The sequence below is a fragment of the Pseudomonas sp. GW821-FHT07G06 genome, from assembly GCF_058986625.1.
The window spans coordinates 1-55,958 of sequence record NZ_JBYSVW010000001.1 but is presented as its reverse complement, the minus strand read 5'-3'; the positions used below and the strand labels follow the sequence as shown (position 1 = coordinate 55,958).

Sequence of the window (55,958 nt, the reverse complement as noted above, 5' to 3'; positions counted from 1 at the left end):
CCACGCAGCACAAACTCGTCAGGCATGGGCTGTGGCGGCCATCGAAGCCTGCTGCAACTGGGCACCCGGCACACAACCGGCCGGCAGCAAGGATCATCGCAGCGACGGCTTGCTGGTCGGACCGTTCCAGTCGTCGCCACCCTTTGACCTGTTGATCGTCAACACCGACGGCACCCTGGCCGAACGCAGTGGCAACGGGCTGACGATTTTTTCCCAGGCGTTGAGCGACCAAGGGCTTTTATCCCGCGACGAAGCCTGTCTGCTCAGGGTTCACCACGACAAGTCCGACACGCCTTCACCGGGGCAGACTTCGGTGAAAGCGGCTGAAGTCGAGGGCGTGCAGGGCTTTTGGCTTGACCTTGGCCAGCCTGGTTTCGGGCCGTCGGCGGTCAGTGCCGAGGGTGTTGAAACGGCGCTGTTGAATGGCCGCGAACTCAGCCACGTCAAACCGCTGTCGGCACTCAATGGCGCATGGTCGCGCAGCCAGTTCGCGCGGGTCGGTAATCCGCATTGCGTGACGCTGGTCGAAAACGCCGACGACTTGCCGAGCAATGAGCAGATGCGAGAACCCGCGCTGGGTGAAGGGTTGATGCGAATTGCCTACGCCATGCCGGTCGGTGCAGGCAAACCCTGTCCGGCGGGGATCAATCTGCAATGGGCGATGCGCGTGTCAGAAGGGCACATCGCTGCGCGGGTGTTCGAGCGCGGCGAGGGACCGACAGCGTCGTCGGGGACCAGTGCCAGTGCGGTGGCCTGTGCGGCCTGGCGCGTAGGTTGGGTCAGGGCCGGGGAAGTGAAGGTGACGATGCCGGGTGGCACGGCGCCGATCTTGCTGGAAGAGGAGCGGGGGGGATTGAGTCGGGTCAGTCTGTTTGGTACGGCTCGAATGATGGATTGATTTTGAAATAGCCTTCGCGAGCAGGCTCGCTCCCACAGGGGTTTTGTGAACAACATCAATCCAGTGTGGGAGCGAGCCTGCTCGCGAAGGGGCCAGTTCGGGTCAATGCAAATCTCAGCTCAGACCAGCGAACTCCACCACCGGCATCGTCCGCTTCATCAACACCTTGCCCTCGCGCACCGAGTACAGCGGCAACCCCTGACTGCGGATCACTTCGTAATCACTCTCCGCCGACAGTATCAGCAGGTTCGCCGGCCGCCCGCGTTCCAGGCCATAGCGCTCGCCGAGGTTCATGGCCCTGGCGCTGTTGTCCGTCACCAGGTCCAGCGCGCTTTGCAGGTTGCGATAACCGAGCATGTGGCAGATGTGCAGCCCGGCCTCGAGCACCCGCAAAATGTTGCCATTGCCCAGCGGGTACCACGGATCGACGATGGAGTCCTGGCCGAAGCACACGTTCATCCCCGCTTCCAGCAACTCATTGACCCGGGTCACGCCCCGGCGTTTCGGGAAGCTGTCGAAGCGACCTTGCAGGTGGATGCTTTCGGTGGGGCAGGAGACAAAGCTGATCCCCGAATGCCCGAGCAGGCGAAACAGCTTGGCGCAGTAGGCGTTGTCGTAGGAGCCCATGGCCGTGGTGTGGCTGGCCGTGACCCGTGAACCCATGTCGCGGCTGCGGGCCTCTTCGGCGAGCACTTCGAGAAAGCGTGAATGCGGGTCGTCGGTTTCGTCGCAATGCACGTCGACCAGGCAACCGCTGCGTTCGGCCAGGTCCATGAGGAACTTCACCGAACTGACACCCTGGTCGCGGGTGTATTCGAAATGCGGAATGCCACCGACCACGTCCGCGCCCATGCGGATCGCCTCTTCCATCAACTCGCGACCATTGCGGTACGACTCGATGCCTTCCTGGGGGAAGGCGACGATTTGCAGGTCGACCAGGTGCCGGCTTTCCTCGCGCACTTCGAGCATCGCCTTGAGCGCGGTCAGTTGCGGGTCGGTGACGTCGACGTGGGTGCGCACATGCTGGATGCCGTGGGCGGCGAGGGCCTGGATGGTTTTTTTGGCGCGGGTCCTGGTGTCTTCCTGGGTGATGGTCGCCTTGCGCTCGCCCCAGCACTCGATGCCTTCGAACAGCGTGCCGCTCATGTTCCAGCGCGGCTCGCCGGCGGTCAGGGTCGCGTCGAGGTGGATGTGCGGCTCGACAAAGGGCGGCACCACCAGGTTGCCGCCGGCATCCAGGTCGCCAGGGCCCAGGGTCGGGGCCTCGGTCTGGCGGGCGATGCTGCTGATCAGGCCGTTTTCCAGGTTCAGCTCATGCAGGCCTTCCTGGTTGCGCAGACGGGCGTTGATGATGTGCATCGTGCGAGTCCTTTTAGCGATTCGTATTGGCAATACCTTTACGTTAGCTCGCCAACGGCGGTCCCCGCCAGTGACATTGATCCAATGTGGGAGCGAGCCAGCTCGCGAAGGCGGTGTGTCAGCCAATTCTAGGTCGGAGGTGACATTGTCTTCGCGAGCAGGCTCGCTCCCACAGGGGATTGGGTTTGTTTAGGTGGATTGAAGCAGGGGCAGAAAACGCAGCAGCGCGGCGACTATGGCTTCGGGCGCATCTTCCTGAACCAGGTGACCGGCGTTGGGTATCGGATGGAACTGCGCGCCGGGAATCATCTGCTGCAGTGCGCGCCCGCGTTCGACGGGAATCCACTGATCGTCTTCACCCCAGAGAATCTGCACCGGGCAACGAATCGTCGGGTACAAGCCTTCGGCCTCACGGGTATAGCGCTCGTCCATCTGTGCGATCTGCCGGTAGAACGCCGCTTGCCCCGGCTCCCCCAGCCACGGCTGAACGTAGGGGGCGAGTTCGGCGTCGGGGATGTCGCGCTGGATGGCCCCGCGAATATAGGTCGGCACGATGGCGCGCTGGATGTAATCGGGCAGTCCGCTGAACGCCGCCTCATGCTGGCGCACATGCTGCACGAATGGCGAGCCCCAGGGCATCAGCGCCACCGGATCGATCAGCGTCAGGCTGCGGTAATCCTTGCCGTTGAGCAGGTGTGTGCGCAGGGCGGTGGCGCCGCCGAAGTCGTGGGCCACCACGTCGGGGCGATCCAGGCCCCAATGCTCCAGCAACTGTGACAGCAACTCGTTCTGCACACCCAGGGACACGTCGCCATCGACTTTCTCGGATTGCCCGTAGCCCAGCAGATCGAAATAGTGCACTCGGTGCGTGGTGATGAAATGCGGGGCAATCCGGTGCCAGACACAGGAGGAGAAGGGTGTGCCATGCACGAACACCAGTGGCGGGCCATCGCCGCGCACGGCGTAGCGCACGGAGTGCCCTTTGAAGCGATAGGTCTGGGGCAGTGGCCAGTCAGTCATGGGCTTGTCCTCTTGGCGGGGGAAGAGGCAAAAAGCATAGGCATAAAAAAACAGCCGATGAAGGCTGTTCTTTATTTCTCTGACCAACTGTAGGAGCGAGCTTGCTTGCGAAGAGCGTCAACGATTACGCGTGGTATCTGGCAGCCCGCGGTGCTCTGGCGTTCATCGCGAGCAAGCTCGCTCCTACAAGGGGGTGGTGTCTTTATTCGCCGCGATAGATGCAACCGCTGGTGCAGGTTTCGTGGATACGAATCGCACTGAGCTCCGGCAGCAACGGCTTCATCTCATTCCAGATAAACTTGGCCAGCACTTCACTGGTCGGATTTTCCAGGCCGGGAATGTCGTTCAGGTAGTTGTGGTCCAGACGCTCGTACAGCGGCTTGAAGATCGCCTTGATCTCGGAGAAGTCGCGGATCCAGCCGGTGTGCGGATCAAGATCGCCGCTCAAATGGATCGCCACTTTGAACGAGTGACCGTGCAGGCGCCCGCACTTGTGGCCGTCCGGTACGTGGGGCAGGCGGTGGGCGGATTCGAAAGTAAATTCCTTGAAGATTTCCACAGTGTTTTCAGCTCTGTTCAGGTGGCGTTCGCCGCAGCGATTCGGGCAGGCGGCGAGTTTACCAGTTTGTCCTGACTAAAGGGTCAGCAAGCGCTCGCCGAGGCGACCGTTGGCGGCCAGTTCGAGGAATTCGTCGCCCAGGCGGCGGCTTTCTTCCATGGTGGTGCGCCAGTATTTCTGCCGGCTCGGGGCGTCGCCCATGAAGCGCTTGAAGTCGTTACGGTCCGGCAGTTTGCCGTAGGGCAGGCGCGCCAGGTATTCCTTAGACGGCGCCAGCAGCAGCACGTTTTGCAAGCGGGCCGGGCAGGCGCGGCGCCACGGCAGGGTCTTGTCGAACCAGCCGGGAATCACCCGGTCGGTGAAATGCGGGTAGAGCACGATGTCATTGCCGCTGTAGGGCAGGTCCAGGTGATAGTCCAGCAGACCGCCGTCGCGGAAGGTGCCGGCGCCGGCGCCCGGCAGGTCGCGCACGCCTTCCATGACCATCGGGATCGAGCCGGAAGCCAGCAAGGCCTGGCGCAAATTGCCGGCATCGAGGGCGACGAAGCGCGAGGGGAAGTCGTTCAAGGCGTCGACCGGCGGCGCCAGGCGCGGGTCGTGGATGATCAGGCGTTCGAAGTGCCGGGCCAGCCGCGCCCGGCCGCGCAGGTTGTCGGCAATGACCGAGGACAGCCCCAGCCCCAGGCGACCGCGATGGTCGTCGGCGAGCAGACCGTGGCTTTTGACCACCATGATGTTCAGGCGGTAGGCGCTGTTGCCGAGGATCGAGGCATCACGACCGTCGAGCAGGTCATCGAGCATGCGCCGCGAACTCTGGCTGATTTGCGCCATGGTCACGCCCTTGGCAAAGTTTTGCTCGGTGTACAGCTGCCCGAGACGCCGGATGCCCTCGGCGGCGTCCGGCAGGCAGGCGCTGGCGAAGCGCCAGGAGCCCACCGATGCCCCAATCAGCGAGCGCTCCCGCGGTGCCGCCGGCAGCCACTCGCCGAACAACGCCAGGTCCAGCCCCTGAATCCCCAGCGCCTTCGGACCGCCGGCCGCACCGGGCAGGGTGCCGACCTCGGCGGCGTTCAAGCCGCTCTCACGGATGCGCGCAAAAGCTCGCGGACCGGCCTTGAGGGTCAGGGAAGGAAACTTGATGTGGATGGCCGTCATACCGGTCTCGAATGTTGGCAAGCGGGGAATTATAAACACCACATCCCCTGTAGGAGCGAGCCTGCTCGCGATGGTCGTCAACGATTACGCTGGTAACCTGACACCCCGCGGCGTTCCAAGGTCCATCGCGAGCAGGCTCGCTCCTACAGGGGGGCGGTGTCAGCAATGATGGCCATTCAGTTTCAATTAAGTTCAGCAGGTTAAGGTGGCTCGCCTGGCCCCCCGACGCAACGCTGGTACCATTGAGGCTCTCGAGAAGCTCACACCACTCGCATTAGACCCGGTCAGCTGGCAGTGACTCAAGGATCATCAGGATTCGTAATGAAGGTGTTTCTACTCAATCGATGTTTCGCACGCAGGATGGCGCTGCTGCTTCTGGCATTTTGCTCGGCAGTGATGGCCCGCGACCTGGATCAGGATGAAGCCCTGCGCCTGCGTCAACAGGGCGTGATCCTGCCGCTGGAGCAGCTGTTGCAGCAAGCGATGGATCGCTACCCCGGTGCAAAACTGCTGGAAGCCGAACTCGAAGAGAAGCACGACATCTACCTTTATGATGTCGAATTGCTGACGCCCGAAGGCGTGGTCCGTGAGCTGCACATCGATGCGACTGACGGCCGATTATTGAAAGACAAGGAAGACTGATCCATGCGTTTGCTTCTGGTGGAAGACCATGTGCCCCTGGCCGACGAACTGCTGGCCGGTCTCAACCGCCAGGGTTATGCGGTGGACTGGCTGGCCGACGGTCGCGACGCGGTGCATCAGGGCGGCACTGAACCTTACGACCTGATCATCCTCGATCTCGGCTTGCCGGGCGTGCCGGGGCTAGAGGTGCTGGCGCAATGGCGCGCGACGGGGCTGGCCACGCCGGTGCTGATCCTCACGGCCCGGGATTCCTGGGCCGAACGCATCGAAGGCCTCAAGGCCGGCGCCGACGATTACCTGACCAAACCCTTTCATCCCGAAGAGTTGTTTCTGCGCATCCAGGCGTTGCTGCGCCGCTCCCATGGCCAGGTCAACCAGCCGACGCTCCAGGCCGCCGGGCTGCACCTGGACGAAGGTCGCCAGTGCGTTGTCCGCGACGGTGCGGACATTCAGCTGACCGCCGCGGAGTTTCGTCTGTTGCGTTATTTCATGCTGCACCCCGAGCAGATCCTCTCCAAAAGCCACCTCGCCGAACACCTCTACGACGGTGAAACCGAGCGCGATTCCAATGTGCTGGAGGTCCACGTCAACCATTTGCGCCGCAAGCTCGGCAAAAGCGTGATCGAAACCCGGCGTGGCCAGGGCTACCTGTTCGGCGGGCAAGCCCGGTGAGATCGATCCAGCGTCGCTTGAGCCTGGGCCTGATCAGCGTGATGGTGGTCGTTGGCCTGGTGCTGGCGCAAACCAGCCTGTGGCTGTTCGAAATGGGTTTGCAGCGCTACCTCGAAGCCGGGTTGCGCAATGACAGCGAGAGCCTGCTGGCGGCGCTGGTGCGCGGGCCGCAAGGCTTGCAACTGGATGAACGAAGTCTGTCGCCGGCCTATCAGCGGCCGTTTTCCGGGCATTATTTCCGCATCGATTTCACCGACGGCCATTGGCGTTCCCGTTCATTATGGGATCAGGAGCTGCCGGCGCTCGATCACCCCGGCCTGCACGACGATCTGCAACTGGGGCCGGAAGGGCAACAGTTGCTGGTGCTGCGTACGGACTATCGACGTCTGGGGTTGCCGATCTCCATCAGCGTCGCCGAGGATTACACACCGATACGCGAAAGCTTCCGGCGCGTGCAACAGCTCGGGTTGGGCCTGGGTTTGACCGGGCTGCTGCTGATTCTGTTGCTGCAACGGATTACCGTGCGCCGCGCCTTGCGTCCGCTGGAACAGGCCCGCGAGCAGATCGCGCAATTGCAACAGGGCCAGCGCTCGCAACTCGATGATCAGGTACCGCTGGAGCTGGAGCCACTGGTGGCGCAGATCAACCACTTGCTGGCCCACACCGAGGACAGCCTCAAGCGCTCACGCAATGCCCTGGGCAACCTCGGCCACGCGTTGAAAACACCGCTGGCGGTGCTGTTGAGCCTGGCCTCGAGCGAGCAGCTTGAGGCGCACCCGCAACTGCGCAAGACCCTCAAGGAACAACTGCAACAGGTCGAGCAACGGCTCAATCGGGAACTCAATCGTGCGCGGTTATCCGGTGATGCGCTGCCGGGCGCGCTGTTTGATTGCGATGCCGAACTCCCCGGATTGCTGGCAACCCTGAACATGATCCATGGCGAACACCTGGCGCTGAGCTACCGCGCTCCGGCCGGTCTGCAACTGCCATGGGATCGTGAAGACCTGCTGGAACTGTTGGGCAACCTGCTGGATAACGCCTGCAAATGGGCGGATGCCGAGGTTCGCGTGAGTGTCGCCGAGTTGGCGAACGGGTTTGAACTCAGGGTGGAAGATGACGGGCCGGGCATTCCCGAAGAGCGTCGCGATCAGGTGTTCAGCCGGGGAACGCGGCTGGATGAACAAACCCATGGGCATGGCCTGGGACTTGGCATCGTGCGCGACATCGTCGATAGCTGGGGCGGGACACTGTCGTTGCTGGAAAGCGAGTGGGGCGGGTTGAAGGTTGTCATCGAATTACCCAGACACACTTGAAGCCAAACCGGGAACCCTGTGGGAGCGAGCCTGCTCGCGAAAGCGGCCTGCCAGTCACATTGATAGTGAATGTGCTGCCGTCTTCGCGAGCAAGCCCGCTCCCACAGGGATTGTGGGGTGTCAGTTTCAGGTGTGATGAATCTCCCGATCCTTGGTTTCCGGCATGAAGAAAATGCCCAGCACGGCCGTCATCACCGCGATGACGATCGGATACCACAGCCCGTAATAGATATCCCCCGTGGCCGCCACCATGGCGAACGCCACTGTCGGCAGGAAGCCGCCGAACCAGCCATTGCCGATGTGATAGGGCAGCGACATCGAGGTGTAGCGGATGCGCGCCGGGAACAGTTCCACCAGCCAGGCGGCGATCGGCCCGTAGACCATGGTCACGTAGATCACCAGGATCGTCAGGAGCAACAGCACCATCGGGTAGTTGGTCTTGGCCGGGTCGGCCTTCTCGGGGTAACCGGCGTCCTTGAGGGCGGTGGCGAGATTGGCGGTAAAGGCATCGTTTTTGGCCTTGAAGTCGGCGGCCGGCATGCCGGTGCCCTCGAAGCTCTCGATCACTTTCTCGCCGATGCGCACCTGCGCAACGGCGCCCGGCTCGGCGTTGACGTTCTTGTAGGGGATGGCCCGTTTGGCCAGCACTGTCTTGGCCAGGTCGCAGGAGCTGGTGAATTTGGCCTTGCCTACCGGGTCGAACTGGAACGAGCACTGGTCGGGATTGGCGATGACCGTGACCGGGTTCTTCTCCTGGGCAACGAACACGTCGGGGTTACCGTATTGGGTCAACGCATGGAAGATCGGGAAGTAAGTCAGTGCGGCGATGATGCAGCCGGCCATGATGATGCCCTTGCGGCCGATGCGGTCGGACAGGCTGCCGAACAGGACGAAGAACGGTGTGCCGATCAGCAGCGAGCCGGCAATCAGCAAGTTGGCGGTCTGCGGGTCGATCTTCAGCGTCTGCAGCAGGAAAAACAGCGCATAGAATTGCCCGGTGTACCAGACAACGGCCTGGCCGGCGGTGCCACCGAGCAGGGCCATGATCACGATCTTGAGGTTGTCCCAGCGGGCGAAGGATTCGGTCAGCGGTGCCTTGGACGCCTTGCCTTCAGCCTTCATTTTCATGAACACCGGTGACTCGCTCAGTTGCAGGCGGATGTACACCGAGATAATCAACAACAGGATCGAAAGCAGGAACGGAATCCGCCAGCCCCAGGCTTCGAAGGCTTCCGTGCCCAGCGCGGTACGGCAGGCGAGGATCACCAGCAGTGAAAGAAACAGGCCAAGGGTGGCTGTCGTCTGAATCCACGAGGTGAAATAGCCGCGCTTGCCCTTGGGCGCATGTTCGGCCACGTAGGTGGCTGCGCCGCCGTACTCGCCGCCCAGCGCCAGGCCCTGCAGCAAGCGCAGGCTGATCAGGATGATCGGCGCAGCCACGCCTATGCTCGAGTAGCCGGGCAGCAAGCCCACCACGGCCGTCGAGACACCCATGATCACGATGGTGATGAGGAAGGTGTGCTTGCGTCCGATCATGTCGCCCAAGCGGCCGAACACAATGGCGCCGAACGGCCGGACGGCGAAGCCGGCGGCGAAGGCGAGCAGGGCGAAGATGAAGGAAGTCGTTTCGTTGACGCCGGCGAAGAAGTGCTTGGCGATAATCGCCGCGAGGGAGCCGTACAGGTAGAAGTCATACCATTCGAACACGGTGCCCAGGGACGACGCGAAGATGACCTTGCGCTCCTCCTTGGTGATCCCGTGGTTGGGCGCGCTGCCCGTGGTTGTATTGTCGATTGCTGCCATGAGTATTCTCCGTCGTGCTCTTGTTGTAGGCCGGAGTTCTCACCAACACTTGCCGTACCCAGGCCCTGGGGCTGAAGTCATCGGATTACGTGGCTTGCATTCAAGTTGACGCCAGAAAAAGCTGCAAGGTTCCATGAAGCATAATCGGCTTGCGGCAGATATCCACTTGCCACCATTTCATTGAGCAGCGCGCAGAAAAAATGTGGGAGCGAGCTTGCTCGCGATGGCGGAGTGTCAATCAACAAAAATGTTGTCTGACCCACCGCCATCGCGAGCAAGCTCGCTCCCACAGGTATTTTGTTCGACCAACAAGGCTTAAACGCGGAACTGGTCCATCAGACTCTGCTGCTGGTTCGCCAGGCTGTTGAGCGACTGGCTGACCCGTGCCGACTCATTGGCCTGGCCCGACAGCGACTCGGTCACGTCGCGAATGGTCGCCACGTTGTTGTTGATCTCCTCGGCCACCGCGCTTTGCTCTTCGGCGGCGCTGGCGATCTGCATGTTCATGTCGTTGATCACGGTCACCGCGTCGCCGATCTGGCGCAGTGCGGTCACGGCCTGGCCAACCTGCTCGACACTGCCCTGGGCCTGGCGATGGCTGTTGTTCATCGAACCCACCACTTCCTGGGTGCCGCTTTGCAGTTGTTCGATCACCAGACGGGTTTCCTCCACAGACTCCTGGGTACGCCGTGCCAGGTTGCGCACTTCATCGGCGACCACGGCAAAACCGCGCCCGGCCTCACCGGCACGGGCCGCTTCGATCGCCGCGTTGAGGGCCAGCAGGTTGGTCTGCTCGGCAATCGCGCGGATCACTTCCAGCACCGTGCCGATCTTCTCGCTGTTGGCGGCCAGGCCTTCGACCTGAACCATGGCCGCGCTCATGTCGGCGGCGAGGTTGTCGATGCTGGCGGTGGTGCGGTCGATCACGGTCAGGCCCTGACGGGTCGCCTGATCGGCATCGCGGGCGGCGTGTGCCGCTTGCGCGGCGCTGCGGGCGACGTCCTGGGCGGTGGCGCTCATCTCGTGGGAGGCGGTCGCGACCTGATCCACCTGGCGGTACTGCTGCTCCATGCCGGCGCTGGTCTGGGTGGCGATGGCGGACGACTGGTCCGCCGTGCTGCGGGCGTCCTGCACCGAGCGTTTCACTTCGGCAATGATCGGTTGCAGCTTGTCGAGGAAGCGGTTGAACCAGCCGGCCAACTGGCCCAGCTCGTCCTTTTTGTCGTAGGCCAGGCGGCGGGTCAGGTCACCTTCGCCGCTGGCGATGTCTTCGAGCATATGCGCCACGCCGAGGATCGGTCTGGTCACGCTGCGGGCCATCAGCCACACCAGCACCAGGCCCAGCAGCGCGGCGAGCACGCCCAGGCCGAGCTCGACCAGTGTGCCGGCGGTGTTGCTGTCGTCCAGTTGCTTTTTCAGGGTTTCGGCGGGGCCGACCAGGACTTTCTCCGGCACGTCGAGCAGTACGCCCCAGGATTTGCCGCCGGGAATCGGCTGGAAGGGTGCCAGCACTTTCAATTGCTGATGGCTGTGCAGGCTGGCGGTTTTGCTGCTGGCGGCCAGCATGCGCAGCAGTTCGGTACCGCTGGCCTTGTCCACGGCATCCAGGCGCTGGCTGAGTTTGCTGGCGTCCGGGCTGTAGCCGGCGAGCAGGCCCGCCGGGCTGATGATGCTGACACTGGTCTGGCCGTCGTAGAGTTTCTTGCTGGCTCCCAGGCTGACCGCTTGCAGGCTGTTGAGGTTGATGTCCACCGACAGCGAGGCGATCACCTTGCCGTTGACCAGCAACGGGAAAACGATGCTGGTCATCAGCACGTTCTGGCCGTCGATCTCATAGAAGTAGGGTTCGATCACGCACGGCTTGAGCGTGGTGCGCGGGCAGGTGAACCAGGCGTTGGCCGCTTCGCCGCTGGGGCCGGTGCTGGTGTCGGCCATGTCCTTTTCCGGCAGCGCCATGGACGTCAACTTGCCCGGCGTCGGCTGCGACCAGTAGAGGGCGAAACGGCCCTTGTCGTTGCTGCCCAGTTCCGCCTGGCCGGCGAACAGGTCGTCCTTGCCGTCCAGCCCGTTGGGTTCGAACACCAGGGACAGGCCGAGCAGGTCCGGATTGGCCTGCAGGGCCGACTTGACCTGGCGGGTCAGGTCTTCGCGCAGGTCGAAGGCATCGAGGAAGCGCTTTTCGGCCTGCTCGCGCAAAAACAGCACCTGCCGGGAGAAACCGTGACCGTACTGATAGGCGTCCATGAACTGCTGGCGAATCCCCAGTGCCTGGTTCTCGCCCTGGGACTCGATCCGGGCCTGGGCCGATTCGGTCAGCATCTCCATGCTCGAGGCTTTCACCAGCTCGGAGCTGTGCTCCATGCGGTACAGCGAAAGACCCACCAGCAGGGTCACGATGCCTGCCAGGCACAGCCCGGCCAGCAGGGTGATTTTCCATTGAATGGAAAGTTGTCTGAGCGACATGGAGGCGTCCTTATTCGATAAATATCTGAGACTTTGCACTGTAGCGGCCGCGATCCGGCTTTCTTTATGCCGTCCCTTGAATTTCGTCTCCCCCCTGTAGGAGCTGCCGCAGGCTGCGATCTTTTGATCTTCAACGTCGGCAAAGACGCCAAAGATCAAAAGATCGCAGCCTGCGGCAGCTCCTACACGGGATTGTGTGGGCTTTGACAAGGCGGCAGCCGTCCGGCAAAGTGCGCGCCCTCTAATAAAACCCATTCCTGTTATCCGCTGGCGGCTCACGCAGACTGCCGGCCGGACTCTTTCCGTTTGTCACGAGGTTACGAAATGAATGCAGTCATTGCCGCGGTCGGCATCATGCTGGTGCTCAGCCTGTCCCGCGTGCATGTGGTGATCGCCCTGATCGTCGGTGCGCTGGTAGGTGGTCTGACCGGTGGCCTGGGCATCGAGGCGACGCTCAAGGCTTTCAACAGCGGCCTGGGTGGCGGGGCGACGGTGGCGTTGTCCTACGCCTTGCTCGGTGCTTTTGCCGTGGCCATTGCCAAATCCGGCATGGCCCATGCGCTGGCCGACAAGGCGCTGGCGATGGTCGATCGCCAGCACGCCAGCGGCGGTGGCCAGGTCAAATGGCTGCTGATTGGCCTGCTCTGGGTCGTGGCCATCGCCTCGCAGAACATCCTGCCGATCCATATCGCGTTCATTCCGTTGCTGGTGCCGCCGCTGCTTTATGTGCTGACCAAGCTGCAACTGGACCGTCGACTGATCGCCTGTGTCATGACCTTCGGCCTGATCACGCCCTACATGTTTCTGCCGGTGGGCTTCGGCAATATCTTCCTCAATGAGATCCTGCTGGCCAACGTCGCCCGCAGCGGTGTGGACATCAGCGGCATCAACGTGACCCACGCCATGGGCATTCCGGCGCTGGGCATGGTGGCGGGCCTGCTGATCGCGTTTGTCAGCTACCGCAAGAAGCGGATCTACGACCTGGCGAAAATCGAGCAAGTCGAGCAAGTGGCGGTGCAATACAACCCGCTGAGCCTGATGGTGGCCGGCGTGGCCATCGCCGCGGCGTTCATCATTCAGTTGTTGCTCGATTCGATGATTATCGGTGCATTGGTCGGCTTCCTGATTTTCTCGGTGTCGGGCATCGTCAAATGGCGCGACACCGATGACCTGTTCACCGAAGGCATGAAAATGATGGCGATGATCGGTTTCATCATGATCGCCGCCTCGGGCTTTGCCGAAGTGATGAAGGCCACCGGTGAAGTGCAGACGCTGGTCGAGTCGTCGGCGTCGTACATCGATCACAGCAAAGCCATTGGCGCCTTGCTGATGTTGCTGGTGGGGTTGCTGGTGACCATGGGCATCGGCTCGTCGTTCTCCACCGTGCCGATTCTGGCGGCGATCTTCGTGCCGCTGTGCGTGCAACTGGGCTTCAGCCCGTTGGCGATCGTGTGCATCGTCGGCACGGCCGGTGCCCTGGGCGATGCCGGTTCGCCGGCCTCGGACTCGACCCTCGGCCCGACCTCCGGCCTGAACATCGACGGCCAGCACCATCACATCTGGGACACCGTGGTCCCGACCTTCCTGCACTACAACCTGCCGCTGCTGGCGTTTGGCTGGGTGGCGGCGATGGTGCTGTAACCAATTCCCTTCTGATCACCCTGGATCAAAATGTGGGAGCGAGCTTGCTCGCGATGGCGGTGAAACAGTCAGCATCCACGTGGCTGACACACCGCAATCGCGAGCAAGCTCGCTCCCACAGGGATCTTCTGCGGACTTGATGACCGCGTTCAACTTTTGACCTGGCATGCCGTTAAAGCTTTTAACCACGCCAACAAAAACAAAAGAGTGAACGCCATGCGCATGAGCCTCAAGGCCAAAGTCCTGTCCCTTGCCGTCCTCCCGGTGCTGCTGTTTGCGCTGGTCATTAGCCTGACCACGCTGTTCATTCTTCAGGAGCAGGCCCGCAAGGAAGTCGAGCAGACCCGCGAACGCCTGCTCGGCGATGCCAAGGCGACCTTGCAAAGCTACGTGGCCGTGGCCATGACCACGATCAAACCGCTGTATGACGCGGCCACCCCCGGCGACGAGGCGGCGCGGGCCCAGGTGATCAAGCTGCTGTCGAGCATCACCTATGGCAAGGACGGTTACTTCTTCGGCTACGACTCCAACACCGTGCGCCTGTTCAAGGCCAACAGCCCCGAAGGCGTAGGCCAGAGCTTCAAGGACAATCGCGACCCGAACGGTGTCTACGTCAACCGCGACCTGGTGAAAGTCGCCAAGGACGGTACGCACTACCTGCAATACAGCTCGCCATTGCCCGGCAACACCCAGGTGCTGGTGCCCAAGCTCGGCTACACCGAATACCTGCCCAAGTGGGACATGGCGGTCGGCACCTCGGTCAACCTCGACGGCATCGAAGCACAAGTGGCGGTGGTCCAGGACAAGGTCCAGGAGCGCATGCAAGGCATGGTGCTGAGCATCGTCGGCGTGGCGGTCGTGGTGTTGCTGGTGATCGCCGCTGCCGGGATGTTGCTGGCCAACACCATTCTGCGTCCGCTGCATTTGATGAAAGCCAACCTCGACGACATCGCGGCGGGCGAGGGCGATCTGACCCGCCGCCTGACCATCACCAGCCAGGATGAACTGGGCGAACTGGCCGGCTCGTTCAACCGCTTTGTCGACAAGATCCATGGCCTGGTGCGCCAGATCACCGAAATGACCTCGCAACTGACCGGACTGGTGAATCAGGTGTCCGACCAGGCCAATCGCTCGGATCAGGCCATGGAGCGGCAGCGCCATGAGACCGATCAGGTGGCCACGGCGATCAACGAAATGTCGGCGGCGGCCCAGGAAGTGGCCAAGAGCGCGCAGAACGCTGCGGTGGCAGCCCAACAGACGGATGAAGAAGGCCAGGCGGCCAAGCGGGTGGTGGCCGGCAGCATCGAGAAGATCCATGCGCTGGTGGACGACATCCGCAGCAGCGGCGTGTCCCTCGACAGCCTGCAAAAAGACGTGTCATCGATTGTCAGCGTGCTGGGGGTGATCCGCTCGATTGCCGATCAGACCAACCTGCTGGCGCTCAACGCGGCCATCGAGGCCGCCCGTGCCGGCGAGGCCGGGCGCGGTTTTGCGGTGGTGGCCGATGAAGTGCGGGCGCTGGCCAGCCGTACGCAAATCAGCACCCAGGAAATCCAGGGCATGATCGACCGCCTGCAGGCCGGCACCCAGTCGGCGGTGGAGGCGATGCGTCGCTCCAGCGAGGCGGGCGACGGTACCTCGGCCCAGGCCAACGAGGCGGGGGCTTCGCTGGACACCATGGCCCAGTTGATCGCGACCATCAATTCGATGAACGCGCAGATCGCCAGCGCCGCTGAAGAACAGACCGCCGTGGCCGAAGAGATCAACCGCAGCGTGCATCAGATTGCCGTGGCGGTGGACAACGTCGCCGATGAAACCCAGCTCGGCGCGCAGACTTCGCGCAGCCTGGCCGAGCTCGGTCAGCGCCTGGGCAGCTTGGTCGGGCAGTTCCGTATCTGATTAAAGCTTTTGTGGCGAGCGAGCTTGCTCGCGCTGGGCTGCGCAGCGGCCCCCCAAAAACGGTGAGCGCTCCGCACTCAAGCGGGAGCAAGCTCCCTCGCCACAAAAGATCGCAGCCTGCGGCAGCTCCTACACTTACGGTGTGCATCTGAGCACTGGCGACCACACGAGAGGAGTCAGACCCATGATTGACCGTGAAAGTATCTGCGATTGTCCGAAATGTTCCTGCAAACTCGGTGAACATCCGATTGCCCGTCACGGCAAGCATTACTGCTGTGAAGCCTGCGCCAAGCACCATGAGCACGGCGAGGAGTGCGCTCATAAAGGCTGCAAGTGCTCCCATGGCTGACGGCATTCGCGACACGCTATGAACAGTGGAGCCTAGTCCGGCTCCACTTCCAGCCTGAGGCTGTCATCCTCCAGGCGTTCGCTGTGGCGAACGGTGCCCTGCAAGCGCCGCCCTTCGACCCACAGCACCAGGGTCCTGGCTTGCTCCAGATCTTCCGGCAGTGGCGCCGGGACGCGTACGGCGAAGCAGAACGGGTCATTTTCGACCGCTTCCAGTCCGATCCGGCACTCGGCGCTTCTGGTGATGTGGCCGAACTCCGTGTCCAGGCCATAGTCCAGCTGCGCAGGGCTGTTGACGGATGTTGCACTCATATCGCTTCCCCCGGACCTGACGGTTGCCAGTGATCAGTTCGCCGGTCGCCACTTGACGTTTTCCACGCCGAACTTTTCAGCCATCGGCTTGCTGGTCTTTTGCACCTTCTCGCGTCCAAACCGGGGAATTCGCCCCACACCCGCGTCACAGCTCGCCCAATGCCAGGCTTCTGCGTTATCCATTTTTTCCAGTCGGATAATGAATGATTTCGGAGTGCCATGGAGTGTGTACTCGATGACGAATAATTTTGCACTGTTCATAAAGCCCCGATTCCTCCCTGTTGTACATAAAAGGATCGCGTGCCCTCAGGAAAATTCACTCGGATTGTCGGATGCCGCTGGTTGTTGGCGACAAGTTCGGCTCCCCGTTACCATGGAATCCTCCCGAACCCCAATGAACATAGACCATGGCCCTCGCCGCACCGCCTGACCTGAGTGACACCGATGTGCCGGTGCAACCGCTGGCTCGCACCTATCCGCGCGGGTTGTACATCGAGCCTCATGAGCACGTCTGGGGCCAGTTGCTGTATGCGATGAGCGGGGTGATGTGGGTCGAGACGCCGCATGAGGCGCTGGTGGTGCCGCCGCAGCGGGCGGTGTGGTTGCCGCCGGGCGTGCCCCACGGGATTCGCGTGGTGTCCGACCTGCAAATGCGCAATATCTACCTGCGGCCGTCCCTGGCAGCGACCCTGGATGACAGTGTGCAAGTCATCGAAGTCGGCGGTTTGCTGCGCGAGCTGATCGTCGGCCTGGTGGAGCAGGGTAGTGACGGAGCGCCTGAGTACTACGACGCGTTGGTGGGCCTGGCGCTGCTGGAACTCAAACGGGCCAGGCGCTCACTGCTGAAAATCCCGCTGCCGGACGATTCCGACCGGCGATTGATGAATGTGTGTCAGGCGGTCATGGCCTCGCCTTCACTGGATATTCCTTTCGAACAACATGCGGATAACGCCGGTGCCAGCGTGCGTACCCTGGCGCGGCTGTTCAAGGACGGTCTGGGCATGGGCTTCGCCGAGTGGCGGCGTCAGGTGCAACTGGCGACGGCGGTGGCCGGGTTGATCCAGGGCGTTGCGGTCAGCACGATTGCCCGGGAGCTGGGCTATTCGCCGAGCAGCTTCAGTGACATGTTTCGTCGTGAACTGGGGGTTGCCCCTTCGCAGTTTCCTGTGGCGCAACGCCAGGACTGAATTCGCCGAGGCCATGCTTTGGCCGACATTCAGAAGCACTTGGCCGATGCTCAAAGGTGTCGCCCTCTAGACTTGGCGCATACCTCGATTGCTGCGGAATCTGCCATGAACTACCTCCTGTCACTGGCTATCGGCCTGGGTGTCGGTCTGCTCTACGGCGCCCTGGATTTTCGTTCCCCCGCACCCCCGGCCATCGCGCTGGTGGGCCTGCTCGGCATGCTCGCCGGCGAAAAGCTCTGGCCGATGGGTCGCGAGCTGGTGGCTGGCTGGATCTCCTGAACCCATTTCGACTCGATGGATACGCCCATGAAAGCTCTGCAATTCGATAAAACCGGTGATCTCTCGGCCCTGCGCTACGTGGAGGTGCCTACGCCTGTTCCCGGCGCCGATGAAGTGCTGGTCGAGATCAAGGCCGCAGGCCTCAACCCCAGCGATGTAAAGAACGTGCTGGGACGTTTTCCCTACACCACCTTGCCGCGGATTCCCGGTCGGGATTTTGCCGGGGTGGTCGTGGCCGGCCCGCAGGCGCTGATCGGTCAGGAAGTCTGGGGCACGGGCCGCGAACTGGGCTTTTTCGCCGACGGTTCCCATGCCCAGTTCGTCAAGCTGCCGGCCAATGGCGTGGCGCTCAAACCCACGCACCTGAGTTTCGCCCAGGCTGCCAGCCTCGGTGTGCCGTACACCACGGCGTGGGATGCGCTGGAACGCAGCCTGGTCACCGCCCAAACCCGGTTGCTGGTCATCGGTGGCGGGGCGGTCGGCAGTGCCGCGCTGGCCTTGGCCAAGGTGCGTGGAGCCCGGGTACTGGCGGCCGCGCGGCGTCCGGAGCAGGTCAAGGACTTGCAGGATCAGGGCTATCAAACCCTGCAACTGGATAAGCCCGAGGATCTCGCAGCCCAGGTCAACGCGGTCTATGCCGGCGGTGCCGAGGTGATTTTCGACACCACCGGATTCTGGCTGCCGGCCTCGGTGCCAGCCCTGGCCGCGTTCGGCCGCATTGCGATCATCGCCGCGCCCGTGGACGGTCACGTGCAACTGCCGGCCCTGGCGTTGTATCGCAAGGGTGGCTCTGTCGTGGGGATCAACTCGCTGCTGTACGGCGTGCAGGCCTGTGCGGCGATGCTTGAGCAGTTCGGCCGGTTCTTTGATCAGGACTTGCTGCCGTTGCCGCAGGGACTGTTCGAGTCACCATTGGCTGAAGGACTGGAACGCTATGCCGAAGTGAATCAAGGCAGCGGTGACAAGGTGATTTTACTACCTTGACTGCGATCAATGTGGGAGCGAGCCTGCTCGCGAAGACGGTGGCACATCCAGCAATGATGCGACTGGCACACCGCTTTCGCGAGCAGGCTCGCTCCCACAGGGGGGGCAGTACCCACCACCGCATCTCCTGCAAAGAAAAAGGCTCGTTTGCTGTAGGATTAGTTACCTAGACTCCAAGAGGTGACCCTATGAGCGAGCCGATTCGCCTGACCCAATACAGTCACGGCGCCGGATGCGGTTGCAAAATTTCCCCCCAGGTGCTGGAAGTGATCCTGGCCGGCAGCGGGGCGCAGAATCTCGACCCGAAACTCTGGGTCGGCAACGCCTCGCGTGACGACGCGGCGGTGTATGCCATCGATGAAGAACGCGGTGTGGTCTCGACCACCGACTTTTTCATGCCGATCGTCGACGATCCCTTCGATTTCGGCCGAATTGCCGCCACCAACGCCATCAGCGACATCTACGCCATGGGTGGCGATCCCTTGATGGCGATTGCGATCCTGGGTTGGCCGGTGAACGTGCTGGCGCCGGAAATTGCCCGGGAAGTGATCCGCGGTGGGCGTTCGGTGTGTGACGCAGCGGGCATCCCGCTGGCAGGCGGACACTCCATCGACGCACCCGAGCCGATCTTTGGCCTGGCCGTCACCGGTCTGGTGGAAAAGCGCCACATGAAGCGCAACGACACCGCCACCGCCGGTTGCCTGCTCTATCTCACCAAGCCCCTGGGCATCGGCATCCTTACGACGGCCGAGAAAAAGGGCAAGTTGCGCCATGCCGACATCGGCCTTGCCCGGGACTGGATGTGCACCCTGAACAAGCCCGGCAGCCGTTTCGGCAAGCTCGATGGCGTGACCGCAATGACCGACGTCACCGGTTTCGGCCTGCTCGGGCACCTGGTGGAAATGGCCGACGGCAGCCAGCTCACGGCGCGCATTGAATATGACCGGGTTCCGCGTCTGCCGGGTGTCGAGTATTACCTCGAACAGGGCTGCGTACCGGGCGGTACGCTGCGCAATTTCGACAGCTACGCCAGCAAGCTCGGACGCCTTCAGGAGCTGCACAAACGTGTGCTCTGCGACCCGCAGACCAGCGGCGGTCTGCTGATCGCCGTAACGCCGCAAGGCAACGAGCAGTTTCTTGCGGTGGCCGCCGAACTGGGACTGAGTCTGGAACCGATCGGTGAACTGGTCGAGCGACAGGGCAACGCAGTCGAGGTGTTTTGATGTTCGTCGACTGCACCGATTACCGCGACATCTTCCTCAACGACCGGCCCATGATGGACGCGCGCGCGCCGGTCGAATTCAACAAGGGTTCGTTTCCCGGTGTGATCAACCTGCCGTTGATGAATGACCATGAACGCCAGCGGGTCGGTACGTGCTACAAGCAGCACGGCCAGCAGGCGGCCATCGTGCTCGGGCATCAACTGGTATCGGGCGCGGTCAAGGCCGAACGCATCCAGGCCTGGGCCGACTTTGCCCGGGCGCATCCGGACGGCCTGCTGTATTGCTTTCGCGGCGGCCTGCGCTCGCAGATTGTCCAGCAATGGCTCAAGGACGAGGCCGGCATCGACTATCCACGGGTGGGCGGCGGCTACAAGGCCATGCGTACCTTCCTGCTGGACACCCTCGATCAAGCGGTTGCCCAGTGCGACTTCGTCCTGCTGGGCGGGATGACCGGTACCGGCAAAACCGAGGTGCTCATGCAACTGGGCAACAGCGTGGACCTTGAAGGTCATGCCAACCACCGCGGCTCCAGTTTCGGCAAGCGTGCCACTGGCCAGCCTTCGAACATCGACTTCGAAAACCGTCTGGCCGTGGATGTGCTGAAAAAACGCGCCCGGGGTATCGAGCAGCTCGTATTGGAAGACGAAAGTCGTGCAGTGGGCAGTTGCGCGTTGCCGTTGCCGCTGTACCAGGGCATGCAGCAGTTCCCGATGGTCTGGCTGGAAGACAGCCTGGAAGGTCGGGTCGAGCGGATCCTGCGCGATTACGTGGTGGATCTGTGCGCCGAATTCATCGACGTGCATGGCGAAGACGGCTTCGCACTGTTTTCCGAACGGTTGCTGGAGAGCCTGAACAATGTGCAGAAGCGCCTGGGCGGCGAACGTCATCGGCGCATGCTGGTTTTGATGGAAGAGGCGCTGGCGGAGCAGGCCCGCAGTGGCGCGGTGGATCTGCACCGGGGCTGGATCGAAGGGTTGCTGAGCGAGTATTACGATCCGATGTACGCGTTCCAGCGGGAGAAGAAAGGTGCGCGGATCGAGTTTGCCGGGGAGCGGGGGGCGGTTCTCGAGTATTTGCGCGAGCGGGGCAGCCAGCGAGGGTGATGTAGCTTGTGCCAGCCCCTTCGCGAGCAGGCTCGCTCCTACACTGAACCCTGTGGGAGCGAGCCTGCTCGCGAAGGGGCCAGCTCAGACAACGCATGCCTCAAGTCGGGCAGGTTTCGGCACCATTATCCAGACCTTGCTTGTACACATGGCTCTGCAAACTGGCCTTGCCGTTGTGCCAGGTCAGGGTGAGCACATACAGCGAGTCGTAGTCGCTGGATTCCCAGTCATCGGTGATGGTCGTTTTCTTGCCGGTGGCGTCGCCGGCCACCTTGTTGATCAACTCCGGCAGGTAGCCGTGCGACCAGGCGGTGTAGATGACCGAGTTGTGATACTTGTCGTGAAGCAATTCATCGGCCAGGTCGCTGGTGTCATTGGCGGAGAAATTGATGTTCACCGGCAGGCCCAGCTTGATGGCGCTGGGGCTGATGGTCATCAGGGGACGGATGTAGCTGTAGGAGTTGTCGAACTCGCCTTCCTCGACGTTACGGGTCGGGTTCGCCGCAAACACGTAGTCGGCCTTGCCGAACTTTTCCGGCAGCAACGTGGACAGGTCGATGGCGCGGTTCAGCCCCTGGCAATTGAGCTGGCCGAGGCCGCCGTCGGGTTTTTCCCCGTGGCGCAGGAAGACCAGCGTCTGGGTGCCGTCCATCGGTTGGGCGCGACTCAGGCCGGATTCCAGCAACAGGAACACCGCGCTGACCGCCAGCAAGACGGGCAACAGCAGGTAGGCGCGATGTTTAAAACGTTTGGCAATATTGAACAGATTCATGAATAAAAGGTTCTTCAGCGCAATTCGGTTAAGGCTGACAAACCTTTACACCACGACTTTCCAGCGTCGGGTGTTTTCCATGTCGTTGAAGCCGGTCCGTTTTCAAAGGGGTGGTGCTCAGAGTCCCCTGAACCCATTTGGTTCGATTCCGGCCAAGAGCGCAGCAATGTACCGGTAACCTTTGGCGGATTGCAGTGAAGGTTATCGACAGGATGTTGCGGATTTATGGACAGGTTACACCTGATGGGGGTGAAACCGTCGTGATCTCTTTTGATCTCCTCTATCAGCGAGATTGATGGATCCAGGGGATCGCTGAGCCGATATCTCCATTATGATCGTCACTCTCACTGTCTTCGTGGATCCTGCCCATGACCGATTTGTCCGCCTTCCCCATCACCCGCAAATGGCCTGCCCAATACCCGGAGTGGATTCAGCTGTACTCCTTGCCGACCCCCAACGGCGTCAAGGTCTCGATCATGCTCGAAGAGATCGGCCTGCCGTATGAACCTCACCGGGTAGGCTTCGACACCAATGACCAGATGTCCCCGGAATTCCTGTCGTTGAACCCCAACAACAAAATCCCGGCGATCCTCGACCCCCACGGTCCGGACGACCAGCCGCTGGCGCTGTTCGAGTCGGGAGCGATCCTGATCTACCTGGCCGACAAGAGCGGGCAACTGCTGGCCCAGGAATCGGCCGCACGCTACGAAACGATTCAATGGCTGATGTTCCAGATGGGCGGCATTGGTCCGATGTTCGGCCAGCTCGGGTTCTTCAACAAGTTCGCCGGCAAGGACTACGAAGACAAGCGTCCCCGTGATCGCTATGTCGAGGAGAGCAAACGCCTGCTCAAGGTGCTCGACGGCCGGCTCGAAGGGCGCGACTGGATCATGGGCGAGCGCTACACCATCGCCGACATCGCCACCTTCCCGTGGGTGCGCAACCTGATCGGTTTCTACGAAGCCGGCGATCTGGTGGGCATTCAGAACTTCCCGAACGTCACACGGGTGCTGGAGCGCTTCCTGGCACGGCCGGCGGTGGTACGCGGGTTGCAGATTCCAAGCCCAATCGCCAGCTGATACACCGCATAACCTGTGGGAGCGGCGGTGCGGCGGTCCGACTTGCTCGCGAAAGCGGTGGGTCAGTCAATATCTATGCCGTCTGACACTACGTCTTCGCGAGCAAGCCCGCTCCCACATTCTGTCCTCTGATATCCAGGAATCCCCATGTCCAGCCAGTTCCCCGAAGCACGCCCACGCCGTCTGCGCCGCAATGCGAGCCTGCGCAGCCTGTTCCAGGAGACCGAGTTCAGCCTGAACGACCTGGTGCTGCCGATTTTCATCGAAGAAGAAATCGACGACTTCGTGCCGATCAAAAGCATGCCCGGCGTGATGCGCATTCCCGAGTCGAAGCTGGCCGGCGAGATCGAGCGCTATGCCCGCGCCGGGATCAAGTCGGTGATGACCTTCGGTGTGTCCCATCATCTGGACAGCAGCGGCAGCGACACCTGGCGCGACGACGGCCTGGTTTCGCGCATGTCGCGCATCGCCAAGGACGCGGTGCCGGAAATGATCGTGATGTCCGACACCTGTTTTTGCGAATACACCGACCACGGCCATTGCGGCGTGCTGCACAACCATGAAGTCGACAACGACCAGACCCTGATCAACCTCGGCAGGCAAGCCGTCGCGGCGGCCCGAGCCGGTGCCGACGTGATCGCCCCGTCGGCGGCCATGGACGGGCAGGTCCAGGCGATCCGTCGGGCCCTCGATGACGCCGGGTTTACCCAGACGGCGATCATGGCCTATTCGACCAAGTTCGCCTCGGCGCTCTATGGTCCGTTCCGCGAGGCGGGCGGCAGTGCGCTCAAGGGCGACCGCAAAAGCTACCAGATGAACCCGATGAACCGCCGCGAAGCGGTGCGCGAGTCGCTGCTCGACGAACAGGAAGGCGCCGATGCGTTGATGGTCAAGCCGGCCGGTGCCTACCTGGACGTCATCCGCGACATCCGCGAAGCCTCGCGCCTGCCGCTGTCGGCGTATCAGGTGAGCGGTGAGTACGCGATGATCAAGTTTGCCGCCCAGGCCGGGGCCATTGATGAAGACCGCGTGGTGCGCGAGAGCCTGGGGGCGATCAAGCGTGCCGGGGCCGACCTGATCTTTACGTACTTTGCGATGGATCTGGCGTTGGCCGGGATCTGAAACCCGACACATTCCCCCCTGTGGGAGCGGGCTTGCTCGCGAATGCGGAGTGTCAGTGACAGATGTATTGACTGACACACTGCATTCGCGAGCAAGCCCGCTCCCACATTTTGATCTGTGTTGAATCAGGGCGTGCCAAAAAACGAGCGGATCCCGTGATCACGGAAGTACCGTTCGATCACTTTCGGGTCCGCGCACGTCTCGGCAATCGCTACATAGGTATCGGGCCGCAACAGATAAAAGCCGTTGCGCCCCAGGCCCGCCGCTTCGAACGCCGGACGCCAGTCGAACACATGCAACGGCAGACGGTGCTCGTGGCACCAGGCGATCATTTCGTCGCTGGTGTCGCCGTAGACATGCACCTGCCAGGTCATGCATTTGAGCGATTCAAAGTTGTCCCCCTCACCGTCATGGGCCCAGGGCAGGCGATCACCGCCATGCACGTGCCCGGCAACGCCTGTGCTCAAAGGCATGCCCCGATAATTCAGGGTGATCTGCGACACCGTGCGAAACAGGAATTGGCGGGAGGTTTCAAACGAAGTTATTTTCGGGATCAGGAACGGCGCCAGGCGCGTACGCAGCAAATCGGCCATCGGCCCGTCGGCGGTGACGAACGTGAAGACCCGGTCAGTGGTCGCCACCAGTTTGCGGGCGAAGGCGATGCGCTCGGTTTCATAGGTGTCGAGCAGCCTGGCCTCGGCACCGCCGCTCAGCACGGCCGCCAGCTTCCAGGCCAGGTTGATGGCATCGCCAATCCCGGTGTTCATGCCCTGGCCGCCCGCCGGGCTGTGCACGTGGGCCGCATCGCCGAGCAAAAACGCCCGGCCATTGCGAAAGTGATCCGCCACCCGGTGATGCACGCGGTAGGTCGAGAACCAGTTCAGTTGCTCGATCTGCACCTTCATATGCTCGATGGCCCGGCTGCTGACGTCTTCGAAGCACAGGGTCTCGGCGTGGTCGGCGCGCTCGTCGCGTACGGTGCCGATCAAGCGTGCGCGGCCACTGCCCGCCAGCGGGAACACGGCAAGGAAGTCCGCCTCGTCGAGGTCCACGTGCAGTTCACCGTTGAATGTCGGGCCGCTGCCCTGGACGTCGGCGACGTAGAAAATCTGCTGGTAAGTACCGCCGGGAAACCCGGTATCCAGGGTCTTGCGCACAATCGACCGGGCGCCGTCGCACCCGGCCAGGAAACAGGCCTGACAGATTTCCTGCTGGCCGTCGGGCAGATGCAGCGTGGCCGTGATGCCGTCGGCGGTTTGCTCGAAGCTGGCCAGTTCGGTGTTGCGTTCCACCGAGATGCCGAAGGCTTGCAGGCGCTCGATCAGCAGCCGCTCGTGCTCGTCCTGCGGGAAAATTTCCAGGAACGCGTAGGGTGTCAGTCCTTCGCCGACCTGGGTCAGTGGCAAGTGCGCCACGGGTTCACCCTTGACCCAGAAGTTGGCGGCCGCCACCCGATGGCCGTATTGCACAACCGCGTCGGCCAGCCCGAGTTGTCGATACAGTTCCAGCGTCCGCGCCTGGACAGCCAGCGCCCGGGACGTGGTGCCAGGGGCCGAGGCCTTGTCGATAATGCGCACGCGCACGCCCAGTTTGCTCAGCCACAACGCCAGGACCAGCCCGGTCGGGCCGGCGCCGATGATCAACACATCGCTTCTGTGCATGAACTCATCCTCCTCGCTGGGTAGAACAAGTATGGACGACCCGGCCCCCTGTAGGAGCGAGCCTGCTCGCGATGAACGAAAGAGCGCCGCGTTAATCCTGAGAGTACGCATTATCGTTAACGTCCATCGCGAGCAAGCTCGCTCCCACAGGTACAGATACGGGCACTCGGTCCCCTGTAGGAGCGAGCCTGCTCGCGATGAACGAAAGAGCGCCGCGTTAATCCTGAAGGTACGCATTATCGTTAACGTCCATCGCGAGCAAGCTCGCTCCCACAGGTACAGATACGGGCACTCGGTCCGCTGTAGGAGCGAACTCGCTCGCGATGAACGAAAGAGCGCCGCGTTAATCCTGAGAGTACGCGTTATCGTTAACGTCCATCGCGAGCAGGCTCGCTCCTACAAATACAGGGCAGGGGTCACCTCAATCAGAAGTCGATGGTGCCCGACAACTTCGCCGAGCGCGGTTCGCCCTGGGTCAGGTAACCCCCCTGGGCCGATTCCCAGTAGCTCTTGTTGGCGACGTTTTCCACCCCCAGGCGTACGGTCACGTCTTTTTCCTGGACCCTGAACGCGTAGCGGGCGCCGGCATCGAAGCGGTTCCAGGCCGGCAGGCTGAGGTTGTTCGCCGCGTCGGCGTATTGGCCGCCGGTGCGCAACATGCGTCCGTTCAGGGCTACGCCCGGCACACCCGGCACGTCCCAATCGACACTGGCATTGAACTGGAAGCTCGGCACGCCGATGGCCCGGTTGCCATCGTTGAGGCCGTCCTGGGTGTTCTTCAGTTCGGTGTCCATCACGGTCACGCCGCTGAGCAGGCGCAGGCCGTCGATGGGTTCGCCGAAGACATTGAGTTCCACGCCCTTGTTGATCTGTTCACCGTCATGAATGAACACGGCGGTGGTGTCGTCGATGACTTGGGTGTAGCCGTCAGCCGGTTGTTCGATGCGATACACACCGAGGGTCGCACCATAGGTGCCCATGTCGACTTTGACCCCGGCTTCAACCTGTTTGGAACGCGACGGTGCAAACACTTCATTGCCGTTGACCACGACCCTGGAGCCGGAGGTCGTCGGAGCCGTCGGGCCCTTGGCCAGGCCCTCGATGCGGTTGGCGTAGAAGGACACGTGGTCCCACGGCTTGAACACGATGCCGTACACCGGCGTCGTGATCGACTTGTCGTAGTTGGACGTGCGGTTTTGCGTGTCGTAGTCGTAGCCTTGAACGACCAGCTGTTGACGGCGTACGCCCAGGGTGACCAGCAGGCGGTCATCGATAAAGCCCAGGGTGTCGGACACGGCGGCGCTGCGCATGAAGGTTTTGCCGGTGATGCCCGGATCGCCCAGGTCACCGCCGGAGAAGCCGCCCGCTGGCGCCGGAACGTCAATCGGGTGGTAGATGTTGTTCGGGTATTGGGTCTGATCGAAATCGAAGGCGTTGCGCTGTTGGGTCCAGATCCCGGCCAGGCCGAAGTTCAGTTTATGGGTCACCGGACCCGTGGCGAAACGGCCATTGAGGCCGGCCATGGCGCTGGTGTTGTCTTCTTCGTGGGGAATGAACGAACCGCTGGTCACCGAGCTGCCATCGTTGCCCACCAGGGTGGTGGAGTCGTAGTTGCCGACTTCGCGGGTGTGTTTGGCGCCGCCGGCGGCGTAGGCGGTCCAGCTGTCGTTCAGGTCGTATTCGGCACGCAGCATGCCGAAGGTGTCCTCGATCTCGCTGAAGCCCCACTTCTGCGCGTAGTTGGTGTCGGCGGAGGGCGCATCCGGGATGTGCGTGGCGTCGCCAAGGTTGACCGAGCTGCGGCCGCCGTTGACGCGTTCCTTCGAATAGACGAAATCGCCGGACAGGCGCAGCGCATCGCCGCGGTAGTCGAGGCCCAGGGCGAACAGTTTGGAGCGCTGGTTCTCGTCGTCGATGGCGGTGTCGCCTTCACGTTGGGACAGGTTCAGGCGGGCACCGAATCGGTTGTCCTCGCCAAAGCGCTGACCGATGTCCAGGTGTTCGCCAATGCGCCCGTCGTCGCTGATGTCCGTGGTGAACCGTCGCAGCGGCATGTCACTGGCGCGCTTGGGTTGCAGGTTGACGCCGCCACCGATGCCGGAACCGGTCGGGGTGACACCGTTGATGAAGGCGCTCGGCCCCTTGAACACTTCCACACGCTCCAGGGCATCGGTGGAAATGATCTGCCGCGGCAGAATACCGTACAGGCCGTTGAAGGAAATATCATCGCCGTTCAGGGGCAGGCCGCGAATCATGAAGGTCTGGGCCTGGTTGGAAAAACCGGAAGCCTGACGCACCGAGGAATCGTTGAGCAGCACGTCGCCGACGGTTTCGGCCTGCTGGTCGCGGATCAACTCTTCGGTGTAGGACGTCATGGTGAACGGAACGTCCATGATGTCCTGGTTGCCCAGGATACCCAGTTGACCGCCGCGTGCGACCTGACCACCGGCGTAGACCGGGGGCAGGTCGGACGGTGCCGGGGCCTGGGCGCTGACATTGACGTCGCCCAGCACCAGCGGTGTTCCCTGGGCCTCGGTTGTTTCGGGCGTTGCGGCATGGGCCGTCAGGGACAAGGAGCAAAACAGGGCCAGTAGCGTCGGGCGAAAAGGCACGCGGAGTCGTGCTGGAGTGGTCATGATGGGTTCCTGGGCGGCGCGCGGCCGATTGAAAAAAGGGGCGGCGCGGGAACTCCATGCGCAAATGCGACTCCTGATGCAAATGGTAGTTGTTCTCAGTAACGTTGCGCAATGCGTTTTCTGCAAGGCACACAGGCATTTTCTGCAAATGCAGATTTCGGATAACGGGGCTTCAGGGCCGTTTCAGTGGCAAATAGAGGCACGCGGTGGACAAGGGTCATAGCCGCTGCCCTGCCATTGCTCGTATGGTTAAGCCGGACCCAAGGACTAGATGGAACGACATGCAAGCCAATCGATTGATCTTCAGCATCGCCGCTTTATTGATACTGGCTGGTTGCGGCAGCCAACGGACCCAGGAACCGGTGGCGCGTAGTCCGGCCCAGGTGAAGGCTGAGATTGTGCGATTGCTGCCGGCGAAAGCCGCCGATCCCCAGGGGTGGGCCACGGATATCCAGGTGGCGTTTACCGCGCAAGACATCTCGCCGACCACGCAAAACCTGTGCTCGGTGCTGGCCGTGACCGAACAGGAGTCGACCTTTCAAGTCGATCCGAGCGTACCGGGCCTGGGCAAGATCGCCCGCGACGAGATCGACCGTCGCGCTGCCAAGGCACACATTCCCGGCCTGCTGGTGAACAGTGCGTTAAAGCTCGACTCGCCCAACGGCAAAAGCTACAGCAACCGCCTGAATACCGCGCGCAGTGAAAAGGAGCTGAGTGGCATTTTCGACGACTTCATCGGCATGGTACCGATGGGCAAAACCCTGTTCGGTGGCTTCAACCCGGTGCATACCGGCGGACCGATGCAGGTCAGCATCGATTTTGCCGAGCAGCAGGCCAAGGGCTATCCGTATCCGGTGCAGGGCTCGATTCGTCATGAAGTGTTCACCCGGCGTGGCGGCATGTATTTCGGCATCGCGCATCTGTTGGGGTATCCGGCGAGCTACCCGCAGCCGCTGTACCGCTTTGCAGACTTCAACGCGGGTTGGTACGCCAGCCGTAACGCCGCGTTTCAGAATGCGGTGAGCCGGGCTTCCGGTATTCCGTTGGCGCTGGATGGCGACCTGGTGCGTTACGGTTCGATCATGCCCGGCACCACGGAACTGGCCGTGCGTACCCTCGGCAAGCAACTGGGCATGCGCAATCCGACGATCCGCGAGCAACTGGAAGAGGGCAATACCCTGGCGTTCGAAGACAGCAAACTCTATCGACGGGTTTTCGAACTGGCCGAACGGGCCGAGGGCCGGCCGTTACCCCGTGAAGTGTTGCCCGGGATTGTGCTGCAAAGCCCGAAAATCACGCGCAAACTGACCACCGCGTGGTTCGCCAAACGGGTCGATGAACGTTACCAGCGCTGCATGGCGCGGGCAGGGAAGTGATCGGTTCTTCACGCAATCCCGGGCAACTGTAGGAGCCAGCTTGCTGGCGATGGACTCCAGTGCACCGCGTTTATCCCGTTCACCCGCGTTATCGTTAACGACCATCGCAGGCAAGCCAGCTCCCACAAGGGACCGCGCCCACGCTGAAACTGTAGGAGCCAGCCTGCTGGCGATGGACTCAAGCGCGCCGCGTAAATCCAGTTCACACGCGTTATCGTCAGGCCATGCCCACGCTGAAAATGAAGCGATCTCCAAAACAGTGAAAGCTCCAAGCATAAAAAACCCGGCGGATGAGGCCGGGTTTTCGTCGAGTCCTGCGGTAAAGCCCTGCATTCAGACAGCGCGGCTTTCGATCAGACGATCCGAACCACCTTCAGCGACGCGGTTTTGCAGCAGCTTATCGGAACCACCTTCAGCGACGCGGTTCTGCAGCAGCTTATCGGAACCGCCTTCAGCGACGCGGTTTTGCAGCAGTTTGTCGGAACCGCCTTCGGCGACGCGGTTTTGCAGCAGCTTGTCGGAACCGCCTTCAGCGACGCGGTTTTGCAGCAGCTTGTCGGAACCGCCTTCAGCGACGCGGTTCTGCAGCAGCTTATCGGAACCGCCTTCGGCAACGCGTTTTTCCAGCAGGCGGTCCGAACCACCTTCGGCCACACGATTCTCGATCAGTCGATCGGAACCACCCTCGGCCACACGGCTTTCAATCAGACGATCCGAGCCGCCTTCAGCGACCACAGGTTGAGCAGAAGTTGCGGCGAAAGCGTTAACGGCGAAAACCGAGAAAGCGATGCTGAGGAGGGTCTGGCGTTTCATGATGGTGTGCTCCGGGGTGCTTATGGGTTGGTATGGAGCAGATGTTACGCCGGGGATTTTTTAAGAGAACTTCATTGAGGTGATGGTGAACATCGATGGCAGTGATAGGACCTGCGCCATACCACATGTGAGCTTGATGGTGCGATCGTCGGATGGTCGCTGCGTGGCAGGTGGCGGCTTCTACACTGGAAAGCTGGCGCGTTCCTCTGCCGGGACGGATGATGAGGCACTGCAGAGATCGCGGTGTGCAAGGAGACGATCATGTACCAGCTCTACGGCCATCAGAACTCCGGGGCCGCGGCCATCGAAGCCGCCCTTGAACTCTGTGATGTTCCTTATCGCTTCATCGATGTCGAGGCGTCTGCGGAGGCGGCCCATGCGCTGGAGAAGCTCAATCCGCTCAAACAGATTCCGACCCTGCAACTCCCCGATGGCGGTGTCCTGACCGAGAGCATGGCGATCCTGATTCACCTCGGGCTGAGCTTTCCCGCGTCGGGGTTGTTGCCTCTGGACCCGGCCGAGCGGGACCAGGCCATTCGCGCCATGGCGTACATCGTCAGCAATTGCTATGCGGCCATCGGCATCATCGATTACCCCGAACGCTGGCTGACCGAGGCGGACGAGTCGTCCAGGCAGAACCTCATGGAGGGAACCCGCCGGCGCCTGCACTGGAGTTGGGAGGTGTTTGCCGACCAGTTTTCGGGTGAGCTGTATCTGGGCAGCGAGAAGCCAGGGGCCCTGGATGTGCTGACGGCGGTGATCTCGCGATGGGCGGGCAGTCGGGAACATTTGCGCACCACGCGGCCCGGGTTTTTCGCCTGGCTGGAACGAATCGACCGCCATCCGGCACTGGCACCGGTGTTCGCCCGGCATTGGCCAGTCTGAAAGCACCACTTACCCTGTGGGAGCGAGCTTGCTCGCGATGGGGCCATGTCGGTCGACATCTATGTTGAATGTCTGGCCGCTATCGCGAGCAAGCTCGCTCCCACAGGTTTTGGGGTGAATGTTGTGTCCGGATTTATTCCCCGCGAATGTACTGCTCCAACTGGCGAATCAGCTCCGCCTGTTCGGCAATCGCTTCCTTGACCAGGTCACCGATCGACAGCAGGCCGATCAATTTGCCGCCTTCGACCACCGGCAAGTGACGCAGGCGTCTATCGGACATGATGCCCAGGCAGGTATCCACGGTTTGATGGGTGTCGACGGTAATCACCGGTGACACCATGATGTCGCGCACCGGCGTGCCCACCGAGGAGCGGCCGTGCAGCACCAGTTTGCGCGCATAGTCCCGTTCGCTGATGATGCCCAGCACTTCATCATTCTCCACCACCAACAAGGCGCCGACGTTTTTCTCGGCCATCTTCATCAGCGCTTCGAGCACCATGTGATCGGGTTTGATCTGGTGCACTTCCTGATTCTTCTGATCTTTGAGCTTGAGCAGTTGGGCGACGGTTTTCATGGTGGTTACTCGGGTGTTGTCGTTGTCCTTGAAGAATCGTAGACGCAAGCGCTCAGGGCAAGGGCGAAAGCGGCAGATAACACGCAAAAAACGTCATTCGGCGGTTTTTCTTCGGTAAAGCCCTTCATTTCCGGCCAGCCCCTTACCTGTGGGAGCGAGCCTGCTCGCGAAAGCCGTTCAACATTCAACGATGATGTTGGCTGTAAGTCCGCTTTCGCGAGCAGGCTCGCTCCCACAGGATTTATGTTCATCCCGAATACCGGGGCCATACGCGCTATCCCTGCCGATGCCGGGTAGAATCACCCTCTGAATCAGTTTCGAGGTTTGCAGTGGTGGATCTACAGCAGGGCTTCGTCCTGACCCGGCATTGGCGCGACACCCCGGCCGGTACGGAAGTCGAGTTCTGGCTGGCGACCGACAGCGGTCCCCGGCGCATCCGTCTGCCTTGCCAGCCCTCGGTGGCGTTCCTCCCTGCTGCGCAGCGTCTGCAGGCCGAAAGCGTTTTGCATGACGAGAAGAACGTCGAGCTCAAGCCCCTGGCCCTGCAGGATTTCGACCATCGCCCGGTCCTCGGTCTTTACTGCCAGCAACATGGCCAGTTGATGCGCCTGGAAACCGCGTTGCGCCGGGCCGGCGTCGACGTGTTCGAAGCCGACGTGCGCCCGCCGGAACGCTACATGATGGAACGCTTCATCACCGCGCCGGTGCGCTTCAGTGGCACGCCGATTGCCGAGGGTCTGCTGCTCGACGCACAGATGAAGCCCGATCCCGACTATCGGCCGAGCTTGAAACTGGTGTCTCTGGACATCGAGACCACGGCCCAGGGCGAGTTGTACTCGATTGCCCTGGAAGGCTGCGGCGAGCGTCAGGTGTACATGCTTGGCGCGCCCAATGGCGACGATAGCCAGGTGGATTTCCAGCTCGAGTACTGCGATTCGCGAACCCTGCTGCTGAAAAAACTCAACGACTGGTTTGCCCGGTTCGACCCCGACGCGATCATTGGCTGGAACGTCGTGCAGTTCGACTTGCGGGTGCTTCACGAACACGCCCGGCGCCTGGCGGTGCCGTTGAAACTGGGGCGTGGCGGCGAGGAAATGCAGTGGCGCGAACATGGCAGCGGCAACCATTACTTCGCTTCAGCCGCTGGCCGCCTGATCATCGACGGCATCGAGGCCCTGCGTTCGGCGACCTGGAGCTTCCCCTCGTTCAGCCTGGAAAACGTCGCGCAAACCCTGCTAGGGGAGGGTAAGTCCATCGACAACCCGTACCAGCGCATGGACGAAATCAATCGCATGTTCGCCGAGGACAAACCGGCGTTGGCCAAATACAACCTCAAGGATTGCGAACTGGTCACGCGGATTTTCGCCAAGACCGAGTTGCTCACCTTCCTGCTGGAGCGGGCCAGCGTCACGGGACTGCCGGCCGATCGCATGGGCGGTTCGGTGGCGGCATTCACCCACCTGTACATGCCGCTGATGCATCGTCAGGGTTTCGTAGCGCCGAACCTCGGTGGCAAGCCGCCCGAAGCCAGCCCCGGCGGTTTCGTCATGGATTCGCAACCGGGGCTGTACGAATCGGTGCTGGTGCTTGACTACAAGAGCCTCTATCCGTCGATCATCCGCACCTTCCTGATCGACCCCGTGGGGCTGATAGAAGGGCTGAAGCATCCGGATGACAGCGAATCGGTGCCGGGTTTTCGCGGCGCACGCTTCTCTCGCACCCGGCATTGCCTGCCCTCCATCGTCGCCCGGGTCGCCGAAGGCCGGGAAACCGCCAAGCGCGAACACAACGCACCGCTGTCCCAGGCGCTGAAAATCATCATGAACGCGTTCTATGGGGTGCTCGGCTCCAGCGGTTGTCGCTTCTTCGACACGCGCCTGGCGTCGTCCATCACCTTGCGCGGGCACGAGATCATGCTGCGCACCCGCCAGTTGATCGAGGCCCAGGGGCACGCTGTGATCTACGGCGACACCGACTCGACCTTCGTCTGGCTGCGTCGCGCCCACGGCCAGAAGGAGGCGGCACAGATCGGCCAGGCGCTGGTGGCGCACGTCAATCAGTGGTGGCGCGAGCATGTGCAGCAGGAATACGGCCTGCAAAGCGTTCTCGAACTGCAGTTCGAGACCCACTACAAGCGCTTCCTGATGCCGACCATTCGCGGCGCCGAAGAAGGCAGCAAGAAGCGCTACGCCGGACTGGTGACCCGCGCCGATGGCAGCGACGAAATGGTCTACAAAGGCCTGGAGACCGTGCGCACCGACTGGTCGCCGCTGGCCCGGCAATTCCAGCAAGAGCTGTATTCGCGGATCTTCCTGCGCAAGCCCTATCAGGATTACGTGCGTGACTACGTACGCAAGACCCTGGCCGGCGAGTTCGATGACCGGCTGGTTTATCGCAAACGCCTGCGCCGCACCCTCGACGACTACCAGCGTAACGTCCCGCCCCACGTACGCGCGGCGCGCCTGGCCGATGCGTACAACGACAGCCAGGGTCGCCCGCGGCAATACCAGAACGGCGGCTGGATCAGCTACGTGATCACCGTTGCCGGCCCCGAACCGCTGGAAGTGCGCAGCGCGCCCATCGACTACGACCACTACATCACCCGGCAACTGCAACCGGTGGCGGACGCGATACTGCCGTTTGTCGACGACGACTTCTCAACCCTGATTGGGGGGCAACTGGGCCTGTTTTGAGTCCATCAGCGATAAGGTCCAGTCATCCAGGATGCCGTGGAAGTACTGGTTCAAGGCTTGCTGGAAAAGGCTGTCGGCGGCATCGACCTGGGCGAACAGGGTCATCGAGGAATGAAATTTCAGGTCGTCGGGATGACCGAAAATCCCGGCCACCGAGCGCTCCCGGATGTTCAGCACTTCCTGGGTGCAGGTGCGCAGACGGGGGCCCAGCAACGGATGCTCAAGGTAGGCCAGGGCCTCCTCCCGCGAGCGGATGGCAAAGCGGCGCGACATCTCGCTGCCGCCGAGCCCGGCAAACTGCGGAAAAATGAACCACATCCAGTGACTGCGCTTGTGTCCGTTGTTCAGCTCGTCTTGGACCCGGTCGAATACCGGGTCCTGAGCCTGGAGAAAGCGTTGCAGATTGAACGGGTCCAGGTGGTCGGTGCTTCTCATGGCGAAGCTCTCTGACAGACTGCGTTGGCTCAGACCATGGCCAGCCGCTGTTTGCGTTGTGGCGCATGAAACGCGTGGTCCAGCGCCTCCAGATCCCCGGGTTCAAGTTGCAGCGTGGCGGCTTGGGCATTGAGTCGCACATGCTCGGGCCGGACCGCTTTGGGGATGGCGATCACGCCATCCTGGCGCATTATCCATGCCAGCGCCACCTGTGCCGGTGTGACGCCGTGCCGGGCCGCCACCTGCTTGAGCGTGGCATTGGCGAGCATTTTTCCACCCTGGCCGATCGGGCAGTAAGCCATGACCGGCAGCCGCTGCTGTTGGCTCCAGGGTAACAAATCAAATTCTATGCCGCGCTGCTCCAGATTGTAGAGCACCTGATTGGTGGCGCAGGCCGGGGCGCCCAGTTCCAGCAGGTCGTCGAGGTCGAAATTGGACACGCCCCAACGACCGATCTTGCCGGCTTCGCGCAGGCGCTCGAAGGCGTCGACGGTTTCCTCCAGCGGATACTGGCCGCGCCAATGCAGCAGATACAGATCGATGTAATCGGTGCCGAGCCTGCGCAGGCTGCGCTCGCACGCCTGGGGAATGCCCTGGCGGCTGGCGTTGTGCGGGTACACCTTGCTGACCACAAAGACGCTGTCGCGCTGGCCGGCGATGGCATCGCGGACCACTTCCTCGGCGCCGCCTTCGGCGTACATTTCAGCGGTGTCGATCAGGGTCATGCCCAGTTCGATGCCCAGGCGCAGTGCCGCGACCTCTTCCCTGTGCCGTGAGCGATCCTCGCCCATCTGCCAGGTGCCCTGGCCGATGACGGGCACCTGGGCGCCAGCCAATTGAAGCGTGCGCATGCAAACCTCCTGTGTGTATTCGGTGATGTAGGAGCTGCCGCAGGCTGCGATCCTTTGATCTTGAACAATCAAAGTCAAAAGATCGCAGCCTGCGGCAGCTCCTACAGGGAGTGTGTACCGTTTTCATGATTTTCTGATCCGTTTTTTCTATGAACATTCCCCTGCCGGTGATCGATTGATGCTGCCCGATACTGCACTTTTTCGAAATGTCCGGCTCTATCCATGGCAGCCTGCGGCGATCCCCACCGTCGGCCCATGCCCAAGTTCAACAACCCATGGCTCGAGTTTCACCCGCGATCACCACAAAAATCCGCCGTCATTACTTGCTGCTGGCAGGTCTGTCGATGTTCTTCGTCACCGGTTGCAGCCAGCAGCAGGGCGGCGACATCTTCACCCAGATGCGCGAAGGCCAACCCCAGGAGTTCCTGCAGACCAGTGTCGACCGTATGGCCACCCTGACCATGCGCGACAACCTCGACAGCCTTTACCTGCTCATGGGCAAGCTCTACCTGCGCAACCCCGATGAGCTGAAAAAGTCCGGTTTCCTCGATGCCCGTACGGCCGGCAAGCAAGTACGCATGGCCATTGAACAGCAACAGCCATTACCGACCCTGGGCGGCAAAAAGGACCTGGCGGCCCTGCGTTTTGCCATGAGCCCGGAATTTCTCGGCGATCGGGTCGGGGCGTTCATCTACGCCATCGGCAGCATGCTGGTGACCGCCCATGGCAATCGCACCGAGTTCTACATGACCGATACGATCAACCCGGTATTCGTCAACAACGCCGCACGTAACATCGAGATTGCCACCTGGATCCTCAGCCAGCGACAAGACAAGGAAGGCCAACCCCTGCTGTTTTCCAACGAAATCTCGGAGGAGGGCAGCAACCTGAGCTTTGCCGTCGAATTCGGCAAGATCGTCGCCCGCCTGGACCTGCTGACCCAGATGCTCGACGAACGCTACCGGCGCATCGGCCTGAATTATGCCCAGAGCCTGGTGTTCCTGAACTTCCTGCCGGTGCAGTGAGCACGACACTGAACCCTGTGGGAGCGAGCTTGCTCGCGATGACTGAGTGTCAGTCGCCATTGATGCCAACTGATACACCGCTATCGCGAGCAAGCTCGCTCCCACAGGGTTACATGATGGTTCCGATATAAAGATAGATCGCATCGATATAACTGGTTATAAGAAATATCGCTATGCTGCGGGCCAGATTTCCCCTGCGATCTTTGTGGACGTATCAATGGATTTAGTGAACATCGGGTTGGTCGTGGCCGGGTTGGTGGTTGGCTTTATCGTCGGCATGACTGGCGTCGGTGGCGGGTCGCTCATGACCCCGATCCTGCTGTGGTTCGGTATCAACCCGGCGACGGCTGTCGGTACCGATCTGCTCTACGCGGCGATCACCAAATCCAGCGGTGTACTGGTTCACCGAAAGAACAACAACATCGACTGGGCGATTACCGGTTGGCTGACCCTTGGCAGCGTGCCGGCGGTGGCACTGACGTTGTGGTTCCTGAGCAGCCTGCACTCCAGCCCCGATGCGATGAACGCGATCATCAAGCAGGCCCTCGGCTTTGTGTTGTTCGCCACGGCGCTGGCGATTCTGTTCAAGAAGCGCCTGCTGGATTTCGCCCACAAACGTGCTGGCGGCAATTACAACCCCAGCGGCTCGCGCCTCAATGTCCTGACGGTCATCACTGGCCTGGTCCTCGGCACCATGGTCGCGCTGACGTCCATCGGCGCCGGTGCACTGGGTACCGTGGCCCTGTTCATTCTCTATCCGATGCTGCCGACCCGCCGCCTGGTCGGCACTGAAATCGCCCACGCCGTGCCGCTGACCCTGGTCGCCGGCCTCGGCCATGCGAGCATGGGCAACATGGACTGGCACGTCCTGGGTTACTTGCTGGTGGGTTCGTTGCCGGGGATTTACCTGGGCAGCCACCTGACCGGGCGCATCTCCGACGAACTGCTGCGCCCTTGCCTGGCGACCATGCTGTTGCTGATCGGCTACAAGCTGGCGTTCTGATTCAATTCGTTACGCCGACCTCCTTCGCGGGTGCAATGCCCAGTCGGTGCCTGTCCGGGCACCCCTTGCGACCCGCTTGATCCTTGATCTGCCTTGAACTTTGTAAGTCCTGAGATGACCCCGAGTTGTTGCGCAATGACCGCCCTGACCTAAGCTTGGGACAAGGCGAAAAAATTTGCGGTACGTCACCCGGAACAATCGCCGCGATGCGCAATCATTAGAGCGTGGATATCAAAAAGGAGATGCGCATGCTCATCAGGTCATTGACCATGGCTATCTTGCTGGCGATTGCCGGCACCTCGTTCGCCGCTGATGGCGACTCACCGCTGGACATGGACAAGGGCAGGGCCCGGCCACTGATTGTCATCGCTCCAAGCACTGTGGATCCGACCTGGGTCAGCCTGAAAAAGTCGCTGGATGAGCCGGCCAATCGCAAGGGGTTCACCGACCGCAACATGGTGCTCTACACCGTGCTCAACCTGATGGGCCAGCGCGACGGCAAAGACCTCGGGCCCCAGGACACGGCGGCGCTGATCCGCTCGCTCAAGCTGGGTGCCGGCGCCAAGACCAAGGTGATTCTGGTCGGCAAGGACGGCGAAAAGAAACTGGAACAATCGGATGCCATCAAGCTGGACGAGATTTTCAGCGCCGTCGATCAGTTGCCGGCGGCCGAGAAAGAATTTACCGCGACCGTGGCCGCTCCCGTCGCTGAAGCCGAGCCGGCGGCCAAAGGCGCCAAGCCCGGGAAAAACAGCAAACCGGCCAAGCCCGCCAAGCCGCCGGAAATGCCGGATGATTGATCCGGCCCTGATGGTGGTAAGTAATTAACCTGTGGGAGCGAGCTTGCTCGCGATGGGGATCTGACATTCAACATTTGTATTGGCTGTTACGACCCCATCGCGAGCAAGCTCGCTCCCACAGGCTTTTGGTCGGCTTGCGTTTACCAGCTGTAGCGATAACCCACGGTAGCCGCCCAAGGCTGTTCGATATCACTGCCGTTGGTGTAGCCGGCCTCGACAATCAGGCTGTGTTGCCCAGCCATCGATACCCTCATCCCGCCACCGATTTCCGCCCTTGAGCCCGGCAGACGGCTGTCGAGTTTTGCGCCGTTGACCTTCACGTGACTGTCGCCCGCATGCTCGGTAATCCACGCGGCCTTGGCGTAGGGTTTGATCGCGATGCCGTTATCCAGTTGCACCTCGCGACCGAACAAGCCGCCGACATGGCTTTGCAGCGACTTCATCGAATCCTGTTCCACGTCCAGACCATTGCTCGCCGTGTAGCGGCCACCACTGATGCGTGCTGCTTGCAATCCTGCCTGGGGTTCGACAAACCAGCCCTGGCCCAGGTCGATAGCCTTGCCGACTTGAACGTCAGCGCTCACGGCATGGTTCCTGTAATGCGCCTTGACCGGCTCACCCAGGTTGCTGGTGATGTCGATGTCGTTGTCCAGGCGGCTGTACTTCAGCGCGCCATCGAGATACAGCCCGCTGTGATCCAGATAGCTGGCATAGGCGCCGATCGTGGTGCTGTCGATGCTGCTTTTACTGGCCTCGCCGAAATCCTGATGTCCCTGACCCTGGCCGACCAGGCCGCCGACATAGAGTGTCCCGTCGGAGAATGGCAGGGCCTTGTCGGCACCGATTTCCAGACCGTTGACCTGTTGCTGGAACGCGCGGCTGGCACCCGTGTCCAGGCGTTGTTCGGTGCCATAACCGCGGGTCCACAGACCGCCCTTGTCCTTGCCTGAACGCAGGTCGCCGAAATGGCCGGTGGTGGCGCTCATTTGAGCACTGATCAGGGCCGCACCGGCTGTTTGGTTGGCGACAGCGGCGTTGGCGCCTTTGCTCAAGACTTCAGACTGCGGCAGGCGAGGAGGCTGGACGGGGCTGATCGGCTCAGCAGGGTCCACAGGAAAAGCCGGTTCGACCGGTGGCTGCACGGGTGGCTCGACAGGAGGTTGCACCGGCGGCTGCACCGGTGGTTCGACAGGAGGCTGCACCGGCGGCAGCACCGGTGGCTCGACAGGAGGCTGCACCGGCGGCTGAACGGGTGGCTCTACTGGCGGGGTGACGGGATCGATCTCGGCCAGATTGGCCAGGTACCAGTCGTTCCCTTGTTGATGCAGCTGGTAGCGATAAGCCCCGGCGTCAACAGTCTGACCATACAGCGTGAAGTTGCCGCTGCCACCATTGCCATCGACCAGCATCAGTTTCTGTAGCGCACCACTCGGCGCGCGACCGGAGTCGGCAACGATCAGTGTGTGGGTGTCGCTGACCGGCCCCTGGACCCTGATCAAGTCACCTTGCAGGGCTGCCAGGTCGGTGTTCATCAGGAAGCTGCCGTTGCCGCTCAGTGGACCCTCGAAGGTCAATACATGGAAGCCGCTGATTTCCGGGCCGGCGAAGTTGACCTGACCGTCGATGTGGCTGGTTCGACCGAGGGTTGCATCCCCCTTCAGTTGCAGCAGGCCGCCCTGATTGATCGTTGTCTCACTGGCGCCGGCGCGGTCGGCCAATACCATGACACCGCCTGTGTTGACCGTTGTAAGGCGCACGGAGGTACCGGCCGCGATATCCATCCTCGCGCCTTGATTGACCACCGTATCGGAGGCGGAGGCCGAATCGAGGACCGACAACACTCCACCGTTGTCAACAGTCGTCTGCCGCGCATTGCCGTTTTGATAGACCGTCATTTCAGCGTTGCCGATGCGGGTGTTTTTGGCCGTGGCATCCATGTACAGATACATTCTGCCGGCGTCTAGCTGCGTGTCGCTGACCACCGCGTTTTGCGCGACCTCGAAATCGCCGCCATCGACACGAGTGCTCAATGCCGTGGCCGAGCCGACGATGACCATCGTGCCGCCACTCTCCACCACGCTGTCGAATGCCGTGCTGCTGTCTTGTGCCATCAGCCATCCGTCGCCGATGACATGTGTGCCCTGCGCCGCGCCGGAATCCCGGAGGTCGATCACACCGTTGCTCACGGTACTGTCACTCAATACGCCGCCAGTGCCGACATGGAACGAGGAGCCATCGTCGATCAACACGTTGGCCTGTGGAGAAACCAGGCAGGTGATCCTGTCGCAACTGGCGGCATTGGCCAGCCCAGGCGTACCTCCCAATACCAGCAACGCTCCAGACACCGACTTCCAGGACAATCGCACACGCAACGCAAACATAGTGATCCGCCGCCAACAGGGAAAAGAGGAGGCGAATTCTGCGCAGGCGCGAGGGTTGGGTAATGCGGGCGAATCCCAAGTTTCTGTAGGAATCGTCCTACAAACTATCGCTGTCGATGACGCGTTGAATGTGCGCCTGCAAACGCTTCATCTGGCAAGCGAAGGCCTCGAACAAGCGATGCACTTCCTGTTGCGTGGTCGTTGCCTCACAGCCTGATTCCAGTTGTTCGCAGGCACCGATCAAAGGCGCCGCATGAATGATCCGCGCGCTGCCGAGTATTTTGTGGCAACGCCGGCCCATGGCACTGAAGTCGCCCGCGCGAAACAGGTCCTGCATGGCGTCGAAATCTTCCTGGTTGGTGCGCAGCACGGTCGTCAACAACTGGCGGGTCATGAGCGCATCGTCGGCGGTAATGTCGGTGACCCTGGACAGGTCGAAGCACGGCGCGGTGGCCTGGCGTGTTCGTTCGGCCTCGTGCAGGTAGCGTTCCAGCGCGCTGCGGGTCAGCGGCTTGAACAGGCAAGCGTTCATCCCGGCGTCGAGGCATCGTTGGATTTCCTCAGGCTGGGCGTTGGCGGTCAGGCCCACCACATGGGTCGGTGTGCGACCTTCGGCCACTTCGATGGCGCGTAACCGACGGGTCATCCTGTCGCCGTTGAGCAGCGGCATGCTGCAGTCGGTGATCAGGTAATCGAACGTGTCCTGGCGCCAGAGATTGAGGCCTTCCAGGCCGTTTTCGGCGCAGGTGACGCGCAGCCCCAGGGATTCGAGCTGGCGCTGCAACACCACGCGATTGAACTCGTGATCCTCTACAATCAGCACGTTGCGCCGCGGTAGCGTCGGCAATGGCAAGGGATCGACGGGCGATGGCGGGTCGCCTTCGCTGACTGGCGTCACCTGCATCGTCAGGGTAAAGCACGAGCCTTGGCCCGGGGCGCTCGTGCAGTCCAGGTGGCCACCCATCAGTTGGGTCAGTTGTTGACAGATGGCCAGGCCCAGACCGGTACCGGTCTGCAATTCGGAATCAGGGTCGGCAAACTGGGTGTAGGGCCGGAACAGGTGCTGGCGTTGTTGTTCGTCCATGCCGATGCCGGTGTCTCGCACCCTCAGTTGCAGGTGGACAAGTGGCGTGTCGCTTTCAAGGCTCAGCTCGACGGTCACCGTACCCTGTGTTGTGAATTTGATGGCGTTGCTCACCAGGTTGGACAGGATTTGCCGAAAGCGCAGTGCATCGAGTTGCACCGCGAGGTCCGGGCCATGGCTGACAAATTCCAGTGCCAGGTTTTTCTGTTGGGCGAGGCTGGCGAAGCTCTGCAGCACTGTGCGCGCCAGGCGTTGCGGATAACCGCTGGCGCTACGTAACTCAAACTGCCCCGACTCGATTTTCGACAGGTCGAGAATCTCGCCAATCAGCTCCATCATGCCATTGGCGGATTTCTGCGCGATGTCGATCAGTTCGGCTTCGGTATTTTGTTCGGGTTGATGCTCGCGCAGCAGTTCAAGCACACCCACCAGTGCACTCATGGGGGTGCGAATTTCGTGGCTCATGACCGCCAGGAAATGGCTTTTGCCGCGATTGGCCGCCTCGGCCTGTTTCCTGGCCTGGATCAGCGCCTGTTGCAAGTGGTGTTGTTCGGTCAGGTCGATCCAGCCACCAATGACCCCGGTCATGGTGCCATTGGAATCACGGTACGGCAGTGCCCAGTGGTACACGTGGTGTTTCCGGCCCTTGACTGTCATGGTGAAGTTGTCGAAGGATGGTTCCCCGCTTTCAAGGGTCGCTCGGTGAATCCGCTTGTAACTGTGGGCGTCGTCGAGGGGCAGGATGCCGGCTTCGATCAAGCCTTTGTTCAGCACCCGATCCAGCTCGACCTTCATCGTTTGCAGGTAGGCACGGTTGCAGGTCAGCAGCACGCCTTTGCGGTCGCGGACGTAGATCGGGTGTGGCGTGCCGTCCACCAGCACCTTCATGAACTCCAGTTGGTCGTTCAAGGCTCTTTGTGCCTTCCGGCGTTCGGCGATTTGCCGGCGAAGTCCGAAATTCCAGGCAAGCACCACCAGCAGCACCAGCACCATCCCCAGCACCGCTCGAAAGAACCAGTTCTTGTAGGCGCTCCAGCCACCGTGGCTTTCCTGTGGGTTCTGCCAGCGGCTGGCCAGGTCACTCAATTCATCGGGCGAGATGTCGAGCAGCGCCTTGTCGAGGATCGAGACCAGTTCGGTGTTCTGTTTGCCGCTGGCAAAGGCGATCAGCGCGGGTTGCGCGCCGAGCACCGAGTCGATTTGCAACTGGCCACGGAAGAACCGGTCGATCAGGTAGCCGGCGCCCAGTTGTGGCTGAATCACGCCTTCGACCTGACCTTCGGCGAGCAATTCGTAAGTCTCGATCGGTGTATCGACTTCGACCACCTTGATGTCGGGCCATTCGCGTTCCAGCCAGTTGGCCGCCGGGGAATCCTTGATGATCGCCACGGACTGCCCCTTGAGCCGGGCCAGGCCTTCATGCTCGGGCTGCACCCGGGTGACCAGCACGAACGGGTTGACCATGTAGGGCCGGGAGAACGCCAGCCGTTCCTCGCGTCGTTCACTGTAGGTCAGCGCGGCGATCAGGGCGGGCGGGTCGCGCTCGGTGCGGCGGATCATGGCTTGCACCGATGAAACCTTGCGCGGGCGGAACACCAGGCCGGTACGGTCGTTGATCATCTCCAGCAGGTCGGCGGCCATACCACGCATCTGATCGTGGGAATCAAACAGGCTGAAAGGCGAATACAGGTCGTTGGCCAGCACTTCGATCTGCGGATGGTCCTTGATCCATTGCTGCTCGGTGGCGGTCAGCTGCAAGCGGTTGTATCCGAGCCCCGGGTTGGCGCCGATGCCCCAGCGGCGGGCGATGACGATGCGCTCCTGGGGCGTAATGCTTGTCAGCGCGCTGTTGAGCAGGGTCAGTAGTCGGGTGTTCTGGCGCTGCAGAGCGAAACTGAATCCCAGGCCTTCGGAGTCGCGCTGGATGGTCTGTTTCAGGCTCTGCTGGTAACTGCGCTCGAGCAGATGCTGTGCGGAAATCGCGTCGGTGAGCAGCACCATGCCTTCGCCATAGGCCACCATGCCGAGGCCGTGCTGGGTCGATTCGACGGTCTGCACCGGGTGGTCGGGAAACAGCGAAATCACCCGATCCTGTTGAGTCCAGTCCGGATCGAACAGCACCGTGGTGCCTGCTGGCAGTTCATTGTTCATCCAGTGGGTGCCGAAGCGGCTGATCAGCACGGCCTGGTCATAGGCGTAGGGTGCGCTCAGGCGCAGGTCACTGTACTGCGCTTCCAGGTGATTGATCCGCGGCACCAGATCGATTTCGCCCCGTTGCAATGCGCTCAGCGCATCGGACTGACGGGCATAACGTTCGACGTGCACCCGTACGCCCAGGGTTCGTGCCAGCAAGTCGAGGTAGTCGGCCGACAGGCCTTCGTAGTCCTTTTGGTTGGCCGTGATGTCCAGTGGTGGGCGGTCCGGCAGATAGACGCCGGCGCGCAAGACGTCCTTGTGGTCCAGCCAATGGCGCTGCGCGGTGCTGAGCGACAGGTTCATGTCGCTCGTGGTCGCACGGCTGAGCAGCGTCAGGGGATCGGCGCGGGCGGTCAGGGCCACCAATATCAGGCCGAGTACTCCCGACAGCCGCAGGAACAGTCGAATCATGGTCAGGTCAGGTCGTTGCGTTTGGCGAACTCGATCAACTCGAGCAAATTGCTGGCGTTGAGCTTTTGCATCAGGCGGGTCTTGTAGGTACTGATCGTCTTGTTGCTCAACAACATATCGTCGGCGATCTGCTTGTTGCTCAAGCCTTGGGCCAGGCCGTGCAATACCTTGAGTTCGCGCCGGCTAATGCCGTTGAGCAGTTGCGCATCGTTGCGGGCGAAATCGCTGTGGCGCACCGAGTTGAGCGTACCGACCGGAAACCAGGATTTGCCACTGGCTAGCGCCTTGAGCGCCGTCACGATCTCCACCGGGTCATCGACCTTCGACAAAAAGCCTGCTGCGCCGGCCCGCATGCATTGCGCCGCATACGCCTGGCTCTTGAGTCCTGTATGGACCAGGACATGAGCCGGACTGCCGCCGATGCGCAGGCGGTCGATCACCGCCATGCCGTCGAGCTGCGGAATATCCAGGTCGAGCACTATTGCATCGGGTTTGAGCTCGAACGCCTTGCTCAATGCGTCCACACCGTTGTCGCACTCACCGACAATGACATGGCCTTCACGGGCCAGAATCATCCCGATTGCCATGCGCACGACAGCGTGGTCATCGACCAACAGCACTTTCATGGATCAATCCTCATGTCCTGTTTCAGCATAGTCCCGCCACTGCCAAGGATTCGGCAGACCTGATGCATGGCCAGGTGAAGCAAAAAAGAGGCGCGAATCCTACTTGGTTCGTGTGGGTATGCAAGGTTGGACGACAGGGTAAACCTGCAGGAGCGAGCAAACCCGCTCCTGCAGGTGGGTGTTATCGGGCAAGGGCACTCAGAATCTGATGCGCAATCCTGACCCGCTGCGCGTTCGGGAAGTTTTTGTTGGCCAGCATCACAATGCCGATCTCCTTGGATGGCACGTATGCCACGTAAGCACCAAAGCCACCGGTTGAACCTGTCTTGTTGATCAGCACGTTCTGCGGCTGTGCTTGCGGCGGGTTCAGCCACTGGACTTCATGGGCCTGCATGGCCATCGGCGTGGAGTTGCCGTCCAGCAAGCGATCCAGTGTGATCGGGAAGCGATACATCTCCCAGCCCAGGCCCTGGGTCATGTCGCCAACGCTGTAGTAGGCGCTATGAGTCAAGGCGATGGCTTGCTGCAACGGCTTGTCCAGAGACGCCGGCTTCATGTTGGCATCGACGTAGGCCAGCAAGTCAGAGGCGCTGGTCTTCACCCCGTACGCCTCGGAATCCAGCGCCCCCGGAGTGACCCGCACCGGCTTGTCGTCCTTGTTGTAGCCCTGGGCGTACAGCGCCATCTGGTCCTGCGGCACATGCACATAGGTGTGCTTGAGGCCCAGTTTCGGCAGTAGGGTTTTCTCCATCAGGTCATCGAACGGCTGGCCCATGCTGTGGGCGGCGAGGTAGCCGAACAGGCCAAGGCTGGGGTTCGAATACAGTCGATGGCTGCCGGGGGCGTAGAGCGGTTTCCATTGTTTGTAGTAGCCGAGCATTTTGTCGGCCGAATCAGATTCGGCAGGAAATTGCAGCGGCAGGCCGCCGGCGCTGTAGGTGCCCAGTTGCAGCACGCTGATGTGGTCGAAAGCGCTGCCGCGCAAGGCCGGCAGGACCTGGCTGGCCTTGTCCGACAGTGACAGTTTGCCCGTGGCCTGGGCGTAGGCGGCGAGGGTGGCGGTGAAGGTTTTACTGACGGAGCCGATTTCGAACAGGGTGTCTTTTGTGACGGGGCTGCCGGTTTCCTTCGAGGCGACGCCATAGTTGAAGTAGTGCGGTTGGCCGTTGACGGTGACCGCCACGGCCATGCCGTGGATACCTTCGGCCTGCATCACCGGTTGTACGGCGGCGTTCACCAGCGTCTCGATTTGATCCTGTGCCATGCACTGGCCTGCGGCAAATATCGCCATGCCGGCGGCGATGGTTTTCAGCCTGTCCATGTGGGTTTCATCCGTCGTTGATTCAGTTGCGCGCCATTTTAGGGGGTTAAGCGCTATGCTCCGAGCGCTTTTTAAAGCGGCCGCCAACAGGCGGCCACGCGCGACCCTTGAATCAACTCACTTGGCGATTCAACTCACTGGGCGTTTCAACGCACCAGGCACGGCCGCTTGTTATCGAACTTCCAGCCGGGAATCAGGAACTGCATGGCCACGCTGTCATCCCGCGCCCCCAGGCCCATGCCTTTGTACAGTTCATGAGCTTTGGCGACCTGATCCATGTCCAGCTCCACCCCCAGCCCCGGTTTCTGCGGCACCTGCACGCAGCCGCCGACGATTTGCAGCGGGGCCTTGGTCAGGCGCTGGCCGTCCTGCCAGATCCAGTGAGTGTCGATGGCGGTGATCTCGCCCGGCGCGGCCGCCGCGACATGGGTGAACATCGCCAGGGAAATGTCGAAGTGGTTGTTGGAGTGCGAACCCCAGGTGAGGCCCCATTCGTGGCACATCTGCGCCACGCGCACCGAACCCTGCATGGTCCAGAAGTGCGGATCGGCCAGGGGTATGTCGACCGACTGTAACTGGATCGCGTGGCCCATCTCCCGCCAGTCGGTGGCGATCATGTTGGTTGCGGTTTTCAGCCCCGTGGCCCGGCGGAATTCAGCCATGACTTCGCGTCCCGAGTAACCGTTTTCCGCCCCGCACGGGTCTTCGGCGTAGGCCAGCACGCGGTGCTGATCGCGGCACAGGCGGATGGCTTCCTTCAGTGACCAGGCCCCATTCGGGTCAAGGGTGATGCGCGCATCGGGGAAGCGTTCGGCGAGGGCCGTGACCGCTTCGATTTCGGCGTCGCCGCTGAGCACGCCGCCCTTGAGCTTGAAGTCCTTGAAGCCATAACGCGCGTGCGCCGCCTCGGCCAGGCGGACCACCGCCTCGGCGGTCATGGCTTTTTCGTGACGTACGCGGAACCAGTCGTTGTCGGCGTCTGGCTCGCTGCGATAGGCGAGGTCTGTTTCGTTGCGATCACCGACATAAAACAGATAGCCAAGCATCTTCACTTCATTGCGCTGCTGGCCTTCGCCGAGCAGGGCGGCGACCGGCACGTCCAGGTGCTGGCCAAGCAGATCGAGCAACGCGGCTTCCAGGCCGGTGACGGCGTGAATGGTGATGCGCAGGTCGAAGGTCTGCAATCCGCGACCGCCGGCATCGCGGTCGGCAAAGGTCTGGCGTACCTGGTTGAGAATCTTCTGGTAAGTGCCGATCGGGCTGCCGACCACCAGGCTGCGTGCGTCTTCCAGGGTCTGGCGAATGCGCTCGCCACCCGGCACTTCGCCGACGCCGGTGTGGCCGGCGTTGTCCTTGAGGATCACGATGTTGCGGGTGAAAAACGGGCCGTGGGCGCCGCTGAGATTGAGCAGCATGCCGTCGTGGCCGGCCACCGGAACAACCTGCATGCTGGTGATGATCGGGGCTTTGGCGATGTCGTGTGCGGTCATGTTGTTATCCTTTTAAACCAATGATTCAGGCGTGGTGGGGCGCTGGTTTGCCCGGTGCGGTGACGGGGGCGACCTTGGGTTTGTTGCGTGCGGCAAAGACGATGATCGCGGCGATGATCGAGGTCGCGGCCAAGCCGTAGAGTCCGCCCTGGATGGAGCCGGTGCGTTCCTCCAGCAGACCGAAGGTGGTCGGCGCGACAAAACCGCCGAGGTTGCCCACCGAGTTGATCAGCGCGATGACACCGGCGGCGATGCGTGCGTCCAGATAAGCCTGGGGAATCGGCCAGAACAGCGACGAGGCCGATTTGAAACCCAGCGCCGCAAAGCAGATCGCGACGAAGGCGAAGACCGGCCCGCCGGTGGTGGACATGAACATCCCGGCCGCGGCGATCAGCAGGGCCGCGGCGACCCAGGCTTGCTGATGCTTCCACTTGGCCGACAACGAGGCGAAGGCATACATGCCGACAATCGACAGCAGCCACGGAATCGAGTTGAACATTCCGACCTGGAAGTCGCTGAGGTCGCCCATCTTCTTGATGATGCTCGGCAGCCAGAAGGTCGCGGCGTAGATGGTCAGCTGGATAAAGAAGTAGATCACGCAGAACAGGATGATCTGGCGGTCCTTGAGCAATTTGCCCAGTGACGGCTTGATCGGTGTGGCAGCTTCGCGGGCCAGTTGTTCGTCGTCGATGGCCTTGACCAGTGCGTCCTGCTCGTCGCGGTTCAGCCATTTGGCATCATGGGGTTTGGAGTCGAGCCAGAACCAGACAAAAACACACAGACCCACCGAGAACATACCTTCGATGAAGTACATCCATTGCCAGCCATGCATCCCGAATCCACTGATCTGCAGCAGCAAACCGGACAGGGGACCGGAGATCAGCGAGGCAATCGCCGAGCCGCTGAGGAAAATCGCAATCGCCTTGCCGCGCTCCACGCCAGGTAGCCAGCGGGTGAAGTAGTAGATCACCCCGGGAAAGAATCCGGCCTCGGCCACGCCCAGCAGAAATCGAAGGATATAGAAGTGGGTTTCGTTCTGGATGAACGCCATCCCCGCGGCGACCAGGCCCCAGGTCAGCATGATCCGAGTCAGCCAGATACGCGCGCCGACTTTTTGCAGAAGGATGTTGGAGGGCACTTCGAACAGCGCATAACCGATGAAGAACAGGCCGGCACCCAGGCCGTAGGCGGCAGCGCCAATGCCCAGGTCGTGTTCCATGTGGGCGCGGACGAAACCGATGTTCACTCGATCGATGTAATTGACGATGAACATGATGACGAACAGCGGCAAGACGTGACGTTTGACTTTGGCGATGGCGGACTTCAGCGCTGAATTGGCGTCGTCGTGCATCCCGGAGACGGATGTATTCACTGCGTTTTCTCCCACTCGTTATTTTTATGCGGGGTGAAGCTGAGTGCTGCGTTGTTGATAGACATCATACAACTAGGTTTTTTGATCTTGCAACCGCCTTTGTCCAATGAAATGGCGCTGTATTAGAAGTTTTTTATTCCGATGGTGGTGGCGGGTGGTCTTTAAAACGAATCAAAATGGGCTTGTTGTTGAGTGTTGTCATACAAGTTGAGCGAGATTTTTCAGGATTCCCGCCCATCGCGGTGCTACGATTCGATAGCCCTGATTTCCGGACACCTTCATGCAAGAAGACCTCGAAGCACCCGCCCGCAAGCGCAGCCACAACCTGGCCCATGACCTGGTGGAGAAACTGACCCAGCGCATCCTGCTCGGCCAGATGTTGCCCGGCGACAAGCTGCCGTCGGAAAACACCATCGTTCAGGAACACGGGGTCAGTCGCACGGTGGTGCGCGAGGCGATCTCGAAGTTGCAGGCCTCGGGGCTGGTGGAAACCCGGCATGGCATTGGCACGTTCGTGATCGAGCGCGCACCGGAGCAGGGGCTGCGGCTGAATGTCGACACGGCGTTGGGGGTGCGCAGCATTCTGGAATTGCGCATGGGCCTGGAAACCCAGGCGGCGGCGCTGGCGGCAACTCGCCGCACCGATCTGCAACTGGCGCAGATGCGTGAAGCGCTGGACGACTATCAAAACCTGCTGGCCAACAACGACAGCTGTGTCGAAGCGGACCGGCGTTTTCATCTGCTGATCGCCGAAGCCACCGGCAACGTCTGCTTCACCGAAATCATGCAGCACCTGGGCAGCGCCATGATCCCGCGCACCCGGGTTAATGCCGCCGAGCGGGGGGCCGTGGACTTGAGCAAGCTCGGCGAGCTGGCCAATCTTGAGCACGAGGCGATCCTCAATGCCATCAAGCGCCAGGACCCGGACGCGGCGCGGGCAGCGATGTGGTTGCACCTGACTAACAGTCGTGACCGGTTTTCGCCCAGTTGATAGTCAGTGACACCGAGTCATCGTTCTTCGCGAGCAAGCCCGCTCCCACAGGTTTTGAGTCGTGCTCAAATGCTGCGGCAAAAATAAAACCCTGTGGGAGCGGGCTTGCCCGCGAAGGCGCCCGACCAGACGGCGCAAAACATGGATCAGACCCGAGCAACCTGAACAACCACAGCCCGCCGCTCCAGATTCAACGCCAGCACACTTGCCAACACCACCAGCCCGCCGACCACGATCATCAACGTCGGCCGTTCGCCGAGCGCACAGGATGCAATCACCATCGCCGTCGGCGGCGTCAAATACAGCGTCATGGTCGCCCGGCTCAAATCGACATGCGCCAGCACATAGGCCCAGGCCAGGTACGCCAGGGCACTGGGGAATATCCCCAGGGCAATCACTGCCCACTGCACGCGCAGCGGCGCCAGGGCGACTTGATCCACCAGGCCGGGCAGAAAAATCAACAGCAGCACCGTACCGGACCACACCGTGTAGCACACCAGCGTCAGCCCGTCGTAACGCCCGGTGTGATGTTTTTGCAGGGCAAAGTAGAGACTCCAGGACACCGCCGCCAGCAGGATCAGCAAGCCATGGGCGTCAAGGCTGCCCAGGCCATGATCGCCCGCCACCACTATCACCACGCCAAACAACCCGAGCAGCACACAACCCCAGCGCCACAGACTCACCTGATCCTTGAACACGAAGCGCGCGATCAACGTGCTGAACAGCGGCGTGGTCTGGGCCAGGACGCTCGAAGCGCCAGCGCTGACTCCCTGCTGCCCGAAGTTGATCGCCACGTGATGCAGGCTCACGGCAAAGAAACCCAGGCCGAACATCAGCGGCAAGTCTCGCAGGTTGGGCAGGCGGATGCCTTTGATGACCGCGACCACGGCCATGAACACGGAGGCCAGCAGGAAGCGCAGCAGGGCCAGGTGCACGGGGTCGTAGGCCTGCAAACCGATATGAATGCCGGTCGGGGAGTATCCCCAGCACGCCACGACAAACGCCATGGCCAGAATGATTTTCCAGGGTGAAGCGGGGGAGGGTGTGAGCGGCGTCATGGTCGTGCACCTGTGGGCTGATGCACGGAGTATCAGAAAGCGCATCGTTCGCCACAACTGACTTATACTGCGCTGACCATTCACTATGGGTGATGTATGGAGCTGGCACAGATTCGCATGTTCAAGACCGTGGCCGACGTCGGCAGCATTGCCCGCGCGGCCGAACTGCTGCATTGCGTGCCGTCCAACATCACGGCACGGATCAAGGCCCTCGAGGCGGAGCTGGGTGTCGCGCTGTTCCTGCGCGAAGGCCGAGGGCTGCGCATCAGCCCGTCGGGGCAGACCTTCCTGGCCTACGCCTCGAAAATTCTCGCCCTGACCGCCGAGGCCAAGCGCGCGGTCGATCCTTCGGCCGAACCCTCAGGGCCGTTGCGCATCGGCGCCATCGAGTCGTCGGCCACCGGGCGATTGCCGCGCCTGCTGGCGAAATTCCACAAGCGTTTCCCGCAGGTGGCGCTGGAGCTGACCACCGGTGCCTGGGGGCAACTGCTCGATGACACGCTCAATCACAAGCTCGACGGCGCCATCGTGGCAGTGGATGTCGAACGTTCGCACCTCAAGCGCACGCCGATGTACCGCGAAGAGTTGCTGCTGATCGCCTCGACGTCACTGGGGCCGTTGCGCGACATCAGCGATTTGCAGGACCAGACCGTGTTCATGTGGCCCCAGGGTTGTCCGTACCGGGCGGCGCTGGAGCATTGGTTGCTGCGACAGGGGCAGGCACTGCCGATTGTCAGCCTGGCCAGTTATGGCGCGATTGTCGGTTGCGTCAGCGCCGGGGCCGGCGTGGCGCTGGTGCCCAAGGGGATCTTCGACCAATACGCCAAAGGTGCGGGGTGCGCGGGGTTTGAGTTCCCTGAGCTGACCGGCGTCGACAACCTGTTTTACTGGCACGAAAACGCCGGGGTGCACCCGGCGCGCGAGGCGTTCGTGGCGATGTTGCGCGAGGAGTTTGCCTGAGGCAGTACCTGTGGGAGAGCCTGTGGGAACGAGCTTGCTCGCGATGACGGAGTGTCAGTCGCCAACAAGATTGACTGATACACCGCTATCGCGAGCAAGCTCGCTCCCACAGGGTTTTGTGTGTATTTGAAGGTCAGTTCACACCTACGTCCCGCATCAGCAAACCAAACTGCAGATCCACCGCATCCGGAATCGGCAAATACACCGTATGCCCATCCCCCGGTGCAACGTCGATCGCTTCGCACTTGGCGTTCTGCAACTGATGCAGATCGAAGTGGAAGTTGCCCTTGGGCGTCATCAGCTCCATGTGGTCACCCACGCCGAAGCGGTTTTTCACCTTGACCTCGGCCAGGCGATCCCGGCGCTGTCCGGTCAGCTCACCGACAAACTGTTGCCGTTCCGACACCGAGCTGCCGTTCTGGTAGTTCTGGTATTCGTCATGCACATGCCGACGCAGAAAACCTTCGGTGTAGCCGCGCTGGGCGAGGGACTCCAGGTCGGTCATCAGGCCGCGGTCGAAGGCCCGGCCCGCCACCGCGTCGTCGATGGCCCGGCGATAAACCTGGGTAGTGCGCGCGCAATAAAAGTGCGATTTGGTCCGGCCTTCGATTTTCAGCGAGTGCACGCCCATCTGCGTCAGGCGTTCGACGTGCTGCACGGCACGCAGATCCTTGGCGTTCATGATGTACGTGCCGTGTTCGTCTTCGAAGGCGGGCATCTGTTCGCCGGGACGATTGGCTTCCTGCAACAGGAACACCTGATCCGTGGGCGCGCCGATGCCCAGGGTCGGTTCGGGATCGAATGCCTGCACGATCTCGCCCAGCTGGTTTTCCGTGGCCGGTTGCGCTGTGTATTTCCAGCGACAGGCGTTGGTGCAGGAGCCCTGATTGGCATCGCGCCGGTTCATGTACCCCGACAGCAGGCAGCGCCCGGAATAGGCCATGCACAACGCGCCATGCACGAACACTTCCAGTTCCATGGCAGGCACTTGCCCGCGGATCTCGGCGATCTCTTCCAGCGACAGCTCCCGCGACAGGATGATCCGGCTCAAGCCTTGCTGCTGCCAGAACTCGACGCTTGCCCAGTTCACCGTATTGGCCTGCACCGAAAGGTGGACCGGCATCTGCGGGTAGTGCCGGCGCACCAGCATGATCAGGCCGGGGTCGGACATGATCAGCGCATCGGGGGCCATGGCGATCACCGGTTCAAGGTCCTTGAGGAAGGTCTTGAGCTTGGCGTTGTGCGGCGTGATGTTCACCACCACGTAGAAGCGCTTGCCCTGCGCCTGGGCCTCGCGAATGCCGAGGGCGAGGTTGGCGTGGTCGAATTCGTTGTTGCGCACCCGCAGGCTGTAGCGCGGCTGGCCGGCGTACACGGCATCGGCGCCGTAGGCGAAGGCATAACGCATGTTTTTCAGGGTGCCGGCGGGGGCGAGCAGTTCTGGCGCGGTGAGGTTCATGGCGGTGTCGATCGCAAAAGCCGCGCAGGGTAAACGCCCCGTGCCGAGCGTTTATTGACCTGGATCCATGTCTGATCAACAAAGAGATGGCACTCGCGCGAGCCGTAGCGGACTAAACATCAGGGCGGAAGTGTTTCGTCCCGGCGGGCATGGACCGGATATGAACGAAGAAACCCTTAAAGACAGATCGCTGACCGTCCTTCTGGCCCTGGTGAGCGTCGCCTTCATCTGGATCCTGCTGCCGTTCTACGGCGCTGTGTTCTGGGCGGTAATCCTCGCCATCCTCTTTGCTCCGCTGCAACGACGGCTGCAGCTGAAGTTCGGCTGGGAGCGCAACCTCACGTCACTGCTCACGCTGAGCATCTGCCTGTTGGTCGCGATCCTGCCAGTGATAGTCCTCGGCATCTTCCTGGTCCAGGAGGGGGCCGCGCTCTACAAGAGCATCGAGAGCGGCGAACTGGACATCGCCGGGTACGTGGCGCAGTTCAAGCACAGCCTGCCGCCGTATTTCCAGAACCTGCTGGACCGCTTCGGCATGGGCGAGCTGAACGGGCTGCGAGAGAAAATCGTCAAGAGTGCGATGACCGGCGGGCAGGAACTGGCCGCCCAGGCCTTCATTTTTGGCCAGGGCACGTTCGAGTTCATCGTCAGTTTCTTCATCATGCTGTACCTGCTGTTCTTCTTCCTGCGCGACGGCGCGGAACTGGCGCGCAAGGTGCGTGCGGCGGTGCCGTTGGAGGAACAGCAGAAACGTCGTTTGCAGCTCAAGTTCAATCGTGTGGTACGGGCCACGGTGAAGGGCAACCTGGTGGTGGCGATCACACAAGGCGCGCTGGGTGGCCTGATTTTCTGGTTCCTGGACATTCCCAGCATATTGCTCTGGGCGGTGTTGATGGCGTTTCTGTCGCTGTTGCCGGCGGTGGGGGCGGGGATTGTCTGGGTGCCGGTGGCGGCGTTTTTCCTGCTCACCGGGGCGATCTGGCAGGGCGTGGTGCTGGGATTGTTCGGGATCTTCGTGATCGGCCTGGTGGATAACGTGCTTCGACCGATTCTCGTGGGCAAGGACACCCGGATGCCGGATTACATGATCCTGATCTCGACCCTCGGCGGCCTGGCGATTTTCGGGCTGAACGGCTTTGTCATCGGCCCGTTGATCGCGGCCCTGTTCATGTCCAGCTGGGACATTTTCATCGAAACCAAACCGCGGGTGCAGCTGCCTTAGGCGCTGAGCCTGCCGGACTGGCCGGAGCCGATGCGTTGCGACAGCTCGCGGGCGGCGGGCAGCGAAGTGAGCGGGCCGCTGATCTGCACACCGTCCTGCACCAGATACCAGCAGGCGAGCATGCCCAGCTCTCTGAGCTGTGCGGGGACGGCGCTGCCGATAACGGACATGATCTGAACCTGGGACATGAAAAGTACCTCCATCAATCTGTGGAGCTACTTTAAAGTCCGGGTGCCTCGAGGAGTAATCAACGCTTTCGATAGTGGTCATTGATGCCAGCGGGGGCAAACGACCGTTGGTCGGTCAGTTGACCACCTGATCGAGCATGTTCACCACTTCCTGCTCGTTGAGCAGGCCCTTGCGCACCAGGTTTTGCGTCAGCAGCGAGAGAAACTTGGCGCTGCGATGACCTTCCAGGTGCTTGAGTTCGGTCAGTGCGTTGTACACCTTGCTGGAGGTGCACAGACCGACGATGCGGTGCGGGTTTTGCGTTGGCATGTGGTCGTCCTTGTTGTTATCAACCTGTTTTCGACGGACAGCACCGAGCTTGCGGATCTGTCATGACAAAAATATGACCGTTTTTTGCCACACGGCAGAAAACCGGTCGAGTCCATCTTGCCCGATTCTGCCGCGCGCACTGTCCCGATAGCGACCTTGGCGAGATTTATCCAGACCTGCACCGATCAACGGGCATAAAAAAGGTTGTTCACGCAATTGCGGGGAATACCGATAACTGTAGGAGCGAGCTTGCTCGCGATGGAGGTCAACGATGATGCGGGGAGCCTGACACCCCGCGGTGCTC

General features: G+C 61.6%; 48 protein-coding genes and 2 pseudogenes (1 of these 50 running past the window's edge). 23 read left to right on the top strand and 27 right to left on the bottom strand.

Annotated elements, in window-relative coordinates; all coding sequences use genetic code 11:
* Positions 1 to 898 carry the 3' portion of a diaminopimelate epimerase gene (locus AC3WJW_RS00250; RefSeq protein ID WP_493724731.1) on the top strand. The gene continues 95 nt to the left of window position 1, outside the view, so the window shows 898 of its 993 coding nt (coding positions 96–993); its start codon lies off the left edge, out of view; its stop codon occupies positions 896 to 898.
* Between the two features lie 114 nt (positions 899 to 1,012).
* Here the strand turns inward: AC3WJW_RS00250 and codA are convergent, their stop codons facing one another.
* From codA to AC3WJW_RS00230, 4 genes are all read right to left on the bottom strand, one after another.
* Positions 1,013 to 2,257, bottom strand: a complete 1,245-nt coding sequence (gene codA / locus AC3WJW_RS00245) for a cytosine deaminase (RefSeq protein WP_493724730.1) — start codon at positions 2,255 to 2,257, stop codon at positions 1,013 to 1,015.
* A gap of 189 nt (positions 2,258 to 2,446) precedes the next feature.
* The gene (locus AC3WJW_RS00240) at positions 2,447 to 3,277 is read right to left on the bottom strand and encodes an alpha/beta fold hydrolase (RefSeq protein WP_493724729.1); all 831 of its coding nucleotides are present in this window, start codon (positions 3,275 to 3,277) and stop codon (positions 2,447 to 2,449) included.
* Positions 3,278 to 3,479: 202 nt separating this feature from the next.
* Positions 3,480 to 3,836, bottom strand: a complete 357-nt coding sequence (gene queD, locus AC3WJW_RS00235; protein ID WP_003223505.1) for a 6-carboxytetrahydropterin synthase QueD — start codon at positions 3,834 to 3,836, stop codon at positions 3,480 to 3,482.
* A gap of 75 nt (positions 3,837 to 3,911) precedes the next feature.
* Positions 3,912 to 4,991 carry a patatin-like phospholipase family protein gene (locus tag AC3WJW_RS00230; RefSeq protein WP_493724728.1) on the bottom strand — a complete coding sequence of 360 codons (1,080 nt, stop codon included), beginning with the start codon at positions 4,989 to 4,991 and terminating at the stop codon, positions 3,912 to 3,914.
* A 321-nt stretch (positions 4,992 to 5,312) separates the two neighbouring features.
* Here AC3WJW_RS00230 and AC3WJW_RS00225 point away from each other — a divergent pair, with 321 nt between their 5' ends.
* Genes AC3WJW_RS00225 through AC3WJW_RS00215 form a run of 3 tightly spaced genes read left to right on the top strand, consistent with a single transcriptional unit; the run spans position 5,313 to position 7,618 of the window.
* Positions 5,313 to 5,633 (top strand): PepSY domain-containing protein, encoded by a 321-nt coding sequence (locus AC3WJW_RS00225; RefSeq protein WP_104447942.1) that lies wholly within the window; start codon positions 5,313 to 5,315, stop codon positions 5,631 to 5,633.
* 3 nt (positions 5,634 to 5,636) lie between these two features.
* Positions 5,637 to 6,305, top strand: coding sequence for a response regulator transcription factor (locus AC3WJW_RS00220; protein ID WP_493724727.1), 669 nt, complete (start codon positions 5,637 to 5,639; stop codon positions 6,303 to 6,305).
* Complete coding sequence (locus tag AC3WJW_RS00215) at positions 6,302 to 7,618, top strand: sensor histidine kinase (RefSeq protein ID WP_493724726.1); 1,317 nt, start codon at positions 6,302 to 6,304, stop codon at positions 7,616 to 7,618. The genes AC3WJW_RS00220 and AC3WJW_RS00215 overlap by 4 nt, the downstream gene beginning before the upstream one ends.
* 126 nt (positions 7,619 to 7,744) lie before the next feature.
* Here AC3WJW_RS00215 and AC3WJW_RS00210 read toward each other — a convergent pair whose 3' ends face one another.
* From AC3WJW_RS00210 to AC3WJW_RS00200, 3 genes and pseudogenes are all read right to left on the bottom strand, one after another.
* Positions 7,745 to 9,421, bottom strand: a complete 1,677-nt coding sequence (locus tag AC3WJW_RS00210) for an MFS transporter (RefSeq protein WP_493724725.1) — start codon at positions 9,419 to 9,421, stop codon at positions 7,745 to 7,747.
* 315 nt (positions 9,422 to 9,736) lie between these two features.
* Positions 9,737 to 10,330, bottom strand: a pseudogene (locus AC3WJW_RS00205) (methyl-accepting chemotaxis protein); the annotation flags it as partial.
* 264 nt (positions 10,331 to 10,594) lie between these two features.
* Positions 10,595 to 11,665: pseudogene (locus tag AC3WJW_RS00200) on the bottom strand (methyl-accepting chemotaxis protein); the annotation flags it as partial.
* Between the two features lie 543 nt (positions 11,666 to 12,208).
* On the opposite strand from AC3WJW_RS00200, the gene AC3WJW_RS00195 reads away from it, so the two are divergent.
* The 3 genes from AC3WJW_RS00195 to AC3WJW_RS00185 all read left to right on the top strand — a co-directional run bounded on the left by AC3WJW_RS00195 (position 12,209) and on the right by AC3WJW_RS00185 (position 15,773).
* The gene (locus AC3WJW_RS00195) at positions 12,209 to 13,525 is read left to right on the top strand and encodes a Na+/H+ antiporter family protein (protein ID WP_493724724.1); all 1,317 of its coding nucleotides are present in this window, start codon (positions 12,209 to 12,211) and stop codon (positions 13,523 to 13,525) included.
* Between the two features lie 216 nt (positions 13,526 to 13,741).
* Positions 13,742 to 15,424: a methyl-accepting chemotaxis protein CtpM gene (gene ctpM, locus AC3WJW_RS00190; protein ID WP_493724723.1), complete on the top strand. Its 1,683-nt coding sequence runs from the start codon at positions 13,742 to 13,744 to the stop codon at positions 15,422 to 15,424.
* Positions 15,425 to 15,608: 184 nt separating this feature from the next.
* Positions 15,609 to 15,773 carry a metallothionein gene (locus AC3WJW_RS00185; protein ID WP_015094211.1) on the top strand — a complete coding sequence of 55 codons (165 nt, stop codon included), beginning with the start codon at positions 15,609 to 15,611 and terminating at the stop codon, positions 15,771 to 15,773.
* Between the two features lie 32 nt (positions 15,774 to 15,805).
* Here the strand turns inward: AC3WJW_RS00185 and AC3WJW_RS00180 are convergent, their stop codons facing one another.
* Both AC3WJW_RS00180 and AC3WJW_RS00175 read right to left on the bottom strand, forming a co-directional pair.
* Positions 15,806 to 16,084: a hypothetical protein gene (locus tag AC3WJW_RS00180; RefSeq protein WP_493724722.1), complete on the bottom strand. Its 279-nt coding sequence runs from the start codon at positions 16,082 to 16,084 to the stop codon at positions 15,806 to 15,808.
* A 33-nt stretch (positions 16,085 to 16,117) separates the two neighbouring features.
* The gene (locus AC3WJW_RS00175; RefSeq protein ID WP_007971981.1) at positions 16,118 to 16,345 is read right to left on the bottom strand and encodes a DUF6555 family protein; all 228 of its coding nucleotides are present in this window, start codon (positions 16,343 to 16,345) and stop codon (positions 16,118 to 16,120) included.
* Between the two features lie 146 nt (positions 16,346 to 16,491).
* On the opposite strand from AC3WJW_RS00175, the gene AC3WJW_RS00170 reads away from it, so the two are divergent.
* The 5 genes from AC3WJW_RS00170 to mnmH all read left to right on the top strand — a co-directional run bounded on the left by AC3WJW_RS00170 (position 16,492) and on the right by mnmH (position 20,860).
* The gene (locus AC3WJW_RS00170) at positions 16,492 to 17,271 is read left to right on the top strand and encodes an AraC family transcriptional regulator (protein ID WP_493724721.1); all 780 of its coding nucleotides are present in this window, start codon (positions 16,492 to 16,494) and stop codon (positions 17,269 to 17,271) included.
* A 105-nt stretch (positions 17,272 to 17,376) separates the two neighbouring features.
* Positions 17,377 to 17,550, top strand: a complete 174-nt coding sequence (locus AC3WJW_RS00165) for a DUF1427 family protein (protein WP_007971979.1) — start codon at positions 17,377 to 17,379, stop codon at positions 17,548 to 17,550.
* A 27-nt stretch (positions 17,551 to 17,577) separates the two neighbouring features.
* Entirely contained in the window at positions 17,578 to 18,534 is a 957-nt protein-coding gene (locus AC3WJW_RS00160; RefSeq protein WP_493724720.1) for a quinone oxidoreductase family protein, read from the top strand.
* A 188-nt stretch (positions 18,535 to 18,722) separates the two neighbouring features.
* Complete coding sequence (selD, locus tag AC3WJW_RS00155) at positions 18,723 to 19,757, top strand: selenide, water dikinase SelD (protein ID WP_015094213.1); 1,035 nt, start codon at positions 18,723 to 18,725, stop codon at positions 19,755 to 19,757.
* A complete protein-coding gene (mnmH, locus tag AC3WJW_RS00150; protein ID WP_493724719.1) occupies positions 19,757 to 20,860 on the top strand; it encodes a tRNA 2-selenouridine(34) synthase MnmH in 1,104 nt (367 codons plus the stop codon). Before selD ends, mnmH begins: the two co-directional genes overlap by 1 nt.
* A gap of 100 nt (positions 20,861 to 20,960) precedes the next feature.
* Here mnmH and AC3WJW_RS00145 read toward each other — a convergent pair whose 3' ends face one another.
* Positions 20,961 to 21,632 (bottom strand): histidine phosphatase family protein, encoded by a 672-nt coding sequence (locus AC3WJW_RS00145; RefSeq protein WP_493724718.1) that lies wholly within the window; start codon positions 21,630 to 21,632, stop codon positions 20,961 to 20,963.
* Positions 21,633 to 22,000: 368 nt separating this feature from the next.
* Between AC3WJW_RS00145 and AC3WJW_RS00140 the strand changes: the two genes are divergently transcribed.
* Both AC3WJW_RS00140 and hemB read left to right on the top strand, forming a co-directional pair.
* A complete protein-coding gene (locus AC3WJW_RS00140; RefSeq protein ID WP_493724717.1) occupies positions 22,001 to 22,711 on the top strand; it encodes a glutathione S-transferase family protein in 711 nt (236 codons plus the stop codon).
* Positions 22,712 to 22,858: 147 nt separating this feature from the next.
* Positions 22,859 to 23,833, top strand: a complete 975-nt coding sequence (hemB, locus tag AC3WJW_RS00135) for a porphobilinogen synthase (protein ID WP_493724716.1) — start codon at positions 22,859 to 22,861, stop codon at positions 23,831 to 23,833.
* Positions 23,834 to 23,958: 125 nt separating this feature from the next.
* On the opposite strand, the gene AC3WJW_RS00130 is transcribed toward hemB, so the two are convergent.
* Positions 23,959 to 25,494, bottom strand: coding sequence for an FAD-dependent oxidoreductase (locus tag AC3WJW_RS00130; RefSeq protein ID WP_493724715.1), 1,536 nt, complete (start codon positions 25,492 to 25,494; stop codon positions 23,959 to 23,961).
* Between the two features lie 425 nt (positions 25,495 to 25,919).
* A complete protein-coding gene (locus AC3WJW_RS00125; protein WP_493724714.1) occupies positions 25,920 to 28,130 on the bottom strand; it encodes a TonB-dependent receptor in 2,211 nt (736 codons plus the stop codon).
* A 281-nt stretch (positions 28,131 to 28,411) separates the two neighbouring features.
* Here AC3WJW_RS00125 and AC3WJW_RS00120 point away from each other — a divergent pair, with 281 nt between their 5' ends.
* Positions 28,412 to 29,506, top strand: coding sequence for a DUF1615 domain-containing protein (locus AC3WJW_RS00120; RefSeq protein ID WP_493724713.1), 1,095 nt, complete (start codon positions 28,412 to 28,414; stop codon positions 29,504 to 29,506).
* Between the two features lie 333 nt (positions 29,507 to 29,839).
* Here the strand turns inward: AC3WJW_RS00120 and AC3WJW_RS00115 are convergent, their stop codons facing one another.
* Positions 29,840 to 30,319 (bottom strand): hypothetical protein, encoded by a 480-nt coding sequence (locus AC3WJW_RS00115; protein WP_008021706.1) that lies wholly within the window; start codon positions 30,317 to 30,319, stop codon positions 29,840 to 29,842.
* A gap of 261 nt (positions 30,320 to 30,580) precedes the next feature.
* Between AC3WJW_RS00115 and AC3WJW_RS00110 the strand changes: the two genes are divergently transcribed.
* Positions 30,581 to 31,204 carry a glutathione S-transferase gene (locus AC3WJW_RS00110; RefSeq protein WP_493724712.1) on the top strand — a complete coding sequence of 208 codons (624 nt, stop codon included), beginning with the start codon at positions 30,581 to 30,583 and terminating at the stop codon, positions 31,202 to 31,204.
* A gap of 133 nt (positions 31,205 to 31,337) precedes the next feature.
* Here the strand turns inward: AC3WJW_RS00110 and AC3WJW_RS00105 are convergent, their stop codons facing one another.
* The gene (locus AC3WJW_RS00105; RefSeq protein WP_007976812.1) at positions 31,338 to 31,778 is read right to left on the bottom strand and encodes a CBS domain-containing protein; all 441 of its coding nucleotides are present in this window, start codon (positions 31,776 to 31,778) and stop codon (positions 31,338 to 31,340) included.
* Between the two features lie 332 nt (positions 31,779 to 32,110).
* On the opposite strand from AC3WJW_RS00105, the gene AC3WJW_RS00100 reads away from it, so the two are divergent.
* Positions 32,111 to 34,471, top strand: coding sequence for a DNA polymerase II (locus AC3WJW_RS00100; protein WP_493724711.1), 2,361 nt, complete (start codon positions 32,111 to 32,113; stop codon positions 34,469 to 34,471).
* Here the strand turns inward: AC3WJW_RS00100 and AC3WJW_RS00095 are convergent.
* Positions 34,436 to 34,906, bottom strand: a complete 471-nt coding sequence (locus AC3WJW_RS00095) for a DUF1810 domain-containing protein (RefSeq protein WP_095967458.1) — start codon at positions 34,904 to 34,906, stop codon at positions 34,436 to 34,438. The two genes, AC3WJW_RS00100 and AC3WJW_RS00095, sit on opposite strands and share 36 nt — an antisense overlap.
* Before the next feature lie 29 nt (positions 34,907 to 34,935).
* A complete protein-coding gene (locus AC3WJW_RS00090) occupies positions 34,936 to 35,757 on the bottom strand; it encodes an aldo/keto reductase (RefSeq protein ID WP_493724710.1) in 822 nt (273 codons plus the stop codon).
* A 275-nt stretch (positions 35,758 to 36,032) separates the two neighbouring features.
* Here AC3WJW_RS00090 and AC3WJW_RS00085 point away from each other — a divergent pair, with 275 nt between their 5' ends.
* The 3 genes from AC3WJW_RS00085 (at position 36,033) to AC3WJW_RS00075 (ending at position 38,585) form a co-directional block, all read left to right on the top strand.
* Complete coding sequence (locus AC3WJW_RS00085; protein ID WP_493724709.1) at positions 36,033 to 36,782, top strand: hypothetical protein; 750 nt, start codon at positions 36,033 to 36,035, stop codon at positions 36,780 to 36,782.
* A gap of 217 nt (positions 36,783 to 36,999) precedes the next feature.
* A complete protein-coding gene (locus AC3WJW_RS00080) occupies positions 37,000 to 37,785 on the top strand; it encodes a sulfite exporter TauE/SafE family protein (RefSeq protein ID WP_110659362.1) in 786 nt (261 codons plus the stop codon).
* Between the two features lie 248 nt (positions 37,786 to 38,033).
* Positions 38,034 to 38,585, top strand: coding sequence for a DUF4174 domain-containing protein (locus AC3WJW_RS00075; protein ID WP_102675653.1), 552 nt, complete (start codon positions 38,034 to 38,036; stop codon positions 38,583 to 38,585).
* Between the two features lie 140 nt (positions 38,586 to 38,725).
* On the opposite strand, the gene AC3WJW_RS00070 is transcribed toward AC3WJW_RS00075, so the two are convergent.
* The 6 genes from AC3WJW_RS00070 to AC3WJW_RS00045 form a co-directional block, all read right to left on the bottom strand.
* Complete coding sequence (locus tag AC3WJW_RS00070; protein ID WP_493724708.1) at positions 38,726 to 40,966, bottom strand: autotransporter outer membrane beta-barrel domain-containing protein; 2,241 nt, start codon at positions 40,964 to 40,966, stop codon at positions 38,726 to 38,728.
* 97 nt (positions 40,967 to 41,063) lie between these two features.
* Entirely contained in the window at positions 41,064 to 44,657 is a 3,594-nt protein-coding gene (locus AC3WJW_RS00065; RefSeq protein ID WP_493724707.1) for an ATP-binding protein, read from the bottom strand.
* Between the two features lie 2 nt (positions 44,658 to 44,659).
* A complete protein-coding gene (locus AC3WJW_RS00060) occupies positions 44,660 to 45,283 on the bottom strand; it encodes a response regulator transcription factor (protein ID WP_218485299.1) in 624 nt (207 codons plus the stop codon).
* Positions 45,284 to 45,464: 181 nt separating this feature from the next.
* Positions 45,465 to 46,574, bottom strand: coding sequence for a class C beta-lactamase (ampC, locus tag AC3WJW_RS00055; protein ID WP_493725135.1), 1,110 nt, complete (start codon positions 46,572 to 46,574; stop codon positions 45,465 to 45,467).
* Positions 46,575 to 46,750: 176 nt separating this feature from the next.
* Entirely contained in the window at positions 46,751 to 48,094 is a 1,344-nt protein-coding gene (gudD, locus tag AC3WJW_RS00050) for a glucarate dehydratase (protein WP_493724706.1), read from the bottom strand.
* A 25-nt stretch (positions 48,095 to 48,119) separates the two neighbouring features.
* Entirely contained in the window at positions 48,120 to 49,466 is a 1,347-nt protein-coding gene (locus tag AC3WJW_RS00045) for an MFS transporter (protein ID WP_493724705.1), read from the bottom strand.
* A 280-nt stretch (positions 49,467 to 49,746) separates the two neighbouring features.
* Here AC3WJW_RS00045 and AC3WJW_RS00040 point away from each other — a divergent pair, with 280 nt between their 5' ends.
* A complete protein-coding gene (locus AC3WJW_RS00040; RefSeq protein WP_493724704.1) occupies positions 49,747 to 50,457 on the top strand; it encodes a FadR/GntR family transcriptional regulator in 711 nt (236 codons plus the stop codon).
* A 146-nt stretch (positions 50,458 to 50,603) separates the two neighbouring features.
* Here the strand turns inward: AC3WJW_RS00040 and AC3WJW_RS00035 are convergent, their stop codons facing one another.
* Positions 50,604 to 51,515: a DMT family transporter gene (locus tag AC3WJW_RS00035; protein ID WP_493724703.1), complete on the bottom strand. Its 912-nt coding sequence runs from the start codon at positions 51,513 to 51,515 to the stop codon at positions 50,604 to 50,606.
* A 96-nt stretch (positions 51,516 to 51,611) separates the two neighbouring features.
* Between AC3WJW_RS00035 and AC3WJW_RS00030 the strand changes: the two genes are divergently transcribed.
* The gene (locus AC3WJW_RS00030; RefSeq protein WP_493724702.1) at positions 51,612 to 52,475 is read left to right on the top strand and encodes a LysR substrate-binding domain-containing protein; all 864 of its coding nucleotides are present in this window, start codon (positions 51,612 to 51,614) and stop codon (positions 52,473 to 52,475) included.
* A gap of 133 nt (positions 52,476 to 52,608) precedes the next feature.
* Here the strand turns inward: AC3WJW_RS00030 and trhP are convergent, their stop codons facing one another.
* Positions 52,609 to 53,934 (bottom strand): prephenate-dependent tRNA uridine(34) hydroxylase TrhP, encoded by a 1,326-nt coding sequence (gene trhP / locus AC3WJW_RS00025; protein WP_493724701.1) that lies wholly within the window; start codon positions 53,932 to 53,934, stop codon positions 52,609 to 52,611.
* Positions 53,935 to 54,094: 160 nt separating this feature from the next.
* On the opposite strand from trhP, the gene AC3WJW_RS00020 reads away from it, so the two are divergent.
* On the top strand, positions 54,095 to 55,156 hold the full coding sequence (locus AC3WJW_RS00020) for an AI-2E family transporter (protein WP_493724700.1): 1,062 nt from the start codon (positions 54,095 to 54,097) through the stop codon (positions 55,154 to 55,156).
* On the opposite strand, the gene AC3WJW_RS00015 is transcribed toward AC3WJW_RS00020, so the two are convergent.
* The 3 genes from AC3WJW_RS00015 to AC3WJW_RS00005 all read right to left on the bottom strand — a co-directional run.
* The gene (locus AC3WJW_RS00015; RefSeq protein WP_102674556.1) at positions 55,153 to 55,344 is read right to left on the bottom strand and encodes a hypothetical protein; all 192 of its coding nucleotides are present in this window, start codon (positions 55,342 to 55,344) and stop codon (positions 55,153 to 55,155) included. The two genes, AC3WJW_RS00020 and AC3WJW_RS00015, sit on opposite strands and share 4 nt — an antisense overlap.
* 115 nt (positions 55,345 to 55,459) lie before the next feature.
* Complete coding sequence (locus AC3WJW_RS00010; protein WP_007976845.1) at positions 55,460 to 55,654, bottom strand: hypothetical protein; 195 nt, start codon at positions 55,652 to 55,654, stop codon at positions 55,460 to 55,462.
* A 60-nt stretch (positions 55,655 to 55,714) separates the two neighbouring features.
* On the bottom strand, positions 55,715 to 55,958 hold a 244-nt coding region (locus AC3WJW_RS00005), incomplete at its 5' end, for a hypothetical protein (RefSeq protein WP_493724699.1).

What these genes read in the sequence shown, in the direction of transcription:
- codA (WP_493724730.1), bottom strand. Translation starts at nt 2,257, where the DNA reads ATGCACATCATCAACGCCCGTCTGCGCAACCAGGAAGGCCTGCATGAG.
- AC3WJW_RS00240 (WP_493724729.1), bottom strand. Translation starts at nt 3,277, where the DNA reads ATGACTGACTGGCCACTGCCCCAGACCTATCGCTTCAAAGGGCACTCC.
- AC3WJW_RS00230 (WP_493724728.1), bottom strand. Translation starts at nt 4,991, where the DNA reads ATGACGGCCATCCACATCAAGTTTCCTTCCCTGACCCTCAAGGCCGGT.
- AC3WJW_RS00225 (WP_104447942.1), top strand. Translation starts at nt 5,313, where the DNA reads ATGAAGGTGTTTCTACTCAATCGATGTTTCGCACGCAGGATGGCGCTG.
- AC3WJW_RS00220 (WP_493724727.1), top strand. Translation starts at nt 5,637, where the DNA reads ATGCGTTTGCTTCTGGTGGAAGACCATGTGCCCCTGGCCGACGAACTG.
- AC3WJW_RS00210 (WP_493724725.1), bottom strand. Translation starts at nt 9,421, where the DNA reads ATGGCAGCAATCGACAATACAACCACGGGCAGCGCGCCCAACCACGGG.
- AC3WJW_RS00195 (WP_493724724.1), top strand. Translation starts at nt 12,209, where the DNA reads ATGAATGCAGTCATTGCCGCGGTCGGCATCATGCTGGTGCTCAGCCTG.
- ctpM (WP_493724723.1), top strand. Translation starts at nt 13,742, where the DNA reads ATGCGCATGAGCCTCAAGGCCAAAGTCCTGTCCCTTGCCGTCCTCCCG.
- AC3WJW_RS00185 (WP_015094211.1), top strand. Translation starts at nt 15,609, where the DNA reads ATGATTGACCGTGAAAGTATCTGCGATTGTCCGAAATGTTCCTGCAAA.
- AC3WJW_RS00180 (WP_493724722.1), bottom strand. Translation starts at nt 16,084, where the DNA reads ATGAGTGCAACATCCGTCAACAGCCCTGCGCAGCTGGACTATGGCCTG.
- AC3WJW_RS00175 (WP_007971981.1), bottom strand. Translation starts at nt 16,345, where the DNA reads ATGAACAGTGCAAAATTATTCGTCATCGAGTACACACTCCATGGCACT.
- AC3WJW_RS00170 (WP_493724721.1), top strand. Translation starts at nt 16,492, where the DNA reads ATGGCCCTCGCCGCACCGCCTGACCTGAGTGACACCGATGTGCCGGTG.
- AC3WJW_RS00165 (WP_007971979.1), top strand. Translation starts at nt 17,377, where the DNA reads ATGAACTACCTCCTGTCACTGGCTATCGGCCTGGGTGTCGGTCTGCTC.
- AC3WJW_RS00160 (WP_493724720.1), top strand. Translation starts at nt 17,578, where the DNA reads ATGAAAGCTCTGCAATTCGATAAAACCGGTGATCTCTCGGCCCTGCGC.
- selD (WP_015094213.1), top strand. Translation starts at nt 18,723, where the DNA reads ATGAGCGAGCCGATTCGCCTGACCCAATACAGTCACGGCGCCGGATGC.
- mnmH (WP_493724719.1), top strand. Translation starts at nt 19,757, where the DNA reads ATGTTCGTCGACTGCACCGATTACCGCGACATCTTCCTCAACGACCGG.
- AC3WJW_RS00145 (WP_493724718.1), bottom strand. Translation starts at nt 21,632, where the DNA reads ATGAATCTGTTCAATATTGCCAAACGTTTTAAACATCGCGCCTACCTG.
- AC3WJW_RS00140 (WP_493724717.1), top strand. Translation starts at nt 22,001, where the DNA reads ATGACCGATTTGTCCGCCTTCCCCATCACCCGCAAATGGCCTGCCCAA.
- hemB (WP_493724716.1), top strand. Translation starts at nt 22,859, where the DNA reads ATGTCCAGCCAGTTCCCCGAAGCACGCCCACGCCGTCTGCGCCGCAAT.
- AC3WJW_RS00130 (WP_493724715.1), bottom strand. Translation starts at nt 25,494, where the DNA reads ATGCACAGAAGCGATGTGTTGATCATCGGCGCCGGCCCGACCGGGCTG.
- AC3WJW_RS00125 (WP_493724714.1), bottom strand. Translation starts at nt 28,130, where the DNA reads ATGACCACTCCAGCACGACTCCGCGTGCCTTTTCGCCCGACGCTACTG.
- AC3WJW_RS00120 (WP_493724713.1), top strand. Translation starts at nt 28,412, where the DNA reads ATGCAAGCCAATCGATTGATCTTCAGCATCGCCGCTTTATTGATACTG.
- AC3WJW_RS00115 (WP_008021706.1), bottom strand. Translation starts at nt 30,319, where the DNA reads ATGAAACGCCAGACCCTCCTCAGCATCGCTTTCTCGGTTTTCGCCGTT.
- AC3WJW_RS00110 (WP_493724712.1), top strand. Translation starts at nt 30,581, where the DNA reads ATGTACCAGCTCTACGGCCATCAGAACTCCGGGGCCGCGGCCATCGAA.
- AC3WJW_RS00105 (WP_007976812.1), bottom strand. Translation starts at nt 31,778, where the DNA reads ATGAAAACCGTCGCCCAACTGCTCAAGCTCAAAGATCAGAAGAATCAG.
- AC3WJW_RS00095 (WP_095967458.1), bottom strand. Translation starts at nt 34,906, where the DNA reads ATGAGAAGCACCGACCACCTGGACCCGTTCAATCTGCAACGCTTTCTC.
- AC3WJW_RS00090 (WP_493724710.1), bottom strand. Translation starts at nt 35,757, where the DNA reads ATGCGCACGCTTCAATTGGCTGGCGCCCAGGTGCCCGTCATCGGCCAG.
- AC3WJW_RS00085 (WP_493724709.1), top strand. Translation starts at nt 36,033, where the DNA reads ATGGCTCGAGTTTCACCCGCGATCACCACAAAAATCCGCCGTCATTAC.
- AC3WJW_RS00080 (WP_110659362.1), top strand. Translation starts at nt 37,000, where the DNA reads ATGGATTTAGTGAACATCGGGTTGGTCGTGGCCGGGTTGGTGGTTGGC.
- AC3WJW_RS00075 (WP_102675653.1), top strand. Translation starts at nt 38,034, where the DNA reads ATGCTCATCAGGTCATTGACCATGGCTATCTTGCTGGCGATTGCCGGC.
- AC3WJW_RS00070 (WP_493724708.1), bottom strand. Translation starts at nt 40,966, where the DNA reads ATGTTTGCGTTGCGTGTGCGATTGTCCTGGAAGTCGGTGTCTGGAGCG.
- AC3WJW_RS00065 (WP_493724707.1), bottom strand. Translation starts at nt 44,657, where the DNA reads ATGATTCGACTGTTCCTGCGGCTGTCGGGAGTACTCGGCCTGATATTG.
- AC3WJW_RS00060 (WP_218485299.1), bottom strand. Translation starts at nt 45,283, where the DNA reads ATGAAAGTGCTGTTGGTCGATGACCACGCTGTCGTGCGCATGGCAATC.
- ampC (WP_493725135.1), bottom strand. Translation starts at nt 46,574, where the DNA reads ATGGCGATATTTGCCGCAGGCCAGTGCATGGCACAGGATCAAATCGAG.
- gudD (WP_493724706.1), bottom strand. Translation starts at nt 48,094, where the DNA reads ATGACCGCACACGACATCGCCAAAGCCCCGATCATCACCAGCATGCAG.
- AC3WJW_RS00040 (WP_493724704.1), top strand. Translation starts at nt 49,747, where the DNA reads ATGCAAGAAGACCTCGAAGCACCCGCCCGCAAGCGCAGCCACAACCTG.
- AC3WJW_RS00035 (WP_493724703.1), bottom strand. Translation starts at nt 51,515, where the DNA reads ATGACGCCGCTCACACCCTCCCCCGCTTCACCCTGGAAAATCATTCTG.
- AC3WJW_RS00030 (WP_493724702.1), top strand. Translation starts at nt 51,612, where the DNA reads ATGGAGCTGGCACAGATTCGCATGTTCAAGACCGTGGCCGACGTCGGC.
- trhP (WP_493724701.1), bottom strand. Translation starts at nt 53,934, where the DNA reads ATGAACCTCACCGCGCCAGAACTGCTCGCCCCCGCCGGCACCCTGAAA.
- AC3WJW_RS00020 (WP_493724700.1), top strand. Translation starts at nt 54,095, where the DNA reads ATGAACGAAGAAACCCTTAAAGACAGATCGCTGACCGTCCTTCTGGCC.
- AC3WJW_RS00015 (WP_102674556.1), bottom strand. Translation starts at nt 55,344, where the DNA reads ATGTCCCAGGTTCAGATCATGTCCGTTATCGGCAGCGCCGTCCCCGCA.
- AC3WJW_RS00010 (WP_007976845.1), bottom strand. Translation starts at nt 55,654, where the DNA reads ATGCCAACGCAAAACCCGCACCGCATCGTCGGTCTGTGCACCTCCAGC.